The organism is Pseudomonas sp. BT-42-2 (assembly GCF_025847435.2).
GTDB lineage: Bacteria > Pseudomonadota > Gammaproteobacteria > Pseudomonadales > Pseudomonadaceae > Aquipseudomonas > Aquipseudomonas urmiensis.
Window position 1 is genome coordinate 1 of the sequence record NZ_JAOYTM010000007.1, and the last position, 53,157, is coordinate 53,157.

A 53,157-nucleotide genomic window follows, 5' to 3' on the forward strand; every position below is an offset into this window, starting at 1 on the left:
TTGCCCCGCGATAGCGTAGTTAGTGCTGACGCTATCGCGGGGCAAGCCCGCTCCCACGTTGATAGGCGTTGTTAAAGACTGAACCGCCCTACCATCCCGCGCAGTTGCTGCCCCAGCTGCTCCAGCTCGCCACTGGAAGCCGCCGTCTGCTCACTGGCAGCACTGGTCTGATCCGACACTTGCCGCACATTGATCACGCTGCGATTGATCTGCTCGGCCACCACACTTTGCTCCTCGCTGGCCGTGGCAATCTGCTGGTTCATGCCCTGGATGCTGGAAACTGTCTGGGTGATTTGCCCCAGCGCGTCACCGGCCCTGCGGCTTAGCTCCACACTTTGTTCGGTAAGTTGCTTGCTGCTGTCGAGCAGGCCAGTGACCTCGTCTGTGCCACTGTGCAAGCTGGCGATCAGTTGCTCGATCTCTTCGGTCGATTGCTGGGTGCGCTGGGCCAAACCTCGGACCTCATCAGCGACCACCGCGAAGCCGCGCCCCGCTTCACCCGCGCGTGCAGCCTCGATGGCGGCATTGAGCGCGAGCAGGTTGGTCTGCTCTGACACCGACTTGATCACATCGAGGATGCTGCCGATGCGCAGGCTTTCCTCCGCCAGGTGATGCATGGCCCGTAGGCAGTGATCCATCTGCCCGGCCAACTGCTCGATCTGCGCGACCGCCTGGGCCACCACTTCATCGCCCAGCTGCGCCTGATGATCGGCGGTGGTCGCGGCTTGCGAGGCCTGCTCGGCATTCTGTGCCACTTCTTGCACCGTGGCGCTCATCTGGTTCATCGCGGTGGCCACCTGGTCGGTCTCTTCGCGCTGTTGGTTGATCCGCTCTTTGGTGTCTTCGCTGGCATTTGCCAGTTGTGAGGCTGCACTGGATAACTGGCTGACACCTTGGTCGATGCCGCCGATCAGCTCACGCAAGCTCAGGGTCATGTCGCGCATGCTCGCCTGCAACTGGCCCATTTCATCGCGGCGTGTGACCGGCTCCAATTGGCTTAGGTCGCCGCGGGAGATGCGCGCAGCCTGGGCCAGGGTCTGGCGTAGCGGCTGGGTAATCTGCCGGGTGATCACCCAGCCGGCGGCGATACCCAGCAGCAAGGCCAGCAAAGCGACCGTGGTCAGCAGCGAGCGCGCCGCCAGCGCTTCATGGTCCCGCTGCTCGACCTTCTGTTCGCCCAGCGCGATGCTCGCTGCGCTGAGTTCGTCGCCGATCTTCTCCATGTTGTTCTGCAACTGTTCGACGTTGATTGCCGCGCGGCGATATTGCTCAAGGCTGCTGCGATACCTTGCTAGCTGCGCAGCAGGCTGCTCCATCAGGCTGCGCGGCAATTCGAGCCGGGCCAAGGCCCTTAGGAGCTGATCGAGCGCGACGTCGGCAGCATTCAGGGCCGTATCGCCAACCTTGGCGAAGTCTTCGATCGGGGAGAAGGTGTAGGCCGGCACCCGGCTTTGTTGAGCGGCATTGTCGATATGGCGCGACAGGCTGTCCATCAGCCCCAGTACACCTCCTTGCTGGTTGTCAGCGGGCATTCGCAGCAGGGCTTGGGTCTGTAACTCGTCGATCACCTCATCGAGCTTCTCGGCCTGCGCCTGCAAGGTGCTGCGAGTCTGGCTGCGCAGATCGACCGCACGTAGCAGGGCGGCGAAATCGTCGCGCAGCCGCTGCAGTTGTTGCAGTTTCTGCGTGAGCAGCTGCTGTGACGCTTCGACACTGCTGCGTTGTTGCAAGGTGCTGAGCATGTGCTGCAACTGTTCAAGGATGTGGGCAATGCGCGCCTTGCTGGTGTCATCGGCAAGGACGCGGAAGGTAATGCGCTCGGCGCGCAAGTCTTTGCTCAGCTCATTGATCCGAACGATCTCGCTCAACTGTTGCGAGCGGGTGATGGCCTCATCGAGGGCGCGCCAGCCACTGACCGTGGTGGCTAGGGTGAGCAGCAGTACGATCGCGAAGCCCAGGGCGAGCTTCAGTCCTACGCTCAGGTTGCCTAACCTGCGATTGAAGTTTGCGAACATGGTATGCCTCCGTCCAATAGAGTGATGGCCCCGTGATATGGCCATGCCTGCTCATCGGCAGAGGGGGTGTGGGACTGGACCTGTAAGTTGTGTAGGAAAAGTCGCTAAAGCGAGCGGGAATTAACTTGGGTGTTGTGCTGTGATCGAGGGCCTCTTCGCGGGCAAGCCCTGTAGGAGTGGGCTTGCCCGCGAGAGGCCCTCAACGACACCCATCAGAGCCGGAACTTACCCACCAGCCCCTGCAAGTGGGTACCCAGCCTGGCCAGCTCAACGCTGGAACTGGCGGTCTCCTCGCTAGCCGCTGAGGTCTGGTCAGAAATATCCCGCACGTTCATCACGCTGCGGTTGATTTCCTCGGCCACCGCGCTCTGCTGCTCAGCTGCCGTAGCAATCTGCTGGTTCATCGCCTGGATCGACGACACCGTGCGGGTAATGGTTTCAAGAGAACCACCGGCACGGCGGGTCAGTTCGACGCTGCTGTCGGTCAAGCCGCGGCTGGCGTCCATGACACTGGCCACGCGTTGCGTGCCGGTCTGCAGGCTGGCAATCAGCTCCTCGATCTCTTCGGTCGATTGTTGGGTGCGTTGGGCCAGGCTGCGCACTTCGTCGGCGACCACGGCAAAGCCGCGCCCGGCCTCGCCTGCGCGGGCAGCCTCGATGGCGGCGTTGAGCGCCAACAGGTTGGTCTGCTGGGCCACTGCCTTGATCACATCGAGCACGCTGCCGATCTTGTCGCTTTCGGCCTTGAGCTGGTTCATCGCCTCGCTGGAGTTGACCACCTCGCCGGCCAGGCGCTCGATCTGGGCGATGGCTTCGCCAACCACGCGGTCGCCTTCACGGGCCTGCTGGTCGGCTACCAGGGCTGCCTCCGAGGCCTGCTCGGCATTGCGCGCGACCTCATGCACGGTGGCGGCCATTTCGTTCATCGCAGTGGCGACCTGGTCAGTCTCGACCTTCTGGTTGTTGACCCCCGCGCTGGTCTGTTCGGTCACCGCCGAAAGCTCCTCGGCAGCACTGGCTATCTGGGTGACGCCGTCACCGATGCCGCCGATCAGCTCGCGCAGGCTCAGGGTCATGCGCTGCATGCTGGCTTGTAATTGGCCCAGCTCGTCGCGGCGGTCCACTTGCAGGTTCTGGGTCAGGTCGCCTGCCGCTACCCGCTCGGCGGCGGTCAGGGTCTGGCGCAGCGGTACGATGATCTGCCGGGTGATCGCCCAGGCCGCGATCAGCCCGAGCAACAGCGCCAGGGCTGTGGCGCCGGCAAGCAGGGTCTTGGCCTGTTGGGTGCCTTGGTCGCGAACCTGGGTTTGCGAGCGGGTCATCTGTTGCGCAGTGTCAAGCAGGATCGTGCCTTGCTCGGCCATGTGCTTGAGTGCCTGCTCGCTGGCATCCTGGGCATTGCCGACCTGTATCACGGCATCCCGATAGGCGGCCAGTGCGCTCGCTGCGTCGTCCAGGCTGGCGGCGTGCTCGGCGCCGACTTTGCCCGGCAGTGCCTTGAGAATGGCCACGGCCTGGTCAATGGCATCGAGCGCGGTGCGCTGGAACTCTGCTTTACCGCTGTAGGTGTAGCCGCGGACCTGGAAGCGCGCCTGTTGCAGTTGGGCGCTGACTTCGACGGCCTCCTGGTACTGGCCGATATCGCCGCCTTGCAGCAGGCGTTGCTGGACCTTGCTGATCAGCTCGGCGGCCTTGTCGGCGCTGTCGCCCAGCACTTGGCGGCCAGCAGTGCGCTGCTGATCTGCCTGCCTGAGCTGCTGGAATGCCTGCTGGTACTGCCGCACCGCTTCGCGCTGCTGTTCCAGGCGCTTGAGGTCGTCGGGCAGCTCGATCTGGCCGAGCATGAACTGCACCTGGTTCTGCAGGCTGCTCAGGGCTTTTTCCAGCTCGGCTACCGAGGCTTCATTGCGATCACGCGCGTAATGCTGACGGGCGATGCGCAACTCCTGGGTGCCTTGGTGAATCACCGAGATGTTGCCGAGCTTATCGCCGCGGCTGGTGACACTGTCCACACCGAACCATCCGGTCAGGGTGATGGCCAAGGTCAACAGCAAGACCAGGCCAAATCCAAAGCCCAGCTTGCGGCTGACACTCATATTTCCCAGAGACTGGGCAAACCACTGGTACATGTTCGACTCCCCGGCGTTTGGCAGCGCAGATTATTGTTGTGCTGCAAAGGCCATCGGCTTGCACCGGGGAAACTTGATGGGGGGAAAGGTCTGACTGATGCGTCAGAAAATTCGTGACAGCAACGCCGTGACGGCAGTCTCTACGCGCAGGATGCGTTCGCCCAGTTGCACCGGTGCCAGGCCAGCCTTGCCCAATAGCTCGACTTCGTAGGGGATCCAGCCGCCTTCGGGGCCAATCGCCAAGGTTACCGGCTCGTTCACGGCGCGGGGGCAGGCAGGGTAGGGGCCGGGATGACCGACCAAGCCGAGGGTACCTGCGGCGATGGCGGGCAGGCGGTCTTCGACGAACGGCTTGAAGCGTTTCTCGATGATCACTTGCGGCAGTACCGTATCGCGAGCCTGCTCAAGGCCGAGGATCAGGTTGTCACGGATCGTCTCGGGGTTGAGAAACGGTGTCTGCCAGAAGCTTTTCTCGACTTTGTAGCTGTTGACCAGGATCAACCGCGGCACGCCCAAGGTGGCGACCGTCTGGAACAGGCGCCGGAGCATCTTCGGGCGCGGGACCGCCAGCACCAGGGTCAGTGGCAGCTTGGCTGGGGGGGGCTGGTCGAAGGCGACCTGCAATTCGGCCTCGTGGCCCTCCAGGCGGACCACCGTGGCCTGGCCCATCAGCCCGTTGATACGCCCCACGCGCAGGCTGTCACCCACTGCAACGCGGTGGATTTCCTGCATGTGGGTGAAGCGACGATCAGCCAGCACGACGCGGTCGGCCGCGATGAAATCGGCCTCTTCGAGCAACAACAGGTTCATGGCTGGGTCGCTGGCGGCTGGTCGTTGTGGTCGTCTGCGCCAGCCTCGTCGACATGGCCGCGCTTGCGGATCAGGCCGCCGCACAGCACGCCGATCTCGAACAACAGCCACATCGGCACGGCGAGCAGGGTCTGCGAGAAGATGTCTGGCGGAGTCAGGACCATGCCAACCACGAAGCAGCCGATGATCACGTACGGGCGAATCTTCTTCAGGTACTTGACGTCGACTACGCCAATCCACACCAGCAGCACCACCGCCACCGGGATTTCGAAGGCCACGCCGAAGGCGAAGAACAAGGTCATGACGAAATCGAGGTAACTGGCGATGTCGGTCATCATCGACACCCCTTCCGGCGTGGCGCTGGCGAAGAAGCCGAAGATCAGCGGGAACACCAGGAAGTAGGCGAAGGCCATCCCGGCATAGAACAGCAGGATGCTGGAAATCAGCAGCGGAATAGCGATGCGCTTCTCGTGGCGATACAGGCCCGGCGCGATGAAGCCCCAGATCTGCTGGAGAATGAACGGAATCGCTAGGAACAGCGCGACGATCATGGTCAGCTTGAACGGCGTGAGGAACGGCGAGGCCACGTCGGTGGCGATCATCGTTGCATTGGCCGGCAAGTGATCGCGCAGCGGCGCCGAGACCAGGGTGTAGATCTGTTGGGCGAACGAGAACAGCCCGGCGAAGATCAGGAAGACAACGACAACGCAGCGCAGCAGGCGCGTACGCAATTCGGTCAGGTGCGAAACCAGCGGCATTGGCTGATCGTGTTCCGGTCTATCGCTCATTGGACTCGTGGCGTCTGGGGTGGCTCAGGGGGGGTAGCAGAGCTGGCGGGCGTGCTGGCATCGGCTGGAGTGGCCGCGTGGGCGCCGGCTGGCGCTGCGCCTTGCTCTGGCGCAGCGGCTGCAGGGGTGCTGGCGGCGGCCGGCGTTTCGGCTGGCTTGGCGGGTTCGGCCAGCGGATTGAGGATGCGCCGTGCCTCCTGTTCCATCGACAGGATGTGCTCGTTGTGCAGCTGGCGGCGGATGTCGTCGGCACCGATTTCGCGCTCGACCTCCATCTTGATGCTGTTGAAGCTGCGCTTGAGCCGCCCGATCCACAGCCCCGCAGTGCGCGCGGCGCCCGGCAGACGCTCGGGGCCGAGCACCACCAGGGCGACCAGGCCGACGAGCAGCAGCTCGCTGAAGCTGATGCCAAACATGGGTCAGTCTTTCCGCTGTGGCTCTTGGACCGGCTGGGCCTGGCCTTCGATGGTGGTGTGCGTCTGGTTCAGCGGCGCGGTGTTGTGCGGCTGCTGGGTGGGTGGCACGGGCTGCACCGGTGGTGGGGTCTGCTCGGTGGGCTTGTTCTCTTCGTCGCTCATGGCTTTGCGAAAGCCCTTGATCGACTCGCCCAGGTCACCGCCGAAGTTTTTCAGCTTCTTGGTGCCGAACACCAGGACCACGACGACCAGCAGGACGATCCAGTGTTTCCAGTCAAAAATACCCATGGTGTACTCCCTTGAATGATGTGTTGGCCGAGCCGACGCTGTCGCGGGGCGAGCCCGCTCCCACGGGTCAGCTTTGCCGGGCGGCTTTTTCGTCGTGGCCGGACAGGCCGAAGCGGCGGTCCAGTTCGTCCAGCACCGCTTGTGGGTGTTGGCCCAGCGCGCTGAGCATCACCAGGCTATGGAACCACAAGTCTGCGGTCTCGTAGATGACATCGCTGCAATCACCGCTGCGTTCGGCGTCTTTGGCCGCGATGATGGTTTCTACCGATTCTTCGCCGACTTTCTCAAGGATCTTGTTCAGGCCCTTGTGGTACAGGCTGGCCACATACGAGCTGTCCGGGGCCGCGCCTTTGCGGGCCTCCAGCACTTCGGCCAGACGAGTCAGGGTATCGCTCATGTCAGTGTCCTGCGCTGTAAATTGCATCGGGATCTTTCAGGACTGGGTCGACGGTGTTCCACTGGCCATTTTCATAGACCCGGTAGAAGCAGCTTTCGCGGCCGGTATGGCAGGCGATCTGGCCCAGTTGCTCGACCATCAGGATGATCACGTCGGCGTCGCAGTCCAGGCGCATTTCATGCAGTTTCTGCACGTGGCCAGACTCCTCACCTTTACGCCACAGCTTGCCACGCGAGCGCGACCAGTAGATGGCGCGCTGCTCGGCGGCGGTCAAGGCCAGCGATTCGCGGTTCATCCAGGCCATCATCAGCACGCGTCCGGTCTGGTGGTCCTGGGCGATCGCCGGTACCAGGCCATCGCTGTTCCACTTGATCTCGTCCAGCCAGTCTTTCATCGTCGACTCCAAAACCGGGCCCGCTCCTGTACCGGGCCTGTTGCGCTAGTGTGCCAGCCAGCGGCGCGGCTGGCTATCGGCGCACGATCAGGTAAAGGCCCGCCGCGAGCATCAGCCAGGCCGGCCAGGCAGCGGGGGCGCTGAGGCTGACCGCGCCGGCTGCCAGGGTCGCGCCGCCGCCGAGCAGGCCGGCGCCGAGCAGGCGCAGCGCCCAGTTGTCGGTTTGGCGACGGCGCTCGGGCAGTTGCGGGTTGTGCAGATGCGGCTGCGACAGGCGTTCGAGCAGGTCGCGGGTCATGTCGGCCAGGTGTGGCAGTTGCTCGGCCTGGCTGTACAGGTTGCCGAGCACGGCCTTGGGGCTCATGCGGTCACGCATCCAGCGCTCCAGATACGGCTTGGCCGTGCTCCACAGGTCCAGGTCGGGGTACAACTGGCGGCCCAGGCCTTCGATGTTGAGCAAGGTCTTTTGCAGCAGTACCAACTGCGGCTGGACTTCCATGTTGAAGCGCCGGGCGGTCTGGAACAGGCGCATCAGCACCTGGCCGAAGGAGATGTCCTTGAGCGGTTTTTCGAAGATCGGCTCGCACACGGTGCGAATCGCCGCTTCGAATTCGTTGACCTTGGTATGCGCTGGCACCCAGCCGGAGTCGATGTGCAGCTGCGCTACGCGGCGGTAATCGCGTTTGAAGAAGGCGATCAGGTTGCGCGCGAGGTAGTCCTGGTCTTCGGCGGTGAGGCTGCCGACGATGCCGCAGTCGATGGCGATGTACTGCGGGCTCCACGGCTTGACCGTGCTGACGAAGATGTTGCCTGGGTGCATGTCGGCATGGAAGAAGCTGTCGCGGAACACCTGGGTGAAGAACACCTCCACGCCACGCTCGGCCAGCAGTTTCATGTCGGTGCGCTGGTCGGCCAGGGTCACCATGTCGGTGACCGGCACCCCATAGATGCGTTCCATCACCAGCACTTTTGGCCGGCACAGGTCCCAATACACTTGCGGCACGTACATCAGCTCCGAGCCTTCGAAGTTGCGTCGCAGTTGGCTGGCGTTGGCCGCCTCACGCAGCAGGTCGAGCTCGTCGTAGATGGTTTTTTCGTAGTCGCCGACCACTTCCACCGGGTGCAGCAGGCGGGCATCGGCGGAGACCCGCTCGGCGCCCTTGGCGATCAGGAACAGCCAGGCGAGGTCTTGGGCGATCACCGGCTTCAAGCCTGGACGCACCACTTTGACCACCACCTCTTCACCGGTTTTCAGGCGCGCCGCATGTACCTGGGCCACGGATGCCGAAGCCAGCGGCTCGACGTCGAAGCGGCTGAACACTTCACCGACCTTGGCCCCGAGCTGCTCTTCGATCAGTGCTACGGCTTGCTTGGGGTCGAACGGCGGGACGCGGTCCTGCAGCAGCATCAACTCATCGGCGATGTCGATTGGCAGCAGGTCGCGGCGGGTCGACAGCAACTGGCCGAACTTGATGAAGATCGGCCCCAGATCCTGCAGGGCCAGGCGCAGGCGCGCGCCGCGGCTGAGCTCGGAGGCCTTGCGCGGCAGCCAGCGCCAAGGCATGAGCAGGCGCAGGCTGCGCAGCCACCAAGGCAGGGGCAGGTCGAACAGCAGGTCATCGAGGCGGTAGCGGATCACGACGCGCTGGATGCGCAACAGACGGCGGACGGCGAGCAGCTTCATGCGTTATCGCTGGTATCAAGGGATCGGGCAAGGCGGCGGATGCGCGCCTCGAGGCGTTCTATGTCGATTTTCACGGTATCGAGCTCGCTGAATGCAGCTTCGGCTTCGCGGCGGCCGACCAGGGTACGGGATTCTTCGGCGAGGTACTCGGACAGGTTCTGGCTGAACCGCGCAAGGCCCTGGCGGGTCCAGCGTGCGCGTAGGCGCAGGTGGCCGGCGAGCATGGCCGTGGGCACTGGGCCTAGCCAGCGCGACAGCTCGTACTCCCAGTCCAGCTCCAGGTCCTGCAGCACCGCAACCAGGTCGAGCAGTACGGCGCTGTCGCCATGGAGCTGGACTTGCGGGCTGTGCAGCACGGCGCTCTTGTCCTTGGCCAAGGCCAATTGCACCAGGCTGCCGGCAGGCGCGCGCAGGGTGCAGTCGGCTTCGCCTTCCCAGTGAGCGGCAAGCATCAGACCGTCTGCGTCGGGCAGGATGTACAGCTGCAAGGCCGGCTGCACGCAGTCGATGGCGATCACCTTGCCTTCCAGCGCAGCCAGGCGCGGCAGGGCCGTGCTGTCCATGCGCAGGATGCGGTTAAGGCCATGCTCGACGCTGGCAAGAAGGCCGGCCAACAGCATCAGGGTTTGATCCCCCGGTGTACGGCAACGATGCCGCTGGTCATGTTGTGGTAGGTGACGCGGTCGAAGCCGGCATCGACCATCATGGCCTTCAAGGTCTCTTGATCAGGGTGCATGCGGATCGACTCGGCCAGGTAGCGGTAGCTCTCCGAATCATTGGTGATCAGCTTGCCTGCCAGCGGCATGAAGGCGAACGAGTAGGCGTCGTAGGCCTTGGACATCAGCTTGTTGGTCGGCTTGGAGAATTCCAGCACCAGCAAGCGGCCACCTGGCTTGAGCACGCGCAGCATGGAGCGAATGGCTTCGTCCTTGTGGGTCACGTTGCGCAGGCCGAAGGCGATGGTCACGCAGTCGAAATGGTTGTCCGGGAATGGCAGCTTTTCTGCGTCGGCCTGGACGAACTCGATGTTGCCGGCAACGCCACGGTCGAGCAGGCGGTCACGGCCGACCTTGAGCATCGACTCGTTGATGTCGGCCAGCACCACTTGGCCGGTAGGGCCGACCAGGCGCGAGAACTTGGCTGCCAGGTCACCGGTGCCACCGGCGATGTCCAGCACCCGATTGCCACTGCGCACGCCGGAGAGCTCGATGGTGAAACGCTTCCACAGACGGTGCATGCCGCCGGAGAGAACGTCGTTCATCAGGTCGTATTTGGCGGCCACCGAGTGGAACACCTCGGCGACTTTCTTCGCCTTCTGGCTTTCTGGGACGTCCTTGAAGCCGAAATGAGTGGTGGGTTCGGCGTGTTCGCCTTTGCGCTGGTCGTTCATATCGCATCACCGGAAAAAATTACCGCCATTCTAGGGGCAACGGGCGGATTTGTCTTGGCGGGGTGTGCCGTGCGGCGGGGGCGGGCATAATGAGGGCATTGTCTTCATATTCAGGATTGCCCGCATGACCCAGATCAGCGTTGAACGCAAACACGCCCTCGGCCGCGATGCCGCCCGCGCCAAGGCCGAGGCGCTGGTGGACAAGCTGACCCGCGAATACGACCTCAAGGCCCAGTGGAATGGCGACCGGGTGGATGTGTCGCGCAGCGGCGCCAATGGCAGTGTGCACATTGGTGAGGACAGCATTCGCGTCGAGCTCAAACTGGGAATGATGCTGTCGATGATGAGCGGCACGATCAAGGGCGAGATCGAGCGGGCGCTGGATAAGGCGCTGGCCTGAGTCCGTGTATTGGGGCTGCCACGCAGCTCCAAATTCTGTCAGCCAACACCGCTTAGGGTGATGATTCTAATTTTTCTCCCTACCTTTGTGCTCAAGCCCTGAATCCATGGGCAGTTCCTCCATCCCCTATGAGCGTGAGGTGCAGAGCATGGCCAAAATCAATTTGAAGAAAAAAGACGACGCCCAGGGCACCCTGGGCGAGGTGCGTAGCTATGCGCGCCGAATCTGGCTGGCAGGCATTGGTGCGTACGCCCGTGTCGGACAGGAAGGCAGCGAGTACTTCAAAGAGCTGGTGAAGGCTGGCGAAAGCGTCGAGAAGCGTGGCAAGAAAACCCTCGACAAGAAGCTCGATGCCGCCAATCACCAGATCGACGAAGCCGGTGAAGAAGTCAGTCGCGTACGCGGCAAGGTCGAGGTTCAGCTCGACAAGATCGAAAAAGCTTTCGATGCACGTGTCGCTCGTGGCTTGAATCGCCTCGGCATTCCGTCTAAACATGACGTTGAGGCGTTGTCCATCAAGTTGGAACAACTGCACGAGTTGCTCGAGCGTGTCGCGCGCAAACCATAAGGAGAGCAGGATGGCTGGCAAGAAGAACACCGGAAAAGAAGGCAGCTCCTGGATCGGCGGAATCGAGAAGTACTCCCGCAAGATCTGGTTGGCTGGCCTGGGTATCTACTCCAAGGTCGATCAAGACGGCCCCAAGCTGTTCGATCAACTGGTCAAGGATGGCGAGAAAGCCGAGAAGCAGGCGAAGAAGACTGTCGACTCGGCCGCTGATGGCGCCAAGTCTGCCACCACTTCGCGGGTGTCGGATGTCAAAGAGCGTGCGCTGGGCAAGTGGAGCGAGCTTGAAGAGGCCTTCGACAAACGCCTGAACAGCGCCATCTCGCGCCTGGGTGTGCCGAGCCGCAACGAGATCAAGGCCCTGCATCAGCAGGTCGATACGCTGACCAAGCAGATCGAGAAGCTGACTGGCGCTTCGGTTACGCCGGTGTCCAAGACGGCGGCGAGCAAGACTGCCGCCAAGCCACTGGCCAAGGCTGCGGCGAAACCTGCTGCCAAGACCGCCGCGGCGAAACCTGTGGCCAAGCCTGCGGCGAAAACCGCGGCGGCCAAACCTGCTGTGGCGAAACCAGCAGCCAAGCCTGCTGCGGCGAAATCAGCAGCCAAGCCTGCTGCTGCCAAACCTGCTGCGGCGAAAAAGCCAGCAGCGAAGAAGGCAGCGCCTAAACCGGCAGCAGCCAAGCCAGCCGCTCCGGCAGCCAGCGCGGCACCCGCCGCCACTGCTGCACCCGCGCCAAGCGCAGCTACCGCTAGCAGCGCGCCGTCGGCACCGGTGAGCGCGGTCACTCAGGCCTGATACCGGGTCGTCCTTATCGCGGGGCAAGCCCGCTCCTACGTTAGTCCCAACTCATCCGGGGCTGCGTGGGAGCGGGCTTGCCCCGCGATGCTTTCAGGCGCTATGCCGCTGAGGCTCACCCCTCCAGATACTTCATCGCCAACTGCTCGGCGGCCTTGCGCGCCGGTGCCTGCAAGTGCGGCGCCACCAGCATCATCACCTGATACACCACTACCCCGACATCGCCCTCACGGCCCAGCACGCGCTGGTAATCCAGGGAGAACATCAAGGTCAAGGTGATCTGCTCCACCAGTTGCCCCAGCGCCTGGGTCTCGCTGGTTACCTGTCCTTGCGACTTGAGGCTGGCCAGCAGCGCCGCCAGCGTGCGCTTGATCGCATTGATCAGGCTGCGCATGCCGCGCGCCAGTTTGGGCAGGCGCCCGGTCAGGTTGGACAAGTCCTGAAACAGAAACCGGTACTGCGCCATGCGTTCGACGATCAGGTGCAGGAACAGCCAGTAGTCCTCGGCATCCAGGCGCACATCCAGCGGCGGGTCGAGCAGCGGCATCAATGCCTCTTCGAAGCGCTCGAACAGGCCATGGACCAACGGCTCCTTGCCGTGGAAGTGGTAGTACAGGTTGCCTGGGCTGATCCCCAGCTCGTTGGCAATTTCCAGGGTCGAGACATTCGGCTCGCCTTGCTGGTTGAACAACTGCAAGGCGCATTCAAGGATACGATCACGGGTCTTCATGCGTTCAGCGCGCCAATACGTAAGTGCCCGGTGCCGACTCCAGGGGTGGATAGGTGGTGTTGCCCAACTCGACGCGCGGCTCCTTGAGCGGCCCTGAACGCTGGCTGATCCATTCCAGCCACAGCGGCCACCAACTGCCTTCGCTGCGTGTGGCATCGTGGAACCAGGCCCGGGGATCGCTGGATAGCCTGGGGTTGTCCAGGTAGTAGGCCTTGGGGTTGCCAGGCGGATTGATAATGCTCTGGATGTGGCCGCTGTTGGCCAGTACGAAGCGCCGCTCGCCACCGAGTAGTTGCGCCGAGCGGTACACCGCATCCCACGGGGTGATGTGGTCGTTGCTGCCGGCGACGTGAAAGCTGTCCAGCCCGACCTGCTTGAGGTTGATCGGCGTGCCGCACACCTCCAGCCCGTCGGGGTGGGTCAACGGGTTGTGTTTGAAAAAATCCAGCAGGTCGCCATGCAGGGCGGCGGGCAGGCGGGTGTTGTCGGCGTTCCAGTAGAGGATGTCGAAAGCCGGTGGCGTCTTGCCGAGCAGGTAGTTGTTGACCCAATAGTTCCAGATCAGGTCGTTGGGCCGCATCCAGGCGAAAATTCGCGCCACCTCGCCGCCATCGAGCACGCCGCGTTGATAGGAGCGACGCTTGGCCGCCTCGACTGTCTGTTCATCGGCGAACAGGCTGGCGGGGCTGTCGAACTGGCTGTCGAGCAAGCTGACCAGGTAGGTGGCGCTGCGCACCTTGCGCAGCTGCTTCTTGGCCTGCAGGTGGCCTTGCAGCGCGGCCATGGTCAGGCCGCCGGCACAGGCGCCCATCAGGTTGGGATCGCGATTGCCGCTGATGCTGCGGCAGGCGTTGAGTGCTTCTTCCAGCGCCTGCACGTAGCTCGACAGGCCCCACTCGCGGTGGCGCGGGTCGGGGTTGCGCCAGCTGACCATGAACACCTGTAGGCCATTCTTGAGCATGTGCTGGACGAAGCTGTTGCTAGGGCTGAGGTCGAAGATGTAGTACTTATTTATTTGTGGTGGCACCACCAGCAGCGGCCGGGCGTACTGCTTTTCGCTCATCGGCTTGTACTGGATCAACTCCAGCAGGTCGTTGCGAAACACCACCGCACCTGGGGTGGTGGCGACATTGCCGCCGACCTCGAAGGCGCGTTCGTCGACTTGCCGCGGCAGGCCGTCGTTATGGCGCAGGTCATCGAGCAGATGGCTCAACCCGCGCACCAGGCTCTGCCCGCCAGTGTTGAGCAGCTCCTTGACCGCTAACGGATTGAGCAGCGAGTTACTCGGGGCCAGGGCATCGTTGATCAGGCTGAACAGAAAATGCGCGCGGGCGCGGTCGTCATCGGACAGCGAGCTTTCCTCGATCCACAACCGGGTTTGTTTCTGCCAGGCCAGATAGGCCTGCAGGCCGCGCCGGTAGAAGGGGTTCTGGCTCCAGGTGGGGTCCTTGAAGCGACTGTCGCGCGGGTGCGGCTGGTAAGGGGTATCACCCAGCATGACCCGGCCCAGTTGGCCGCCCAGGGCTAGCAAGTGGCGGGCGGTGTGCAAGGGGTTGGTCAAGCCGTGGCGGCCGACGTGGCGCAATGTGCTGATCAGATCGCGGCCGCGCAGGCCAGTGATGGCGTTCTGCACGTTCATGATCGTGGCGGGGACCTGTGCGGTCCCTTTGGCCGGCTTTTCCTTCATGACAACACTCCCTCGTCGTTACGGTGTCGGTCGTGCCGGCCTCATCGCGGGGCAAGCCCGCTCCCACGCAGTCCGCGATGAAGCAGGTTAGCGTGGGAGCGGGCTTGCCCCGCGATAAGGCCGGCACTGACACAACCAAGCCAGTTGGCGCCTCCAAGCACAGCGCCCCACTCAACCACCGGAGGCGGGACGGGGATGCATGACCGCACGCTGACGCTCTTGCTGGAGGAACTTCATGATGATCGGGGCCACGGCCTCGGCCCGGGTGATCAGAAACAAGTGGCCGTCGTCGATTATGTGTAGCTGGGCATTGGGAATTCGCCAGGCCAACAGGCGCATGTTGATCAACGGGATCAGCGGATCGTCGTCGCCGGCCAGCACCAGGGTCGGCTGGCTGATCTTGTGCAGCCAGTGAATGCTGGTCCAGCCGAGCCCGGCGAACAGCTGCCAGTAGTAGCCCAGCTTGCCGCCCGAGCGAACCTTGGCCGCGTGGTGCATGGCCAGGTCCGGGTCGCGGCGAAAACCACCGCCATAAATCATTGGCGCGATGCGGATCACATGGGACGGCTGCACGTAGCGCCGCGGGCTGGCCATCATCCACAGCACCTTGGGCTTGCCCGGCACCATCACCGCCCCGGCCGCGGTGGCAGCCAGCACCAGTTTCTTGCAGCGCTCGGGGTAATCGTAGGCAAACTGCTGGGCCAGCGCCCCGCCCCAGGACACGCCGATGACGTTGACCTGACCGTAGTCCAGGTAATCGAGCATCCGCGCGGTCAGCCTGGCCAACCCAGGAAAGCGATAGGGGTGGCGCGGGGTGGAGGAGCCGCCGACGCCGGGCACGTCGAAGGCAATGACTTCCAGGTCCGGATCAAGCGCCTCGATGAACGGGAACACCAGCTCCAGGTTGGCGCCGATGCCGTTGAAGATCAGCAGCGGCGTCAGGTGCGGTTTGCCTGGGCGGACCGCGGTGCGGATGGACTGGTTGTCCAGCTCGACGGTCCTGTAAACATAGGGTTGCGACATGCGCGACACTCGGTAAGGGGTCAATCGCCGTGGCGCCCAGCAGCGGCCACGGCGTCCTGCTCAACGCTCGTGAACGTAGGTGCCCGGCGCTGCTTCGCCAGCGGCGTAGGCGCGGTTGCCCAGGCGCGTCGGGGCCTTTTTCAATTCACCCGCGCGCTCGCCCAGCCAGCTCTGCCAGTGCAGCCACCAGGAGTCGGCGTGCTTGCTCGCGTTCTCTTGCCAGACCAGCGGCTCGTTGGACCGGTCTTCACCGGTCAGGAAGCGCGCCTTGGGGTTGCCTGGTGGGTTGAGAATGCTCTGGATGTGCCCGCTGTTGGACAGCACGAACTCGATCTTGCCGCCGAACAGGTGCGCCGAGCGGTAGCACGACTGCCAGGGCGTGATGTGGTCGGCGGTGCCGGCGACGCTGTAGATGTCGCACTTGACCTGTTTGAGGTCGATGGCCGTGCCGCACACCTCCAAGGCCTCGGAGCGGGTCAGCGGGTTGTTCTTGAACATCTCGATCAGGTCGCCATGGAAGGCGGCCGGCAAGCGCGTGGTGTCGTTGTTCCAGAACAGGATGTCGAATACCGGCGGCTCGTTGCCGAGCAGGTAATTGTTGACCCAGTAGTTCCAGATCAGGTCGTTGGGGCGCATCCAGGCGAACACCTTGGCCATGTCGCTGCCTTCGAGCACGCCGGCCTGATAGGAGTGGCGCTTGGCCGCTTCCAGGGTCTGCTCGTCGACGAACAGCGCGACCTGGGTGTCGACCGTGGTGTCGAGCACGCTGACCAGCAGGGTCAGGGCATTGACCTTGTTCTCGCCAAGGGCTGCGTAGTGGCCGACCAGCGCGGTGCAGGTGATGCCACCGGAGCAGGCGCCGAGCATGTTCAGGTCCTTGGCGCCGGTAATCGCCAGCACCGCGTCGACCGCTTCCTTGAGCGCATCGATGTAGGTCGACAGGCCCCACTCGCGCTGGGCCTTGGTCGGGTTGCGCCAGCTGATGATGAAGGTTTGCTGCTGCGAGCGCAGGCAGAAGCGCGCCAGGCTCTTCTCCGGGCTAAGGTCGAAGACGTAGAACTTGTTGATCTGCGGCGGCACCACCAAAAGCGGGCGGGCGTGCACCTGCTCGGTGATCGGGCGGTACTGGATCAGCTCCAGCACATCGTTGCGATAGACCACTGCACCTTCGCTGGTGCCGAGGTTCTTGCCGACCTCGAAGGCGTCCATGTTGACCTGGCTGGGCATGCCGCCGTTGTTGACCATGTCCTTGGCCAGGTTGGACAGGCCATCGAGCAGGCTCTTGCCGCCGGTCTCGAAGAAGCGCTTGACCGCTTGCGGGTTGGACAGGGTGTTGGTCGGTGCCATGGCCTCGGTGATCAGGTTGATGACGAACTGGCCGCGGCTGATGTCCTGGGGCGACAGATCGCTCTCGCTGATCCAGTCGTTGAGCTCCTTGCGCCAGGCCAGGTAGGTTTGCAGGTAGCGCCGATAGAGCGGGTTGTGGCTCCAGGCGGGGTCGTTGAAGCGACGGTCGTCGCCCTCGGGGTGCAGGCTGGATTTGCCCAGCAGCACGTTCTTCAGTTCCAGGCCGAAATGCGCAATATGTTTGGCACTGTGCAGCGGCTGGCGCACGGCCTGACGCAGAACGGTGCGGGCCGAACTCAGCAGATCCTTGCGGCGAATCCCGATCACCGGGTTCAGGCCTAGGGTGTTCTCCGAGGCTTGCCGCTGCAACTCATCGTTGTTCTTGTTACTCATCTACGACGCTCCGTTGTCCTGAGACGAGTACCGGTTGGCTGTGGCGGGTACACAGACGACTGCCCGGTACTGCTTGCTCGGGTGACCAGTGATAAGGAACAGCGGTGCTGCGACCGGATGCGTGTCGGTGATGAGCTGCGGGTTTTTCTGCGTGTGAAGACAGCCTGCTTTCGCTCGCGACCTCTACAACAACCGGCCCGGCCCTGCTTGCCCGAGAAGCAATGCAGGGAACTTGCCAGCTCCATTGGTTACCCGACTTTCATGTAATGCGCAAGACAGCCTTTGCTTGGCGCTCGTGCAGCCATTCAAGCAGACCAAATTAGAAAATGCGCTCTAATCCTTGAGAGCCCTGAGCTAGAGCATCAGTTTGACCACCGATTCGGACGGGTCGCGTGATTTTCCGGCCTTGCTCAGTTCATCGAGATACTCCGCCCACAGCTGCGCTTGGCGCAGGCACAGTTGCTCAAGGTACTCCCAGGTGAACAATCCGCTGTCATGGCCGTCGTCGAAGGTCAATTTCAGTGCATATTGACCGGCCGGTTCCAGGCCGGTGAGGCCGACGTTGATCTTGCCAAATTGCAGGATGGGATTGCCGTGGCCCTGGACCTCGGCGGAGGGCGAGTGCACGCGCAAGAACTCGGCGGGCAGGTGATAGACCTCATCTGGACCATAGGTCAGGCTCAGGGTTTTCGAGGCTTTGTGCAGGTTGATTGCGGTGGGCAGGCGGGCCATGGGCGGAATCTCTCGGGGCTGTATGCTGCAAGCTTCGGGCTTGGAGAGATTAGATTCAAGCGGGGCTGATTCGCTGGAGCGTTCAGAAGGCGTGGGAGCGGGCTTGCCCCGCGATAGCTGGCGTTGCTGCCGACACTATCGCGGGGCAAGCCCGCTCCCACGCTGCGCTACCCAGGCATGCGTGGGAGCGGGCTTGCCCCACGATGAGGCCGGCACTGACAACACACAATCTCAGCCCGAGCCCCTCGCACGCATTCTTGTGTAGCGCAACGTGGGAGCGGGCTTGCCCCGCGATGAGGCCGGCACCGACCCTATAAAATCTCAGCCCGGGCGCCCTTCGTGCTGCTTGCGATACGCCCCCGGCTGCACCCCCACCGCCTTGGCAAACGCTCGGGTAAATGCCGCCACCGACTGATACCCCACCTGCGCCCCGACCTGTTCCACGGTATTGCCCGCACGCAGCAACTGCCCGGCGTGGCGCATACGCAAAGCCAGCAAAACCTGCCCCGGCGACTGCCCAGCCAGCTCGTTGAAGCGCTTGAAAAACGCCGAGCGCGAAAGCCCGGTACAGGCTGCCATGCTTTCCAGCGTCCAGGCCTGCCCAGGTCGTTCGATCAACTGCTCCAGCAACGCTGCGAACGCCGGCTGGCGCGCCAGGGCGACCAGCCCGCCAAGCGAATCACCCGCCTGCACCTGCTGGCGCAGCACGTACAGAAACAGTAAGTGGGTCAAGCGCTCCAGCACCGTCTGTGAGGGCGCGGGCAGGCGCCGACATTCCTCCAGGATCAACTCGAACAGCGCCCGCGCGGCATGCCCGGCAGGCTCCTGCGCGCGGAGCAAGATCCACTGCGCCAAGCCCTCGACGATCAGTGACGACAAACCCGACTGGAAATGAAAGAAGCCACAGACCAGGCCGACGCCGTCGTCAGCCCCCTCGTCTAGCGGCTGCATCAGTTGGCGCGGCAGGGCACAGGCAGTGTCCGGGTCTTGATCGCTGGATAGTCGGTATCCCAGGTCGCGCAATAAAAACACCGCATCGCCGCTCTCCAGGCGCACGGCCTGGGGCTGGCCGTCGATGTGCAGCCAGCAATGGCCTTGCACCACCAGGTGGAAACTGGCGCGCCCCATGCCTTGGGTGCTGGCGTGCCAACCCCCGCAATAGCGGCCAATGTGAAACAGGCTGGCATCGAGCTCCAGGCCTTCTAATAACCAATCGATAAGGTGGCTGGACGAAATCATCTAATGCAAAGACTCAGGAGCAAGGAAAGGCGACTGATGAATATGGAGGCCAATTCTTATAACCAACAGACTGTAGCGACACCCACCCAAGGAGACTACTCCATGTCCTCGCGCATTACCCTACATACCCTGCAGAGCGCCCCGCCCGCGGCGCGTCCGTTCTTGGAAAATGCCCAGAAAAATTCCGGTTTCATTCCTAATCTGCTGGGCATTCTGGCCAATGCCCCGGCGGCGCTGGAAACCTATGTCACCGTTTCGGCGCTCAACGGCAAGGCTGAACTGTCATTGGCCGAACGCGAAGTGGTGCAATTGATCGCTGCGACCCAGCACGGCTGCGATTTCTGCGTAGCTGGGCACACGGCCGTTGCGCTGAACAAGGCCAAGCTGCCAGCGGCAGTAGTCGACGCGCTGCGTGCCCGTGGTGAGCTGCCCGATGCCAGCTACGAGACGCTGGCCGAATTCGCCCGCCAGGTCATTGCCACCCGCGGCAATGTCAGCGAAGCGAGCTATGGCGCCTTTCGTGAAGCCGGTTTTACCGAGGGCAACGCCTTGGAGGTGATTCTCGGCATCAGCCTGGCGACCCTGTGCAACTTTGCTAATGTGTTCGCCCAGACGCCGCTCAATGACGAGCTGAGCAAGTACCGCTGGCAGCCTGTGTGATCGTGCATGGGGTGCCGGCGCTGCCGGCTTTATCGAAGGAGAAGGGACATGCTTGATAGCGCATTTGCTCACTGGCTGGAGACCAATGCCGAGGGCATCGATCAGGGCCAGAGCGACCCGCAACAGGTGCTGGCGCAGATCGCCCAGGCGCAGGTGTTGCGAATTGGTGTCAGCCAGGCGGCCGGTGGCCTGGGCGGGCAGGTCAGTGATGCGGTCGAGGCCATTGCCGCGATCGCCAGCCATTCGCTGGCAGCAGCGTTCGTCTGCTGGGGGCAACGAGCATTCATTGAGTACTTGTTGCAAAGCCCTAACCAGGCATTGCGTGAGCGGCTGCTGGCGCAGTTGTTGAGTGGCGAGCTGGCCGGTGCCACAGGCCTTTCCAATGCCATGAAGTACCTGTCCGGTATTGAAGCGCTGCAAGTGCGGGCTCAGCCTGAAGGCGAGGGCTGGGCCTTGAATGGGCGCCTGCATTGGGTGACCAACTTGCGCAAGAGCGGTTTTGTGGTGGCTGCTGCAATCGAGGACGATGCCGGTGGTCCACCGTTGGTCCTAGCCATTCCCTCGAGCCAAGCCGGCCTTGAACGTTCCGATGACCTCCAGCTGATGGGTTTGCAGTCGAGCAACACTGCCGCGCTGACATTCCGGCAGGTCCAATTGAGTCGCGACTGGCTGCTGCACGACAACGCCTGCGAGTTTCTGCCCAAGGTGCGTCCGGCCTTTCTGGCTTTGCAGTGCGGTATGTCGATTGGCCTGGCGCGGCGTGCCCTGGATGAGGTCGCGACGCACCTGCAAGGGCGCGGCGCGTTCCTCGAAGAGGCACGCCTGGTGCTCAAGCAACGCCTGGAAAACACCGTCGGTCAATTGCAGCAAGGCCTGCTCGATGGGCGCTTTGTGAGCCAACCAGCGGCACTGTTCAAGTTGCGCATCATCCTTGCTGAAAGTGCTGCCGATGCGCTGCAATTGGAGCTGCAAGCCAGCGGTGGCAAGGCCTATCTGACCGCCTACGGGCAAGGCTTCGCCCGCCGCTGGCGTGAGTCGGCGTTCGTCCCGATCGTCACTCCAAGCCTGGTGCAGTTGCGCGCCGAACTTCAGCGCCAGGCGGCTGCGGCATGAGCCAGGCATTGCTCGAAGCACGCGACATCTGCCTGGGCTATCCGCGAGACGGCGGCTGGCAGGCAGTGCTGGAGCAGTTTGACCTGCAACTGGCAGCGGGCGAGGTGGTCAGCATTCTCGGCCCCAGCGGGGTTGGTAAGTCGAGCCTGTTGCGGGTATTGGCCGGGCTGCAGCAGGCCCAGGGCGGTAGCGTCAGCTTGCGTGGCGAACCCTTGCAAGGCCCGCATCCGCGCCTGGCGGTGGCCTTTCAAGACCCAAGCCTGTTGCCTTGGCTGAGCTTGGAAAGCAACGTTGCCTTCGGCCTGGACTTCGCTCGCCAGCCGAAACTCACCGCTGCCGAGCGCCGCTCACGCATCGAGCACGCCATCGCCGCAGTGGGCTTGAGCCATGCGCGCACCCAGCACCCGGCGCAGTTATCCGGCGGCATGGCCCAGCGCACTGCACTGGCCCGCTGCCTGGCCCGTCAGCCCGAAGTGCTGCTGCTGGACGAGCCGTTCGGCGCGTTGGATGAGGTAACCCGCGCCGACATGCGGCACCTGCTGCTGCAACTGATCGCCACCCACAACACGGCGGCCGTGCTGATCACCCATGACATCGACGAAGCGCTGCTGCTGTCCGACCGGGTCCTGCTACTGGGCAACCACCCAGCGCATATCCTCGGCCAGTGGCACATCGACCTGGCACAACCGCGCGGGCAGCGGGTCGAGGAGCTGGGCGCACTGCGTATCGAAATTCTGAAAACCCTACGGCGGGCAAGCCGCACAGTCGAACCCTCTTCTTCCCCCTTGCCCTCGGAGGCTGTCCATGTGCATGGATGACTGCTGTTCTGCCACTTCCCGTCGCGACTTCATCAAGCTCAGCGCCATGCTCAGCGCCGCTGGCGCGCTACCGCTGCTGGCCAGCTTGCAGGCGCGGGCGGCTGCTGAGCCAGACGCGCCGGTGCGTATTGGCTACTTGCCCATTACCGACGCCACGCCGCTGCTGGTGGCGCACAACAATGGCCTGTTCGAGGCCGAAGGTATCAAGGCTGAGCGACCGGTGTTGCTGCGCAGTTGGGCGCAGGTGATCGAGGCGTTCATTTCCGGCCAGGTCAACGTCATTCACCTGCTTTCGCCGATGACTGTGTGGGCACGCTACGCCAGCAAGGTGCCGGCCAAGGTGGTGGCCTGGAACCATGTCGGTGGTTCGGGCCTGACTGTGGCGCCGGAGATTACCCAGATCCAGCAACTGGCCGGCAAGACCGTGGCCATTCCGTTCTGGTATTCGATCCACAACGTAGTGGTGCAGCAGCTGTTGCGCAATAACGGCCTGAGCCCGGTTTCCAAACCTGCCAATGCCACGCTGGCGGCCAACGAAGTCAACCTGTTGGTGCTGCCACCCTCGGACATGCCGCCAGCGCTGGCCAGCAAGCGTATCGCCGGCTATATCGTGGCCGAGCCGTTCAACGCCCTGGCCGAAAACCTCAAGGTCGGCCGCGTGCAACGGTTTACTGGCGATATCTGGCGCAATCACGCCTGCTGCGTGGTGTTCATGCACGAGCACGACCTGAACAATCGCCCAGCATGGTCGCAGAAGGTGGTCAACGCCATCGTCAAGGCGCAGCTGTGGACCCGCGAACACCGCGCCGAAGCCGCCGCGCTGTTGTCCAAGGCGGGTCCGAACAAGTACACCCCGCATGAGCCGGCGGTGCTGAGCAAAGTCCTGGCGCCGTCTGCGGACGAACGTGCCGGCTACATCACCAGTGGCGCCATCCAGCACCAGCAGTGGGATGAGCGGCGGATCGACTTCCAGCCCTATCCGTTCCCTAGTTACACCGAGGAGCTGGTCAAGCGCCTGCAGAACACCTTGATCGAAGGCGACCACGCTTTCCTTGCAGGCTTGGACCCTGCGCACACCGCCCGCGACCTGGTCGATGATCGTTTCGTGCGCAACGCCATCGCTGCGGTGGGCGGCCCCTCGGTGTTCGGCATCGCCGACAGCTTCGAGCGTAGCGAGGAGTTCGTGGTCTGATGCGCAAACACGTCACACATGGCGCTTTGGGAATGGCTGGGTTACTGGGCTTGTTGCTGCTGTGGTGGGCGGGGGTGCGCCTGTTCGGCGCGGCCGATGGCCTGTCGGCACGCTTCTCGCCCGAGGCGACCTTGGCCAGCCTGGTGCAGCTACTGGGGCAGGGCGAGGTTTATGGGCATATCTGGGTCAGCCTCAAGCGCATAGTGATCGGCCTGCTGCTGGCGCTGTCGATCGGGGTGCCGCTGGGCTTGCTGGTGGGCAGTTACCGACAGCTGGAGGCGGCGACTACCCCGGCGTTTCAGTTCTTGCGGATGATCTCGCCGCTGTCGTGGATGCCGGTGGTGGTGATGCTGATGGGCGTGGGCGACCAGCCGATCTACTTCCTGCTGGCGTTTGCCGCGCTGTGGCCGATTCTGCTCAACACTGCCGCTGGGGTGCGCCAGCTGGATCCGCGCTGGTTGCAGTTGTCGCGCAGTTTGAGTGCCACCCGCTGGGAGACCTTGTGCAAGGTGATCCTGCCCGGGGTGATCGGCCATGTGCTGACCGGGGTGCGGTTGGCCATCGGCATCCTGTGGATCGTGCTGGTGCCGTGCGAAATGCTGGGAGTCAGTGCGGGGCTGGGCTATTTCATCCTCGATACCCGCGATCGGCTGGCCTATTCGGAGCTGATGGCCATGGTGCTGTTGATCGGGGTCTTGGGATTCTTGCTCGATGCCTTGGCGCGTGGCCTGCATCGGCGCTGGGTGCACGGTTGAGGGTTGATATCGTTTTCGCTGGTCTCTTCGCGGGCAAGCCCGCGAAGAGGGCACATCAATGCACGGTCTTGCGCTGCCTGACACACGCTTGCGCCTGCTCTGCCAACTGATCCAGCCGCTCATCGCGCGACTGCTCGGCCTCGATCATCGCGTCTTCGCCTTGCTGCTTGAGCAAGTACGCATGAATCTGGCGCACCTCCAGTGTCTGGTAGATCGGCGCAATATCCAGCCTGCCGACCAACGCCCCACTGGCCTGGCCAGTACTGCTCATCAATACCTGCGGTCCGCTGGCCGCCACTACCTGCATGCCCATCTGCTCGAACCACGGCACACAACCTGCGAACGCATTGAGCTCGACGCACGTGTAACGTGATTGCAGGTCAGCCAGCAAACCGCGGGCAATTCCCTGGCGGCGATGGCTGGGCAGTACCGCCAGAAACGCCAGCACGCAGGCTTGCGGGTTGTCCTGGGCGGGCAGGGCGAGGGCGAAGCCGAGCAGTTGGTCTGGCGCCTCGGCATCCAGGGCGAGCAGTAGCTGCACCGCCAGGCCGCGGGTGCCGTCCATCGCTTGCAGGTACTGGTGCACTTCCAGGCCGACGCCGTATTGATACAGCGGGTACAGCGGATTGTCCTTGCTGATGGCGACACTGCTCAGCTCACCGACGTGATCGATCACCAGTTGGCGGATCTGATTCTGGAAGGATTCGGGCGGCACGCTGTCGAGGCGGCGGAGGATGAACATCGCGGGTAAGGCTCCGGCTGGCAGAAACACCCCGTGCCAGGTGTGGCACGGGGTGAACATTCTACCCGGTTTTACCGAAACGGCCTCGTTCCTCGAGCGCGGCGAGCATCAGGTCAAGGTTCTGCACCGCAGCGCCCGAGGCGCCCTTGCCGAGGTTGTCGAACACCGCAGTGAGCACGACCTGACCGTGTTCAGGGTTGGCGAACAAGGCCAGGCGCAGATCGTTGGTATCGTTCAGCGCTTCGGGGTCGAGCGCAGCGGCAGGGCCGTGTTGGTGCAGGGGCATCACCTGCACGTGACGGGCGCCCTGGTAGTGCTGCTCCAGGCAGGCTTGCAGGTGCTCGGCGCTGACCTTGCCGGGAAGCAGGCGCAGCTGCACGGCAATGCTCAGCACGATGCCCTGGCGATAGTCGCCATAACCCGGCAGGAATACCGGGCGCGCGCTGAGCCCTGCGTGCTGCTCGATCTCCGGGACGTGCTTGTGGGCCAGCTCCAGGCCGTACAGTTGCAGGGTCGGCAGCTTGCCCTCGCGGTGCTGCTCGTGACGCTCTACTGCCGCGCGACCACCGCCTGAATAGCCTGAGATGGCCTGGACCGTGAACGGATAGTCGGCAGGCAGCAGCCCGGCCTGGATCAACGGCCGCAGCAGGGCGATCGCGCCGGTTGGGTAGCAACCGGGGTTGCTTACGCGCTTGGACTTGGCGATACGTTCAGGTTGTTGCGCATCCAGTTCGGGCAGGCCGTAGACCCAGCCTGGCGTGGTGCGGTGCGCGGAGCTTGCATCGATAACCCGCACCTGCGGATTTTCTATTGCGCCAACCGCTTCGATGGCGGCGGCGTCGGGCAGGCACAGCAGGGCAATGTCGGCGCTGTTGATCGCTTGGCTGCGCCGTTGCCGGTCTTTGCGCTCGGCCTCGGGCAAGGTCAGCAGGCGCAGGTCGTTGCGCCCTTGCAGGCGGGCATGGATTTGCAGGCCGGTGGTGCCTTGGTCACCGTCGATGAAAACCAGAGGTTGGGTCATGTTCAGAATCCGTGGGAAAGGGCGATGGGCGTATCCTCGCTTGTGGCTGGACGAAAGAAAATTTGAATATCATGATGCTGATATTCATTAATCCTGAACGACAACCATGCGTGAAATCAGCCTCGACCGTCTACGCACCCTGGTGGTAATTGCCGACCTCGGCTCATTTGCCGAAGCCGCCCGCCAGCTCAACCTGGCGCCGCCGACCATCAGCCTGCATGTCGCCGAACTGGAGACGCGCGTCGGTGCGCCGTTGCTCACGCGCACCCGTGGTCAGGTGCGGCCGACGGCAGTCGGTGAGACCTTGCTGGAGCGCGCCCGGCGCCTGCTGGCCGATGCCGACCTGGCGCTGGATGAGGTACGTCGACAGGTCGAGGGCCTGACCGGGCGGGTGCGCCTGGGCGCTTCGACCGGGGCCATTGCCCATTTGCTGCCGCAGGCACTGCAGGTGTTGCGGGTCGAGCATCCTGGAATCGATGTGCAGGTACAGGTGCTGACCTCTGGGGCGTCCTTGGCACGGTTGCGCGAGGGCAGCCTGGATATCGGTCTAGTGGCCTTGCCCCAGCTCGCCGGCCGTGGCGTGCGGATCACACCCTGGCGACGCGACCCGATCATGGCCTACGTACCCAGCGACTGGCACCCGCCTGCACGGGTTACACCGGCGTGGCTGGCGCAGCGGGCGTTGATTCTCAATGACAGCGGTACCCAGCTGTCGCGGGTTACCTCGGAGTGGTTTGCCGCGGCCGGCTTGTACCCAGAGGCGCGGATCGAGCTGAATTTCAACGATGCGATCAAGAGCCTGGTGGCGGCGGGGTATGGGGCGACCCTGTTGCCGCAGGAAGGGGAGGCCGCCGAGTTGGATCGGCGGGTAACGCGCAGGCCAGTGCGGCCGGGGTTGTGGCGCCAGCTTGGGATAGCCTGCCGCGAGGGTGAGGTGGAGCGCGCCACGGGGTATGTGTTGCAGGCTTTGCAGCGGCTGCGCCAGTAAGATTCTGGCCTGCTTGGGGGATTTTCTCGCCACCACCACCCTGGTGCGCCACGGTGCCGGGCTGATGCAGGCGTATCGCTTCACCGTGCAGGCGGCGCTCGACAGCGGCGAGTTGCAGGAGGTGCTAGCTGAGTTCGGCGGCACCTGGCGACCGTTCATGCTGATCTACCCGCATGCCCGCCATATGCCTTCGCGGCTGCGCGTGTTCATCGATTATCTGCTTGCCCAGGACCACGGCTAGTCTTTCTTGCACAGCTGATAGCCCAGGCCATGCACGGTATGCAACAGCGGGCTGTCGAAGCCCTTGTCGATCACCCCCCTGAGAATGTGGATATTGCTGCGCAGATTCTCACGCTGGGTAGCCTCGCGTCCCCAGATGCGTGCTTCCAGTTCGGTGCGTTTCACCACCCCCGGGCTTTTCTGCATCAGCAGTTCCAGCAGCTTGCGGCTGGTCGGCTTGAGCTTCAAGACGCTGTCGCCACGGGTCACTTCCAGGGTATCGAGGTCAAAGCGCAAATCGGCCACCACCAGCACGCGGCTGTTGCGGGTCTGGCGCCGGGCCACCACCGCTTGAATGCGCGCCAGCACCTCAGACATGGCGAAGGGCTTGACGATGTAATCGTCGGCGCCGACTTTGAAACCGGTGAGGCGGTCGTCCAATTCGTCGCGGGCACTGAGCATGACGATCGCCACGTCCGACCTTGAATGCTGGCGCAGGCTCTGGCAGATCTGGTTGCCGTCGATGCCAGGCAGCATGATGTCCAACAAGATGGCGTCATAGCGCCTGGAAGCGGCCAGGTGCAGCCCGGTCAGACCATCCAGTGCGCCCTCGACGCTGTGGCCCCTGAGTTGGAGAAACTCGACCAGGTTGTCATGAATGTCGCGGTGGTCCTCGATAACCAGAATTCTCATAGCGTTTTTTCTTCTTTTATCCGGGCACGCCGCTGATCGATGTACTGGGGCATCGGCTAGATATAGGCCTTGGCAAAACAATGGCGGCACTCTAGGCAGCGGCGTGTTGGAGGACGGTGAAGCAAATGTGAAAAAAGTGCTGGCAGCGGCACTGCCGTCTGGCCGAAGGCCATTGCTGGCAAGCGCTGCACGACTATGCTTTTCGCTGTGCCTGAGGGGCCGCAGCGCGCCCCAGGTCGTCAGCAGTACGCCAGTAGTCCCGGTTTTTCCCCAGGAGACCTCTCCATGAAATCCATGACACTGTTTGTGATTGCATCTGTTCTGAGTGTTGCCGCGGTTGCCCAGGATGGCCCAGCGGAGAACTGCGACGCCAAGATCAAGGACCTTGAATCCATCCACTCCGCCGACGGCGCGGCGCTGCATGGCGGCAAGGTCGATGAGTTTCGCGCCCTGCTCAAACAGGCCAAGGAAGCCCAGATGGCTGGCGACATGCAGAAGTGCCAGGCCTCGGCCGACCGCGCCAAGACCATCTACAACACCGCGCGCGGCAAGTAGCGCTAATGCCGCTGCAGCGTCGCTTGCATTTCGGCGGCGCTGCAGTCTCCTGTAAGCTGGCCGTTTGCCGACTCCCACGAGACTGCGCATGAACCTGGCCAAGCCCATCCTCGACAGCCTGCTCACCGGTGTTGCCGTGCCGTTTACCCGCCCCGGCTCACGCAGCGGTATCGACAAACAGCCTCGGCAGGGCCGGTTGAAAGTGACCTTGCTCGGTATCGAAGGCGATGAGCAAGGCGACTTACGGGTGCATGGCGGGGTCGAAAAAGCCATTCATCATTACCCCCGCGATCATTATCCAGACTGGCTGGCCGAACTGGGTGAGCATGCCTTGTTGAAGCAGCCGGGGGCGTTTGGCGAAAACTTCAGCAGCGTCGGTTGGCGCGAGGCGGATGTCTGTCTGGGTGATCGCATCCGCGTAGGCACGGCCTTGTTGGAAATCTCCCAGGGGCGCATGCCGTGCTGGAAACTCAATGATCGATTCGACGTCGCGCAGATGGCCTTGCGGGTGCAGCAGAGTGGGCGTACTGGCTGGTATTACCGGGTGTTGGAGGAGGGCGAGGTCGAGGCGGGCGATGAGCTGCACTTGGTCGAACGACCCTATGCCGACTGGTCGGTCGCGCGGCTATCGGCGGTGTTGTTCGACAAGCGCCTGGAGACCGAGCTGCTCAGCCAATGCCTGGCATTGCCGCTGGTGCCGTCCTGGCGCAAGACCTTGCAGCGGCGCCTGGAACAGCGACAGGTCGAAGACTGGGGCTCGCGCCTGGAGGGCCAGCCGCGTGACTGAACAGCTGTGCACGCTCATCGCAAAAGGAATGCCCCATGGCTTATGAAATTGACGACCGCCTGGTGATTGGCGTGGCCTCGAGCGCGGTTTTCGACCTCAGTGCCTGCGATGCGGTGTTTCGCCACGAAGGCGAGGCGCAGTATCGCCTGTACCAGCAGCAGAACATGCACGTGCCGCTGGCGCGCGGCATTGCCTATCCGTTCATCAAGCGCCTGTTGGCGCTCAATGACCTGTGCGCCGACCCGCAAGACCCGCTGGTAGAGGTGGTGCTTTTGTCGCAGAACGACCCCGACACCGGGCTGCGGGTCATGAAGACCATCGAGCATTACGGCTTGAACATGACCCGCGCCATCTTCATGCAGGGGCGTTCGCCTTACGAGTACATTCCGGCGTTGAACATTGCCTTGTTCCTGTCCGCCGACAAGCAGCATGTGGACGCCGCGATCCAGGCCGGCTATCCGGCCGGGCAGGTGCTCGATTCGCAGTTCGATGACGATGAAAGCGATGACGGCCTGCGCATCGCTTTCGACTTCGATGGCGTGCTGGCTGGCGATGAATCAGAAGCGGTGATGCAGCGCGATGGCCTGCTGGGCTTTCATGCCCATGAAGTGACCAACGTCACCCAGCCGCATAATCCAGGGCCGCTCAAGGAGTTTTTCGTGCGCATTGCGCGGATCCAGGCGGCCGAGGAGCAGTACAAGCTGGAGCACCCCGGTTACGCCAATCGTATGCGCGTGTCGATCGTCACCGCGCGCAACGCGCCGTCGCACGAGCGTGCGCTCAATACCCTCAAGAGCTGGGGCGTGATGGCCAACGATGCGTTCTTCCTCGGCGGCATCGAGAAGCGCCGGGTGTTGCAGGTGCTCAAGCCGCATATCTTTTTCGACGACCAGTCGGGTCATCTGAGCGGCACACGCACTGTAGTGCCTTCGGTCCATGTGCCGTTCGGGGTGACCAACCAGCCGCTCGCGGCCTCAGAACCAGCGGTCGTTGCGCTTGCGGCCGCGGGTCAGGGCCGGCAGGATCAGGCCCAGTAGCAGGCCGGCGCCGGCAATGCTGCCGCCGTAGACCATGTAGCGCATCATCACTTGCTTGTTCTCGTCACCCAGGCGCGCCTGGGTGTCGCGCAGGCTCGACTGGGCCTGGTCGAGCTGCTCGTTGAGGCCTTTGTTGCGCTTTTCCAGCTCATCGATCAGCGCCTTGCGCGAATCCAAGGTTTCTTGCATACCCTGCACGCGGGCTTTCCAGCTGTCATCGATGGTCTTGAGCTGTTCGGACAGCTGCGCCACTTCGCTATCGAGCTGTGGCAAGCGCTCGGCCTGGCCAGGAACGGCTTGCAGGTCGCTGTTGAGAATCCACACCAGATCGCCGCTCTGGCCGCGCACCTGGCTGTACTCGCCCTGGCTGCCGATCAAGGTGACCTTTTGCCCTGCCTTGAGGGTGCCGACGATGCGATGGCCGTTGGTCGGGCCACTGCGCACGTAGGTGCTCAGGCTGTCGCTGACCCAGCGCGCATCACTGCTCGGTTGTTCGGCATGCACAGGGGCGGCGAGGGCGATCAGGGCAGCGATCAGGCTGCCACGCAGGGCAGGGAGGGTTTGGCGGGAGTCAGGCATGTTGGTCTTCGCTGAAACTGGACAGAAGCAGGCCCGGTGAATGGACCCATGAACCGGTCGGTGAATTGACCGTCAGCGAAAGACCTTTTTTTTCAAGGCAGGTTCACTGCTCAGCGTAGGAAATGTCAGCAGAGTGTTGCGGAATCGTACAAACACGGCGGGCCAGCCTCATCGCGGGACAGGTCGCAGCGATGAGGCCAGTGGAGGGGCTAAAACGATCAGGTCACAACCTGATAGCACGGCACATAAGCCGCGCCACCCGGCAACTTCATCCGGTGCTGATCAACGAACGCCTGCAACAGCCGTCCGAGCGGATCGAGCACCGCACTGTCACCGCGAATCTGATAGGGCCCATGCTCCTCGATCAGGCGGATGCCGTTGTCCTTGACGTTACCGGCGACGATCCCGGAGAACGCCCGGCGCAAGTTGGCCGCCAGCTCATGCGCCGGTAGCTCACGGCGCAGGGCCAGGTTGGCCATGTTCTCGTGGGTAGGATCGAAGGGACGCTGGAAGCCTTCTTCGATCTTCAACAGCCAGTTGAAGTGGAATGCATCGTTACGCTCACGGCGGAACTGCTTGACCGCCTTGAGCCCCTCGACCATCTGCCGGGCGACTTCGGCCGGGTCATCGATGATGATCTGGTAGTGCTGCTGGGCCGCTTCGCCCAGGGTCGCGCCGACAAAGGCGTGCAACTGTTGCAGATAGGCCTCAGCACTGCGTGGGCCGGTCAGCACGACCGGGAATGGCAAGTCGTGGTTGTCCGGGTGCATGAGAATGCCCAGCAGGTAGAGGAACTCTTCTGCCGTACCGGCGCCGCCGGGGAAGATGATGATGCCGTGGCCAACCCGCACGAAGGCTTCCAGACGCTTCTCGATATCGGGCAGGATCACCAGCTCGTTGACGATCGGGTTGGGCGCTTCGGCGGCAATGATGCCCGGCTCGGTCAGGCCCAGGTAGCGGCTGCCATGCATGCGCTGCTTGGCGTGGGCAATGGTGGCGCCCTTCATCGGCCCCTTCATCACGCCCGGACCGCAGCCGGTGCAGACGTCCAGCTTGCGCAGGCCCAGCTCGTGGCCGACCTTCTTGGTGTACTGGTATTCCTCGGTGCTGATCGAGTGACCGCCCCAGCACACGACCATCTTCGGCTCCACGCCCGGGCGCAGGGTGCGGGCGTTGCGCAGCAGGTGGAAGACGTAGTCGGTGATGCCCTGGGAGCTCTCCAGGTCGATGCGCTGGCTGGCCAGCTCGCTTTCGGTGTAGACGATATCGCGCAGGGCGCTGAACAGCATTTCGCGGGTGCTGGCGATCATCTCGCCATCGACGAAGGCATCGGCTGGGGCGTTGAGCAGCTCCAGGCGTACTCCGCGATCTTGCTGATGGATACGGACTTCGAAGTCTTTGTAGGCTTCAAGGATGGTCTTGGCGTTGTCGACATGCGCGCCGGTGTTGAGGATTGCCAGGGCGCATTGACGGAACAGGGTGTAGAGACTGCCGGTACCGACTTCACTCAGTTGCTGGACTTCACGTTGCGACAGCGTTTCGAGGCTGCCTTTGGGGCTGACGGATGCATTGATTACATTGCGTTGGGGCATCTAAGTCTTTCCTGTGCATGTAAAACTCCTACTTAGCCAACACCATACCGACAATTTTGCGCCGCAACGAGAGGGGCAGGGAAAAACCTGCCCCCGTTGATCATCCCAACAGCCGTTGGACACCGAGGGTGATGGCCAGGCCACCGACCACCAGCCACAGGTTGAGGATCGCCCCAGTTGCCAGCGCGCGCGGGCCGGCCTGGCGGATCTGGCTGAGGCGGGTCTCCATTCCCAGGGCGGTCATGGCCATGGTCAGGGCGAAGGTGTCGAGCTGGTTGATCGCGCTGACCGCGCCGCTTGGCAGGATCTGCAGCGAATTGACCAGCACCAGGGCGAGGAAGCCAAAGGCAAACCATGGGACAGGGATCTTGCCATTGCCTTCGGCCTGGCCTGGGTGTTTCGCCCGGCTGATCCACACGCCCACCACCAGCAACACCGGTACCAGCAGCATTACCCGAGTCATCTTGACGATGGTCGCGACATGGGTCACTTCAGGGCTGACATTGCTGGCAGCGCCCACCACCTGTGCCACCTCATGCAGGGTGCCACCGAAAAACAGCCCCGCGCCGAGCGTATCGAGTTGCACCCAGCCGCTGTTGATCAGTAGCGGGTAAAGCAGCATCGACAGGGTGCCGAACAGCACCACGCTGCCGACCGCCATGGCGCTCTTGTGCGGCTTGGAACGCAGCGCCGATTCGAACGCGAGCACGGCCGCAGCGCCACAGATGGCACTGCCGGCGGCGGTGAGCAAGGCCGTATCGCGATCGAGCTTGAACAGCTTCATCCCCACCCCAAGGCCAATCAGCAGGGTGCTGGAGACGATCAGCAGCGACACCGTCAGCCCCGACCAACCGACCTGAACAATCTCCTGCAAACTCACGCGCAGGCCGAACCATGCCACGGCGATACGCAGCAGGCCGCGTGCGGAAAAATTGATGCCGGCCGCCCAACTGGGCGGCACTCCCTGGCGCAGTGCGTTGCCGTACAGGGCGCCAGCGATGATGCCGACGATCAGCGGGCTGATGCCCAGGTTGGCAAAAAAGGGCAGGGCGGCCAGTTGGGTAACTGCCAGAGCGAACAAGGCGACAAACAAAATGCCATTGAGCCGCCCGCGGGTATCGTGGGTAGGCGCAAGGCTGGGGGTGGCTGGGACCGTGGCCATGGTGTGTCCTCCGATCGAGGTATTGCTGAGATGGCCTTAGGTTAATTCGGTTATAAGCTTATAAAAAATCGTCATTGGGGATGGCAAGTATCCGCTAAGCTGATATTTTCAAAGGATGACCCCAGATCAGCTGATAACCTTCGCCACTGTTGCCGAGCATGGCAACATCAGTCATGCAGCACTCGCCCTGCATTTGTCGCAGCCTGCCGTATCCGGCCAGCTCAAGCTGTTGCAGGAGGAGTTTGGCGAGCCGCTGTACCAGCGTGCCGGACGCGGTGTACGCCTGACCGCAGCGGGCGAGCAACTGCTCGGCCATGCCCAACGGCTGCGCGAAACCTTCCACCAGGCCCAGGCGCTGCGAGATGCACTGCGCGGCCTGGAGCGCGGTACCCTGCGCATTGGCGCCAGCACCACCCCGGCCAGCTATCTGTTGCCTTATCTGATCGCCGATTTCCGCCAGCGCTATCCAGACGTCGTGGTCACCACGGAAAACGGCAACACCGCCGAGATCGTCGCAGCGCTGGGCTCACTGGACATCGCCTTGATCGAGGGACCACCGGGGCAGGAGCTGCCATTGGGCACGCGTGTCACTGCCTGGCGCGAGGACGAGATCGTCGCCATCGTGCCCAGTGATCATCCGCTGGCCGCAGCTGGCCAAGCGCAGACCTTGCAGGCGCTTGGTAACTACCCGCTGGTGCTGCGCGAAAGCGGCTCCGGCGTACGCCAACTGGTCGAGCGGGCTTTTGCCCGCTGCGGTGTGGCGATGCGCGTGGGGCTGGAGATTGCCGGGGTGGAAGGGGTCAAGGAGGCGGTGCGCGCGGGGATGGGGGTAGGCTTTGTCTCGGCGATGTCGATCCGCCATGAAGATGGTGCGCTGCGTCAGTTGCGCATTGCTCCTGAGCCCCTGACGCGACGGTTCTCGATACTGATGCCGCATGCCGCAACGCCGTCGCGGGTGGCAGCACGCTTCTTCCAATTGTGCGCTGAGCAGTGACTGGGCTAGCCTGCGCTGATAACTCGTGCAGGACGGCTATGCTTTTCCCATGACCAGCCCCTCCCTACGCCAACCCTGCCCGCCAGGCGCCTGCATCTGTGGTCGCGAACGCCTGGAGCAATGCCCTGCCAACGCGCAGCGTATTCTGCTGCTCACTCGCCAGGAAGAAAAACGCCTGCTCGAACGCTTGGAAAACCTCAAGGACCTGGACGACCTGCACCGCTTGCAACTGCGCATGTACGATCAGCTGGGCATTCGCCTGAGCATTGTCCCTGGTCACAACGAAGTGCGCACCATGCGCGGTATCGTCATCGAACTGGCCGAGCAACCCGGCCTGTGCCGCAAGACCCGCCAGGCCATCCCCGCAGCGATTCGGCGGGGGCTGGAGCGTAATCCTGAAGTCGCTTACCGGCTGCTCGACGTTCACGACCTGCTGCGTGATGCCTAGCGCATCGCCGCTAATTTGATGCCAAACCCGACCAGGCATGCCCCGGCCAACCGCTCGAGCAGGTTCGACACCTTGGGGCTGGCGCGCATGCGCTCGGCCAGGTGATGGGTCAACAGCACGGCGACCAGGCCATAGAGCAAGGTCAGCGCCGCTACCGTCACTGCCATGAAGGCGAAGGTCACGACGCCTTGGTGGCGCACCGGGTCGATGAACAGCGGGAAGAACGCCATGTAGAACATGATCGCCTTGGGATTGAGCAAGGTGATCAGCATGGTCTGGCGCAGGTAGCGACCGTTGTCCATGCGGCTTTCCCGTGGTGCACCGCCTGGTTTGCTGAAGACCATGCGCAAGCCCAGCCAGGCCAGGTAGGCGGCGCCTGCCCACTGCACCACGTGGAAGGCTGCAGGGTAGGTTGCCAGCAGGGTCGCGACGCCGGCCACCGCCAGCCACATCAACACCTGGTCACCGAGAATCACTCCGAAAGTCGCCGCCAGGCCACCCTTGATGCCGCCTTTGCCGGTGGCGGTGATCAAGGCGAAGTTACCCGGCCCAGGGATGGCCAGGAGGATGAGGAACGCGATCACGAATGCGCCGTAGTCGGTCACGCCAAGCATGCTGATGACTCCAGGGTGGGCTGGGTAAGGTAGGACAACGATATATGCCATCATCGACGGCGTTTGCAAAGGCACAGTGTAGGGCTGAGGTGACTAATTTTTCTGAAGCTTCCTACGTTTAGTGAAGAGCCGCCCTGCGCCGGGTGCGTAGCGGCCTTCATCATTCAAGGAGACAGGCAATGACTTCCGTATTCGACCGCGACGACATCGTGTTCCAGGTAGTGGTCAACCACGAAGAGCAGTATTCGATCTGGCCCGACTACAAGGCGATCCCCGCCGGCTGGCGCGCCGCTGGCAAGAGCGGACTGAAAAAGGACTGCCTGGCCTACATCGATGAAGTCTGGACTGACATGCGTCCGTTGAGCCTGCGCCAGAAGATGGCAGAAGCCGTGGCCCAGTGAGACGTTATCGGTGACTGCAGTGAATCTGTTGTGCCTGCCTTACTCCGGTGCCAGCGCCATGGTTTACAACCGCTGGCGGCGCAAGCTGCCGGCCTGGTTGCAGGTGCGTCCGGTTGAGCTGCCTGGGCGCGGTGCGCGCATGGGCGAAGCCTTGCACACCGACATGCAGGCCCTGGCCAGGCAGCTTGCCAGCGAGCAGCGCCTGGCCGCCAGCACGCCCTACGCGTTGCTTGGCCATAGCTTGGGCGCGCTGCTGGCCTTCGAGCTTGCCCATGAGTTGCAGGCACTGGGCTGTGCGCCGCCGCTGGCGTTGTTTGCCTGCGGCACTGCGGCGCCGACCCGGCGCGAGGACTACGACGGCAAGAACTGGCGTGTTGCGAAAAGCGACGACGAGTTGATCGCCGAGCTGCGCGAGCTGCAAGGAACCCCGGAAGAGGTCTTGGCCAATGCTGAACTGATGAGCCTGACCCTGCCCATTCTGCGCGCCGACTTCCTGCTGTGTGGTCACTATGCCTACCGTCAGCGGCCAGCGTTGCGCTGCCCGCTGCATGTTTTGGGCGGTGCAGATGACCGGGCCAGTGAAGAGCAACTGTTGGCCTGGGGCCAGGAAACGCTGGCTGAGTTTTCCTTGCAGACCTTCCCTGGCGGACACTTCTTCATTCATGAGCACGAGGATCGAGTCCTGGCCGTGTTGGCCCAAGCGCTCGAATCGCATCGCCTGAGCGCTTGATTGACGGCGTCTCTTGCATGGGCGAGGCTTGAGCTTTTCCCGGGCAAGAGGCTGACAATGCTGATCGATCCGCACAAGGCCACGCTGTTGGTGGTCGACATCCAGGAAAAGCTCATCGGCGCCATGAGCGATCCACAGGGCACGCGCGCCCGGGCACGCTGGCTGCTCGCGGCGAGCGCTGAGCTGGGGCTGCCGACAGTAATTTCCGAGCAGTACCCCAAAGGCCTCGGGCCGACCTTGGCTGAGCTCAAGGCTGCCTCGCCTGGCGCCCAGATCGTCGAGAAAAACCACTTCTCCTGTGTGGCCGCGCAATGCTTGCCGGCCAGTCTGCTTGAGCGTGAGCAGGTGATCGTCTGTGGAATGGAAACCCATGTCTGCGTGCTGCAGACCGTGCTGGGCCTACGTGCGCTGGGCAAGCAGGTATTCGTGGTCGAGGACGCCTGCGACAGCCGCACCCCGGCCAATAAAGCCGCAGGCCTTGCGCGCATGCGCGATGCTGGCGCCCAGCTGGTCACTGGCGAAATGGTGCTGTTCGAGCTGATGGGCAGTGCCAGCCATCCGCTGTTCCGCCACATCAGCAAGACCTACCTGGTCGGTGAGCAGCCCTGAACGCGCGTATTGCAATGGCAGGGCTGATGGTGCTGGCGCTGCTCCAGGGTTGTGCCGGGCGGCGCGAGGAACAACAGGCTGCTGACCCTGCCCAGGTACGTGCCCAGTTGATGCGCCTGCTGCCTGCCCAGGTCAAGGACCGCCAGGGCTGGGCGCAGGACATCCAAACCGCCTTTCAAGCCCAGCACATCAGCGCAAGCAAGAGCAATCTCTGCGCAGTCTTGGCGGTGACCGAGCAGGAGTCGACCTTCAGCGCTGACCCGCAAGTGCCCAATCTTGGCCGGATCGCACGCCAGGAGATCGATCGACGGGCAGCCCGCCTGCACATTCCCCGGCTGCTGGTCGATGGCGCGTTGAATACCCCCTCTGCCAACGGCAAGACCTACCAGCAACGCCTGCTCGCCGTGCGCAGTGAAAAGCAACTGAGTGCGCTGTTCGATGATTTCATCGCCGGACTGCCGCTTGGGCGCACCTTGCTCGATGGCCTCAACCCAGTGCACACCGGCGGGCCGATGCAGGTCAGCATCGCGTTTGCCGAACGCCATGCCAAGGACTACCCGTATAGCTATGCCGGGACGATTCGCCAGGAAGTGTTCAGTCGGCGCGGCGGCATGTATTTCGGCATCGCTCATCTGTTGGGCTATCCGGCCAACTACCAGCGCCAGCTGTATCGCTTCGCCGACTTCAATGCCGGTTGGTATGCCAGCCGCGACGCGGCGTTCCAGGCAGCCTTGAGCCAGGTGACGGGGATCACATTGGCGCTGGATGGCGACTTGATCGCCCCGGGGGCCATCATGCCCGGCAGCACCGAGCAGGCAGCGCGCAAACTGGGGCGCCAGCTTGGCCTGCGCAATACCCAGATTCGCAGCCAGTTGGAGGAGAGCGACAGCCTTGAATTTGAACAAACCGAGCTGTATCGCGGGGTGTTTGCCATGGCCGATGCCAAGGCGGGCAAGCAAGTGCCACGGGCGGTGTTGCCGGGGATCGAGCTCAAGAGCCCGAAGATAACCCGCAAGCTGACCACGGCGTGGTTTGCAGGGCGGGTGGATGAGCGCTATGAGCGCTGTATGAGGCGATAGCTCGGCGGCGCGCCATTGGCCTCTGGGCTTTTGCGGCGCCGCCGAAGAGGCTCTTGAGGGCCTCTGAACATCTATCAGCCTTGGCTCAATGCCCCGACCACCTGCTCGACACTGGCTTTGAGCCCGGCCAGGGTATCTTGCGCATCGCTATCGACCACCAGCAGCTTGGCACCAGCGGCTTTGATCACCTCGGCCACAGCCGGATCAGGTTGGCGGTGGTGCAGCACCAGCGCCACGTCCTGGCCCTTGAGGTTATCGGCCAAGGCCTTGAGCGCCGCCTCGTCCCACTTGTCCTCGGCCGGCAGCGGCTGATCGACCACATCCAGGTTCAGCCCGCTGGCCAGATAGCCCAGGCGTTCCGACAAACTGACCACGCTGAGATTGTCAGCTTCGGCCAAGCGGCTCTGGCTGCTTGAAATCAGTTCCAGCATCTGCCGCTTGAGGGTGGCGAGGTTGGCCTGGATCTTGTCCTTGTCCGCGGGCGACAGGCGCTCCAGGTCATTGGCCATGACATCGGCCATGCGCCCCAGGTTGGTCGGGTTGAGCCATGGATAACCGGCAAAGGCATCGTCACCCTGTACCGCGATGCCGGGTAGTGCACCATCGACCGGGCGTGCTGCATCGATCTCGACGATGCGGATGTTGCTGCGCCGGGCCATCGGATACAGCGGGTCATCGCGCCAGATCGAGCGCAGGCCAATCACCGCATCGGCCTGCTGCGCGGCTTTGTGCAGGCTTGCCCCGCCACGCCCGCTGAAGTACGAAGGCTGGCGGGTCGCCGGTAGGTTGGCCGGTGCGGCGCGCTTGAGCTGCACCGAGGTGCCGTCGAGCAGGCTGGCGGCCAGGCTGTGGGTCACCGGCAAGGTGGTCAGCACGCTGGTGGTGGCGCTGCTTGGCGCGCGCGCGGCAGGTTGCGCCGCCAGTGCCAGGCCAGGCAGGCCAGTTAGGGCGAGGGCCAGGGTCAGATGCTTGAGGTTCAGGGTCATGCCGGGTTTCCTTGCAGGCGGGGGACGAGTGCGCGGGCCAGCGCGGCGAGGGCGAAGCAGACACCGGCGACCAGGATGATCGCAGCGCCCGACGGCACCGGCAGGTCGAAGACGATCGGCAGCAGGATGCCGCACAAGGTGCTCAAGGTCGCGATCACTACCGAGATGAAGAAAAAGCCCTTGAGCGACTGGCTCACCAGGCGTGCGGCAGCGGCGGGGATCACCAGCAGCGCGCCGACCAGGATGGCGCCAATGACCTTCACCGAGGCCACGGTGACCAGGGTCACCAGTAACACGAACAGGTAGTCCAGGGTCTTTACCGCAACCCCACGCACCGCCGCCAGCTGCGGGTTGAAGCTGGCCAGCATGATCCGGTTGTACAGCGGCAGGGCCAAGGCCAGCACCAGGATCGCAACGATCCCCAGCACCACCAGGTCCTGGGCGCTGACCGTCAGCACCGAGCCGAACAGCACGTTTTCCAGAATGTGCACGTTGATTTTGCCCGCCAGCATCAACAGCAGGCTTGCACCAAGCGCCAGCGACACCGACAAGAACACCCCGATCAGGGTGTCCGGCGACAGCCCGGTGCGGTTACGCAGGAAGTTGAGCAGGATGCCGAACAACAGGCAGTAGCCGAACAGGCTGCCATAGGGGCCGGTGTAGGGCTCGCCGAGCAGGATGCCGATGGCCACCCCGGTCAAGGCGGCGTGGCCGACTGCTTCGGAGAAGAAGGCAAAACGCTTGACCACCACCAGGGTGCCCAGGCCGCCCAGCACCGGGCCGATCATCAGGCCGGCGATCAGGGCATTGATCACGAAACCGTAGGCCAGCGCCTCCGGTAAGTAGCCAGCGCTGGCCCATTCCTGGACCAGTTGGCGGAAGGCTTCAAAGCTCATCAGGCGAGGCTCTCGCTGCGGGGGTGAACGGAGAACAGCCCGAGCAGGCGTTCTGGGGTCAGGGCCTGTGCCGGCGGGGCGTCGAACAGCACCTTGCGGTTCAGTCCGGTGACCCGATCGGCCAGGCGCAGCACCGCTTCCAGGTCGTGCTCGATCCATAGCACGGTGGTGCCGGCCTGGCGCCAGCTGTGCAGCAGCTGCTCGAACACCTGGATGCCGGCCTCGTCCAAGGCCGACATCGGCTCGTCCAGCACCAGCAATTGCGGCTCAGGGATCAACCCTTGGGCCAGCAGCACGCGCTGGCGCTCGCCGCCAGAGAGCGCGCCCATGCGCCGTTTGCGCTTGTCGAGCATGCCGACCCGCGCCAGGGCTGCGTCGATGGCCGGTTGCACACGCCGCGACAAGCCGAGGAAGGCCGGGCGGCGCTGGCACATGGCGGCCATGAAGTCGTCCACGGTCATCGGCAGGCCCCGATCGAACTCCAATGCCTGGGGCACGTAGCCGATCACTTCTTGTTCGCTTGGCCAATGCAAGGTCAGCTGCCCTTGATGGGGCATTTGCCCGAGCAAGGTCTTGATCAACGAGCTTTTGCCGCCACCATTGGGCCCGACGATGGCGTGCACGCTGCCTGGTGCGACGTTGAACGCGACCTGCTCAAGAATGCGCGTGCGGCCCAGGGTCAGGTCGATGCCGGCAAACTCGATGCGCGGTCCGCTGGCGACGGTGAGGTTGGCCGCCGCCGTCATGCGCGGTTCTCCTGGATGGCCTTGACCACGGTATCGAGGTTGCGCTTCATCTCCACCTCGTATTTTTCCTTGGTGTATTCGCCGTAGGAAATGTGCGTCAGCGGGTACAGGTGCACGCCGGATTCACGCTGGATGGTTTCGACGTAGGCGGAGGGGAAGTCCATCTCCGAGAAGATCACCTTGACGTCCAGTGCCTTGAGCTGGTCGATGGTCTTCTTCAGCTGCGCAGGGCTGGGTTCGATACCATGGGCCGGCTCGACCACGGCAGTGACTTCCAGGCCAAAGTCGCGCACCAGGTAGTCATAGGCGGCGTGGATGGTGGCCACGCGAAACTCGGCATTGGGCGCCTCGGTCACCTTGGCCAGGGCGTCGGCGCGCAGCTTGCGCAGGCGCTTGGCATAGGCGCGGGCGTTCTGCGTGTAGAACTTGGCGTTGTCCGGGTCGATCTTACCCAGCTCGCGGGCGATGTTGTTGACCTGGGCGATGGTGGCGCTGATCGACAGGAAGGTGTGCGGATTGACCACCTTGCCGGCGCCGCGTGCAGCGATGCCGGTGGCGGCCAGCAACGGCACGTTGGCGTTCGATTCGATGGTCTTGATCTGCGGTTTTTCGCTGGCGGCGATCATCCGGTCGGCAAAGTCATCGTGGCCGACGCCATTGAGCACGATCACGTCCAGGGTGCCGATGCGCTTGATGTCCTCGGCGCGCGGCTCGTAGGCGTGTGGATTGAACCCGGCCGGAATCAGCGGCACCACCTCGGCCTTGTCGCCGACGATGTTGCTCACGTAGCTGTAGTAAGGGTGCAGGGTAATGCCGATTCGCAGGGGTTGGCCGTTCTCGGCCTGGGCCAGGGCCGGCAGGGCGCAGGCCAGGAGCAGGGCGAAGACGCGGCGAACGAAGACGGAGCGCAGCATGGGGGAGTCCTTGGATTCAGTGACGGTGTTGGCGGGTGACCCCGGCGTCGTAGTGGCTGACGATTTGCTGCCAGCCGGCGGCGATCAGTGCTTCATGGCCCAGATCGTCCGGTACCAGCGCTGCGCTGTCGCGGCGCAGCCAGACGTCGGCCTGGCCATCGGCGTTAGCCGGCAGAATCAGCAGGAAGCTGCCGGCCACCTGGGCGTCCTGGCTGCTTCCCAGGTAAGCGCCTGCGGCAAGCCACTGCCACTGATGACGGCCACGGCTGTCGCTGCTGGCATCGTTGACGAAGGGCGGCAGACCTTCTTCGGCGAGCGCGGCGACCGCTGGCGCTGCAGCGTTTTCTTCCCGCAGCATCTGAATCTCGTCAAACGCTACCCATAGGTCGGTGAATACACCTTGTTCGGCGGCATTCAGGTCGCGGCGGGCATCGATCTGGTGGCTGGCGATGCTGACCTCGTCCTCGCGTTCGCCGCGCAGCCCGACCACTGTGGCCGCCAGCAGCATGATCAACAGTGCGCTCAGCAGTACATACAGCGTTTCGTGCCCGGCACCGGCCGGGCGGATGACCTGGGCGCGGCTCATGGCTCGCCTATATCGGCATAGTCGACTTCAACCACATGGCCTGGGCCGGCATCGAACAGCACATAGAACTCGCCATCCGGGCGCTTGAAGGTCAGGGTCGAGTCATCGCCCAGTTTGCTGCCGACCAGCACCTGCTCGTCATAGCCGATGACATCCAGGGTCACACCCGGTGCGCCGCTACCATCGGAGAAACCGCCGGTGCATTTGATCTGGTCGCTGCCGACCGGCTCGCATTCGCACATAGGGTTGTGCGCCAGGGCAGGAGCGGCAGCGACGAGCAGCAGGGGCAGGGCCAGCCTGCGCATCAGGTGTTTCATTTCTTGCCTCCTTGTTTTTCGAGCCAGGCCACAGTGGCCGGCGATGCTTTGGCCAGCGCCACCGGCGCCTGGTGCATGCTGCCGTCCCAGCCTTCGATGGTGATCCAGATCTGCGCATCAGGTTTGGTGCGCGGGGGCACCGGCAGTGAGGTCGCCATGCGGTACGGAGCGCCAAAGAAGATGGTGCCCGCAGCGCGCAGGCTGCGCGGCTTGCCTATGCGCAGGTAAACCGCCTTGACGTCTTTGAGGCAGGCTTTGCACAGCGCTGCGTTGAACAGTTTGAAATAGCCTGCCGGACCGTCCGCCCTCGGCGCTTCATCGCGCATTTCGGCCAGATCCAGGGTGTACGGGCCGACCTGGATGGCGCTTTGCTGATTGGCCCCCAGGCCGCTGTCGCCCCGGAACATCGCGGCATCGGCAAAGTACTTGGGCATAAAGCCCAGCGGAATCAGGATCAGCAGGATGTTCAGGTGAAAGCGCCACTTCAGCCAGAATTGCTTCAACGGGCTTGCGGGCAGGGCTTGGGCCTTGCTCATGGCTGGACCTCCACAGGGGTTTCAACGCGTGCTTTGCGTGAGGCAGGTGCACGTTCGCTGCGCTTGAGGGCGGCGGCGGTCGCCTGGGCGGTGCGCTTGGTCCAGATCAGCAGGCCGCTGAGGACCATCAGGGTCAGGACCAGGCCAAAGAAGAACCAGACCAGCTTGATGGCCAGGCCGCCAAAGTCGCCGGTGTGCAGCGGGCGCATCGATTCGGTGACGAACTCCAGGGTCGAGCGGTCCTCTAGCAGGAACTTACTGTCGACGGTGCGCGTGTAGGGGTTGACTGCGGCGGTCTGGTACATCAGCGGATACCAGCCGCGTCCGCCCATGCTGACATGGCTATAGGACGTCGCGGGCATCATCACAAAGCTGATGTCCAGGCCTGGGATAGCGGTGGTTGCAATGCGCGCAGCCTCATCCAGGTCGATGCGTGGCGCCGGGCTGCCATCAGCGGTCTGCGGCACATCTTCGCGGGAAATCACTGGCACCACCGGCTCGGTGGAAATGGTGATGTGATTGTCAGACAGGATCGCCTGGATCAGGAACCAGATACCGGTAATAGAAATGACCGCAATGAACCAGATTGACCAGACCCCCGCCAGGCGGTGCACATCACCCCAAAAGATGCGCGAACCGTGGCCGGTGCGCAGCGGCTTGAAAAAGCCTTTCCAGAACTTCTTGTAGACCACCAAGCCCGTTACCAAGGATGCCAGCATCGGCAGCCCGAGCAGCGATACCAAGTACCAGCCCCAGCTAAAGCCGTTGGTGAAGGGCACCAGCCACCAGCCATGCAACGCGCGAGTGAACGCCTCGAAGTTGAAGTCGGGCACCTTGCCCTGGATAGCACCGGTATAAGGGTTCACATACAGCGTCGGTGTGGTGCCGTCAGGATTGGTGACGTTGGCGGTCAGGGCAAAGTGCGAGCCGTCAGGCTGCACCAGCCTGCGCACGGCCATCTCCGGCTCGGCCTTGTGCATGGCGTCGAGGATCTGCTGGAAGCTCAAGCGCTGGGCATCGTCGCTAGGCTTGCTGGCGCGCACGTCCGGGTTGGCCAGCCAGACGATCTCCTGGCTGACCACCGCGAGCATGCCGGTGAAGCAGACGATCAGGACAAAGAACCAGATCGGCAGGGCGAGCCAACTGTGCACCAGAAACCACAGCTTGGACTTGGACTTCTTAGTTTTGGTTGATTGGGCCATCGGTCATCTTCTGAAAATGAGGGTCGAGCGCATGCTCAACCTGTAAGGCTGCATTATTAAGGACGAATGAGAATCAAAATCCTGCCTTTTTAAATGCAAGCAAATGTTTCAGAAAGCGCAAGCCGGCATGCGCGTTGAGGCGACATGCCGGCTCGAGGCCCAGCGTCAGAGCGGTTCAGGCACCGGTCAGGGCGGCTAGCGGCTGGGCATTGCCGTGCCGGGCCAGATCCTTGTACAGCGCCTGGCCGATTTCTGCGGCCCGTGCCGGCAATACCGAGAGCAGGGTGTCGCTCAGGCCGTGGGTGGTCTCGCAGAAACCTTGCAGGTAGACCGACGCTTGCAGGTCTGGGCTTGCCAGCAGGCGGTAGTTGCGGTCGGCGCTGAAGTCATCCAGATAGCCTTCAAGCGGCGCCAGCAACTCGCGGTGCGAGCGACGCTCGTAGCCGGTGGCGAGGATGACTGCATCATAGCGGTGGGTCTGCTGATGGCCGGTAGCCAGGTCACGCAAGGTCAGCTCGATGCCATCGCGCGTCGCCACGACCGCTTCGACATTGCGTCGGCATAGCACGTTATGCCGGAACTGGTGGGAAACCTTCTGCCGATAGAGGATGCCGTAGATGCGATCGATCAGATCCAGGTCGACCACCGAGTAGTTGGTGTTGTGGTATTCGCCGATCAGTTTGCTGCGTTGCTCGGCCGGTTCGTTATAGACCAGGTCGGTGTAGTCGGGGGCGAAAATCTCGTTGACGAACGGGCTGTCATCGGCGGGCTTCAATGCGGTGGCGCGCAGGATCATGTCGACCTTGACCGAGGGGTAGCTGTCATTGAGGTCGATGAAGGCTTCGGCGGCGCTCTGCCCGGAGCCGATCACTGCAATGCGCATTGCCTTGCCCTCGGTGCAAGGCAGTTTGGCCAGGCTGCTGAGGTACTTGGAGTGGTGAAAGACCCGCGGGTCGTCCTTGAACGCGGTGAACTTGTCGGGGATCTTCGGCGTGCCGCCGCTGCCGATCACCACCGCGCGGGTGCGGCGGCTATGCTCGCGGCCATTGGCGTCACGCGACACCAGGCGCAGGTGTTCGACCCGCCCGCCGGTCACTTCAGGCTCGATACGCAACACCTGTTCGCCGTACACCGCTTGGGCCGCAAAGTGCTCGGCTGCCCAGCGCAGGTAGTCGTTGTACTCAAGGCGGCAGGGGTAGAAAGTGCCCAGATTGATGAAATCGGCCAGACGCTGCTTCTGGTGCAGGTAGTTGACGAAGCTGTAGGGGCTGGTGGGGTTGCGCAGCGAGACCAGGTCCTTGAGGAAGGAAATCTGCAGCTCGCTTTGGGTGGCAAGGGTGTCACCGTGCCAGCGGTAATCGTGTTGCTTGTCGATAAACAGCGCATCGAGCGCGTGGCCTTGGCTTTGGGCAAGCTCTTCCAGGGCGATGGCCAGCGCCAGGTTGGAAGGGCCGAAACCCACGCCGATCAGGTCTTTGATTGTTTCTGGGGTCTGGCTCATGGCTGCGATTCCCTAAAGTTCGAATGTGGACGCCTGCCGGGGTCCGGCTCCTGCGCCTGATACACAGTGGGAACGAGCCAGCTTTCAGGGAATTTACCGACCCCTGTTGCCTGGCTGGGCTTGCGCCCTCAAGAACTGCACCGCCCGGCCGATAAGTGAGTCAACGCAAGGACCACCTCAAGGCAGGTTAAGAACATGGTTGGAATTACTGCAGTTACCATCAACAGTAATGCTTCGCTTGAGGCCGCGGCGAAAACCGCTCAGCTGAGCGAGGCCGAGCAGGGTGAGAAAGCGGGCGCAACCGCCCAGGCAGACCTGGGCAAAGTCGCAGGGGGCGGCCAGGCGCCGGCAGCAGGCGCCAGTGAAGAGAGCAGTGAGCCTGCGCACATCAAGCAGTTGCGCGAAATGATCAAGCAGCTGCAAAAGCAGATGGCCGAGGAACAGAAGCAACTGGCTGATCTGATGGCGCAGAAGACGGACGACACCGTCAAGTTGGCGGCAGTGACCGCCAAGCAGGCCAGTATCGCCACGCTCAATGGCCAGATCATGGCCGCTACCGCGCAGTTGCTCGAAGCACTGAGCAAGACCGGCGGCAGCAGCGCGGGCGGTATGGTCAATACTCAGGCGTGACAGCCGATTCGGGCCGCCGGGCGGCCCGTGTGCACCTGTTGCGCGACAGGCTCAGTCCGCCGCCACGCGGTTGCGCCGCTCAGCCTTGTACTGCATGGCCACCGCAGGTGCCGGTTTGGCGGCGCCGGTCTCCAGCCACTGACGCATGCGGCTGGCATCGGCAAAGTGGGTGTACTTGCCGAATGCATCGAGAATCACCATCGCGACCGGCCGGTTGTCCATCTTGGTCAGCAGCACCAGGCAATGCCCGGCTTCATTGGTAAAGCCGGTCTTGGTCAGCTTGATATCCCAATTGCTCTTGTTGACCAGGTGGTCGGTGTTACGAAAGCCCAGGGTGTAGTTGGGCTTGCGGAACGCCACGGTTTTTTCGCGGGTGGTCGACAGCTCGCTCAACTGTGGGTACTTGCGCGAAGCCATCAGCAACTTGGCCAGATCCCGTGCAGTGGAGACGTTCAAGGTCGACAGGCCGGTGGGCTCGACATACCGGGTGTGGCTCATGCCCAAGCTGCGGGCCTTGGCGTTCATGGCCTTGATGAACGCGTTGTAGCCGCCTGGGTAATGGTTGGCCAGGCTGTTGGCGGCGCGATTTTCCGACGACATCAAGGTGATCAGCAAGGTCTCGCGGCGATCGAGCTGGCTGCCCAAGCGAACGCGGGAATAGACGCCCTTCATCTCCGGGTTGTTGGCGATGGTCATGCTGAGCATTTCGTCCATGGGCTGCTTGGCATCGAGCACCACCATCGCGGTCATCAGCTTGGTGACCGAAGCGATGGGGACCACGCGATCAGCGTGGCTCGAGTACAACTCCTTATTGGTGTTCAGGTCGATCAGCAGGGCGCTGCCAGAGGCCAGGTGCAGTTTCGAAGGGTCGCGTTGAACCTGGGCCGGGGGTTGTGCAGCAGCGGTCGACGGAAGGGTCGCAGTTCCTGTGAGCAACAGCAGCAGGCTGAGGATGGACAGGGAAGTTTTCACGTTGAGGCTCACTAAAAGTTGGTATGTCGTTGGCTGTGCAAGGGTTTCCCCCAAAAAACCGTTGCATTGTGGAGTATGGTCGAAGTGCTGTCGATTGCTCGCTCAGGGCCGGCGATGAAATGAAAAAAGCTTCATGCTGGATCGGTTCTTCAGATGCCGTTCGTCGTCTGAGCTTGTGCTCGGAGGGTGTTGGTATTGGCCTCATCGCGGGGCAAGCCCGCTCCTGCAAGCGTGCGCTGAACCTATGCCTGGCTCCGCGATCAACTGAGGCGCGCCGGTGGCGCTGTCTGCTAGGCTGCGTAATCGATTCAGTGACGGTCAAGGAGTAACCCTGGCGATGACCCCTAGCAAAGACACCGTGCTGTGCATTTCCCTAGCCGGTCGCCCCGGCACCTTTGGCGTGCGCTTTCACAATCACCTCTACCAGCAGTTGGGGCTGGATTACTACTACAAGGCCATGACCACCCAAGATCTGCCTGCTGCGGTGGCGGGGATCCGCGCCCTGGGGATCCGCGGCTGTGGGGTGTCGATGCCGTACAAGGAAGCGTGCATGGCCTTGGTCGACGAGATCGATCCATCGGCGCAGGCCATCGAATCGGTCAACACCCTGGTCAACAGCAACGGCCATTTGAAGGCCTACAACACCGACTATCTGGCGGTGCGCCAGTTGCTTGAGCAGCATCAAGTGGACCCGGCGACAGCATTTGCCTTGCGTGGCAGTGGTGGAATGGCCAAGGCCGTGGCCAGCGCCTTGCGCGATGCCGGTTTTCGCGAAGGGATCATCGTCGCCCGCAATGAGCAAGCTGGGCGGCAGTTGGCGGATGTCTGCGGTTATCGCTGGCAGGCCGAGCTGGGTGACCTGGCGCCGCCCATGTTGGTCAACGTGACGCCAATCGGCATGGCGGGTGGGGCTGAGGCCGAGCAATTGGCGTTTGCTGAAACGGCCATTGCCGCAGCCGAGCGGGTATTCGATGTGGTCGCGATGCCTGCGCTCACGCCACTGGTTCGCAAGGCGCAAGCGCTAGGTAAGCCGGTGATTACCGGGCTTGAGGTGATCGCTTTGCAGGCGCTGGAGCAGTTCGTGCTGTACACCGGTGTCAGGCCGACAGCTGAGCAGGTCGAATCTGCCATCGCATACGCGCGCGCTACCTGAATACTCGAACTGCCCGGTATGGGGCCGCTTCGCGGCCCTTCGCGGGCAAGCCCGCTCCCACAGGTACAGCGCCGTTCTCTAGATTGGCGCTGTACCTGTCAGAGCGGGCTTGTCGGGACGCCGAACCGCCGCGAAGCGGCCCCAACACTATTAGTGGATTAGTGGGCGATATCAGAGCGTGCGTCTATCACCATCAAGCTTCTGATCCACCAGCCACTTGCCATGGGCCAGAGACGCATGCTGGGCGTTGTTCAGATCAGACAGCAAGGCCATTTTCAGCGGAAGCGCCAAGCGCCTGCTGGTGTGACCCTCAGGGTCGGTGATCAGGCATCCAGCGGCATAGGGCAGGGGTGACCCAGGGTGGGCCATGACGCTGGCAGTGATGGTGTGGTCGCGGTATTCACAGTGAAGGGTTTGCATCGTCCTTACCTCGCTGTGGTGTGGAAGCGGTTACTTCCATATACCACAGCAAGGGGCCGGTAGTTCCCGGCCCGACGAGCGCGCCCAGGCGGGCGGCTTGCTTACAGCTCGGTTGGCTGGATCACTTCGACCCAGTAGCCATCCGGGTCCTTGATGAACGCCAGGTGGTTCATGCGGCCATCGGCCAGGCGTTTCTGGAACGGCACGTCGAGTGCTTCGAAGCGCGCGCAGGCGGCTACGACGTCTGGCACCGAGATGCAGATATGGCCGAAACCACGTGGATCGCTGTTGCCGTTGTGGTACGCGAACTCAGGATCGTTTTCGGTGCCGTGGTTGTGGGTCAACTCCAGTACGCCTGGGATCGACTTCATCCACTGGTGGCGGGCCGCGTCATCGGCAGGGATCTGCGCCGGGTCGACCAGGGCCAGGAAGTACAGGCTGAACTGCGCTTCGGGGAAGTCGCGCTTGTCTACCAAGCGAAAACCCAGCACGCGGGTGTAGAAGTCCAGCGACTTCTCGATGTCCTTGACCCGCAGCATGGTGTGGTTGAAGACGAATTGAGCGGTGGCGGTGTCCGGCTGAGCGGTAACGCCAGGCAGGGTGTTCAGATCGTTCAGGCTCATGGGGGCTCCAGAGACGGGGCCGGGCCCTAGGCTTTGTATCCTGGGACGCCAGCGGTAAAGACAGGCCGGTCATGATACGGGACTGAAGCGATTGCGCAAAATGAAAGCGCCCTGCATGAGGGCAGGGCGCTTGAATTAGAGGCCCGCGTGTGCGGGCGCAGATGGGGTCGCTAATCCTTTAGCTGGTTCGATGGTGCGGCAGGCGCTGTGAAAAAAGTGTGAAGTGTATGTGCACGTTTCATGGGCGCAGCCAACTTTCTACCGTGTTCGCGCCATATTCCTCTTTCCAGGCTTTAAGGCCCCGGTGATTGCCACCTTTGGTCTCGATCAATTCTCCGGTGTGCGGGTTCTCGTAGACTTTCACTACCCGGGGTCGACGCTGCTGTTTGGGCGCCGCACCCGGGGCCTTGGAAGCCACCTTGCTGGCGGCTTTAGGGTCGAGGATGGCAACGATATCGCGCAGGCCCTTGTCATAGCTTTTCATCAGCCCGAGTAGTTTCTGCTCGAATTCGATTTCGCGTTTGAGGCCGGCATCCTTTTTCAGCGCTTCCAGTTGGGCAATCTGTTCCTGGAGGGCTTTTTCGGCAGCACGAAACTCTGCAAGTCTGGACACTGTCATCACTCCTGTAATTCAACTGTGGCAAGGGCGTGACGAACATTGAAGACGCGTTAAACGCCGGCCACGTGGGTGGGTACAGCTGTTCGCTGTGGTCGAGTGTAGTAGTCGCTGGCTAGTGGGTAAACCGTAAACTTTCAATCCATTGATCTGGAACTAATTTAGTTTTTCGAACGGCAATTTACAAAGTCCACGGGTGCCATCCGCCAGTTGTTTAGACCATGGTCCAATTACCCGCGCCAGAGGCTTTGGGTGAACATTCAAGATGCTGGTCGATATGTCTTCGGCTGTGCTGCAGTACCGCGGCCATTGACGGCGGCGGATTGTTTTCGCCTTTCTTTCTGGATGTTCCCTCGCATGTTTGCCCCCCTCCCACTCGCCCCCGGGCGTCGTGTTGCCGGCCTGTTCTTGCTGTGTGCCGGTGTCAATGCCCAGGCCGCCGGTTTTGTTGAAGACGCCACGGCCAAGCTTGAAGCACGCAATGTCTATTTCAACCGGGATTTTCGTGACGGCCACAGCAGTTCCAGCCAAGGCGCGTCCAAGCGCGAAGAGTGGGCCCAAGGCTTTATTCTCAATGTGCAGTCTGGGTATACCCAAGGGCCGATCGGTTTTGGTGTAGATGCGCTGGGCATGCTTGGCTTCAAGCTCGATTCAAGCCCGGCCGACAGTAACAGTGGTTTGCTGCCTTCCAGCGGGCATGATCCACGCCGCTCTGCCGACCAATACGCAAAGCTCGGTGTGGCCGGCAAGGTGAAAGTTTCCAACACTGTACTCAAGTACGGTTCGATGATGCCGGACTTGCCGCTGCTCAAGTACAACGACGGCCGTTTGCTGCCGACCCTGTTCCATGGTGCGATGCTTACCTCCGAAGAAGTGCATGACCTCAAGTTCACCCTGGCGCGCTTGAACCAGTACACCGCGCGTGACTCCACCGATCGCCAGGACATTCGCGTTCATTGCAAGAACAAGCGCTATGCCTGCGATATCGAAGCCGATCACTTTGACCTGGCGGGCCTGGACTATCGCTTCAACGACCGCCTGAGCGCGCAATACCAGGTGGCCAAGCTTGAAAACATCTACCGCCAGCACTTCCTCGGGGTGGTTGCCAGCCAGCCGCTGGCGATGGGTAGCCTGTCGGCCGACTTGCGCCTGATCAAGAGTGACGACATTGGGAACGCTCGCGCCGGCGAGATCGATCATCGTGCCTTCAGCGGCATGCTCGGCTACAGCCTGGGTGGCCACAAAGTCAGTGTAGGCTGGCAGCGCATGTTTGGCGAAAGCGCCATGCCTTACCTCGATGGCAGTAACCCGTACCTGGTCAACTACGCCCAGGTCAACGACTTCGCTGCCGCTCAGGAGCGCTCCTGGCAGCTGCGCTATGACTACGACTTCAAGGCAATGGGCGTGCCGGGCCTGACCTTCTTCACCCGCTACATCAACGGCGACCATATCAAGGTCCCGGGCAGTCGCGACGAGGGCAAGGAATGGGAGCGCGACACCGAGCTCAAGTACCAAGTACAGAGCGGGACTTTCAAGGACGTCAGCGTGCGCCTGCGTAATTCCACCTACCGTAGCAACTACGAGAAGTGGGCACGCGACATGGACGAGACCCGGGTCATCGTCAGCTACAACTTCTCGATCCTGTAAGTCGCTTTGCCAAAGCCCTGTGGCCAGCGCGACAATGGCCGCAGGTTCCCAGACGGGCAGAGCGATGAAGCAGCTGTTACTGATCGGCATCGGGCCTGGCGATCCACGCCAGATCACCTACGAGGCCGTGGATGCACTCAAGCGTGCCACGGTGTTCTTCGTGCTCGACAAGGGCACCGACAAAGACGACTTGCTGCACCTGCGCAAGGCCATCCTTGAGCGTTACCGGCCGCAGGGCGGCTACCGCCTGGTGCAGGTCGAAGACCCGCTGCGCGATGGCCAGGCGGCCGATTACGTCGGCGCCGTGCGCGACTGGCACCAGCAGCGCGCGGCACTGTATGCGCGTTTGCTCGACGAGCAGTTGCAGCCCGGTGATGTCGGCGCCTTCCTGCTTTGGGGGGAGCCTGGCTTGTATGACAGCACCCTGCGCATCCTTGACCTGGTGCGTGAGCAGGGTGTGCTGCTCGAGCTGCAGGTGATCCCAGGCATCAGCAGTGTCCAGGCTCTTGCCGCGCGCCACCAGATCCCCCTCAATCGCATTGGCGAGCCACTGACGGTGTTGCCTGGTCGGCGCCTGGTCGAACAGGGGCGAATCGACAATGTGGTGGTGATGCTCGATGGCCAGTGCGCGTTCGCCGGATTGGACGATCCACAGCTGCACATTTACTGGGGCGCGTATTTAGGGACGGCGGACGAGATGCTGATCGCCGGGCCGCTGCAGGAGGTCAAGGCGAGGATCGTGCAGGTGCGAGCGCAGGCTCGCCGGCGCAAGGGGTGGATCATGGATACCTACTTGTTGCGTCGGATAATCTAGAGGGATTTTGCCTGTTGCGGCCTGATCGCGAGTAACTGCGCGGCTACACAGTCATCACCCAGATCGCACGCTTAGGGTGCGCCGAGAATCCCTACCACCTTGTCGCGTAGCTGATCGATGCTAAAAGGCTTACCGATCATGTGCATGCCCTCAGGCACGTTGAAGCTGTCGGCATAGCCGCTGGCAAACAACACCGGCAGCAACGGGCGGATTTCCCGCGCTTTGCCCGCCAGCTCTTCGCCGCGCATGTCCGGCAAGCCAACGTCGGTCATCAGCAGGTCCAGGGGCTGGTCGGGGTTCTCGAGAATCCGCAGGGCAGCGGTGGCGGTATCCGCTTCGATGGCCGTATAGCCCAGCTCGTCGAGCACTTCGACCATCAGCATGCGAACGATGTCGTCGTCTTCGACTACCAGAAGGTGCATTGATCGGGATCCTGTACAAAAGAAGTGTCTCTACTCTGTGCCCAGAGCAGTGGCAGAAGTTCCCCAGCATAACGTTGCTGGTAATTCGATGGAACGATTGACGCACGCTGTTCTCAAATACTGGCTAAATGCCCCTGCCAGATGCGGCAAAGCTGGTTAGACTTT

60 protein-coding genes and 3 pseudogenes are annotated in these 53,157 nt (G+C 62.8%); 23 read left to right on the top strand and 40 right to left on the bottom strand.

Going from position 1 to position 53,157, the window contains the following annotated elements; genetic code table 11:
• Window positions 1-71: 71 nt before the first annotated feature.
• The 13 genes and pseudogenes from OIU19_RS06625 to ubiE all read right to left on the bottom strand — a co-directional run bounded on the left by OIU19_RS06625 (window position 72) and on the right by ubiE (window position 10,311).
• Window positions 72-944 carry a methyl-accepting chemotaxis protein gene (locus tag OIU19_RS06625; RefSeq protein WP_372353298.1) on the bottom strand — a complete coding sequence of 291 codons (873 nt, stop codon included), beginning with the start codon at window positions 942-944 and terminating at the stop codon, window positions 72-74.
• A pseudogene (locus OIU19_RS06630) lies at window positions 927-2,060 on the bottom strand (methyl-accepting chemotaxis protein); the annotation flags it as partial. The gene OIU19_RS06625 and the pseudogene OIU19_RS06630, both read right to left, overlap by 18 nt.
• Window positions 2,061-2,227: 167 nt before the next feature.
• Window positions 2,228-3,100 (bottom strand): methyl-accepting chemotaxis protein, encoded by an 873-nt coding sequence (locus tag OIU19_RS06635; protein ID WP_372353299.1) that lies wholly within the window; start codon window positions 3,098-3,100, stop codon window positions 2,228-2,230.
• A pseudogene (locus OIU19_RS06640) lies at window positions 3,083-4,144 on the bottom strand (methyl-accepting chemotaxis protein); the annotation flags it as partial. The gene OIU19_RS06635 and the pseudogene OIU19_RS06640, both read right to left, overlap by 18 nt.
• A gap of 102 nt (window positions 4,145-4,246) precedes the next feature.
• A complete protein-coding gene (locus tag OIU19_RS06645) occupies window positions 4,247-4,954 on the bottom strand; it encodes a 16S rRNA (uracil(1498)-N(3))-methyltransferase (protein WP_264234349.1) in 708 nt (235 codons plus the stop codon).
• Window positions 4,951-5,742, bottom strand: coding sequence for a twin-arginine translocase subunit TatC (gene tatC / locus OIU19_RS06650; protein WP_264234350.1), 792 nt, complete (start codon window positions 5,740-5,742; stop codon window positions 4,951-4,953). Before tatC ends, OIU19_RS06645 begins: the two co-directional genes overlap by 4 nt.
• Window positions 5,739-6,158, bottom strand: coding sequence for a Sec-independent protein translocase protein TatB (tatB, locus tag OIU19_RS06655; RefSeq protein ID WP_264234351.1), 420 nt, complete (start codon window positions 6,156-6,158; stop codon window positions 5,739-5,741). Before tatB ends, tatC begins: the two co-directional genes overlap by 4 nt.
• Window positions 6,159-6,161: 3 nt before the next feature.
• On the bottom strand, window positions 6,162-6,446 hold the full coding sequence (locus OIU19_RS06660) for a twin-arginine translocase TatA/TatE family subunit (protein ID WP_264234352.1): 285 nt from the start codon (window positions 6,444-6,446) through the stop codon (window positions 6,162-6,164).
• Window positions 6,447-6,513: 67 nt separating this feature from the next.
• Entirely contained in the window at window positions 6,514-6,843 is a 330-nt protein-coding gene (locus tag OIU19_RS06665) for a phosphoribosyl-ATP diphosphatase (protein WP_264234353.1), read from the bottom strand.
• 1 nt (window position 6,844) lies between these two features.
• Window positions 6,845-7,237: a phosphoribosyl-AMP cyclohydrolase gene (gene hisI, locus OIU19_RS06670; RefSeq protein ID WP_186557351.1), complete on the bottom strand. Its 393-nt coding sequence runs from the start codon at window positions 7,235-7,237 to the stop codon at window positions 6,845-6,847.
• A 73-nt stretch (window positions 7,238-7,310) separates the two neighbouring features.
• On the bottom strand, window positions 7,311-8,921 hold the full coding sequence (gene ubiB, locus OIU19_RS06675; protein WP_264234354.1) for a ubiquinone biosynthesis regulatory protein kinase UbiB: 1,611 nt from the start codon (window positions 8,919-8,921) through the stop codon (window positions 7,311-7,313).
• The gene (locus OIU19_RS06680) at window positions 8,918-9,541 is read right to left on the bottom strand and encodes an SCP2 domain-containing protein (protein WP_264234355.1); all 624 of its coding nucleotides are present in this window, start codon (window positions 9,539-9,541) and stop codon (window positions 8,918-8,920) included. Before OIU19_RS06680 ends, ubiB begins: the two co-directional genes overlap by 4 nt.
• Window positions 9,541-10,311, bottom strand: a complete 771-nt coding sequence (gene ubiE, locus OIU19_RS06685; RefSeq protein ID WP_186557354.1) for a bifunctional demethylmenaquinone methyltransferase/2-methoxy-6-polyprenyl-1,4-benzoquinol methylase UbiE — start codon at window positions 10,309-10,311, stop codon at window positions 9,541-9,543. Before ubiE ends, OIU19_RS06680 begins: the two co-directional genes overlap by 1 nt.
• A 124-nt stretch (window positions 10,312-10,435) precedes the next feature.
• On the opposite strand from ubiE, the gene OIU19_RS06690 reads away from it, so the two are divergent.
• The 3 genes from OIU19_RS06690 (at window position 10,436) to OIU19_RS06700 (ending at window position 12,072) form a co-directional block, all read left to right on the top strand.
• Window positions 10,436-10,711, top strand: coding sequence for a polyhydroxyalkanoic acid system family protein (locus OIU19_RS06690; protein WP_186557355.1), 276 nt, complete (start codon window positions 10,436-10,438; stop codon window positions 10,709-10,711).
• Between the two features lie 148 nt (window positions 10,712-10,859).
• Entirely contained in the window at window positions 10,860-11,279 is a 420-nt protein-coding gene (locus OIU19_RS06695; RefSeq protein WP_264234356.1) for a phasin family protein, read from the top strand.
• Window positions 11,280-11,289: 10 nt separating this feature from the next.
• A complete protein-coding gene (locus OIU19_RS06700) occupies window positions 11,290-12,072 on the top strand; it encodes a phasin family protein (protein ID WP_264234357.1) in 783 nt (260 codons plus the stop codon).
• A 115-nt stretch (window positions 12,073-12,187) separates the two neighbouring features.
• Here the strand turns inward: OIU19_RS06700 and OIU19_RS06705 are convergent, their stop codons facing one another.
• The 6 genes from OIU19_RS06705 to OIU19_RS06730 all read right to left on the bottom strand — a co-directional run bounded on the left by OIU19_RS06705 (window position 12,188) and on the right by OIU19_RS06730 (window position 19,223).
• A complete protein-coding gene (locus tag OIU19_RS06705) occupies window positions 12,188-12,802 on the bottom strand; it encodes a TetR/AcrR family transcriptional regulator (protein WP_186557358.1) in 615 nt (204 codons plus the stop codon).
• A 4-nt stretch (window positions 12,803-12,806) separates the two neighbouring features.
• On the bottom strand, window positions 12,807-14,489 hold the full coding sequence (gene phaC, locus OIU19_RS06710; protein ID WP_264234358.1) for a class II poly(R)-hydroxyalkanoic acid synthase: 1,683 nt from the start codon (window positions 14,487-14,489) through the stop codon (window positions 12,807-12,809).
• 171 nt (window positions 14,490-14,660) lie between these two features.
• Complete coding sequence (gene phaZ, locus OIU19_RS06715; RefSeq protein WP_264234359.1) at window positions 14,661-15,512, bottom strand: poly(3-hydroxyalkanoate) depolymerase; 852 nt, start codon at window positions 15,510-15,512, stop codon at window positions 14,661-14,663.
• Window positions 15,513-15,572: 60 nt separating this feature from the next.
• Window positions 15,573-17,252 carry a class II poly(R)-hydroxyalkanoic acid synthase gene (phaC, locus tag OIU19_RS06720; RefSeq protein ID WP_264234360.1) on the bottom strand — a complete coding sequence of 560 codons (1,680 nt, stop codon included), beginning with the start codon at window positions 17,250-17,252 and terminating at the stop codon, window positions 15,573-15,575.
• Between the two features lie 354 nt (window positions 17,253-17,606).
• A complete protein-coding gene (locus tag OIU19_RS06725; protein WP_186557362.1) occupies window positions 17,607-17,984 on the bottom strand; it encodes a gamma-butyrobetaine hydroxylase-like domain-containing protein in 378 nt (125 codons plus the stop codon).
• Window positions 17,985-18,305: 321 nt separating this feature from the next.
• Complete coding sequence (locus tag OIU19_RS06730) at window positions 18,306-19,223, bottom strand: AraC family transcriptional regulator (protein ID WP_264234361.1); 918 nt, start codon at window positions 19,221-19,223, stop codon at window positions 18,306-18,308.
• A 102-nt stretch (window positions 19,224-19,325) separates the two neighbouring features.
• On the opposite strand from OIU19_RS06730, the gene OIU19_RS06735 reads away from it, so the two are divergent.
• The 5 genes from OIU19_RS06735 to OIU19_RS06755 are packed head-to-tail and all read left to right on the top strand — an operon-like array spanning window position 19,326 to window position 23,761.
• Window positions 19,326-19,883, top strand: coding sequence for a carboxymuconolactone decarboxylase family protein (locus tag OIU19_RS06735; protein WP_264234362.1), 558 nt, complete (start codon window positions 19,326-19,328; stop codon window positions 19,881-19,883).
• 48 nt (window positions 19,884-19,931) lie between these two features.
• Complete coding sequence (locus tag OIU19_RS06740) at window positions 19,932-20,996, top strand: acyl-CoA dehydrogenase family protein (RefSeq protein WP_264234363.1); 1,065 nt, start codon at window positions 19,932-19,934, stop codon at window positions 20,994-20,996.
• Window positions 20,993-21,814 carry an ABC transporter ATP-binding protein gene (locus OIU19_RS06745; RefSeq protein WP_264234364.1) on the top strand — a complete coding sequence of 274 codons (822 nt, stop codon included), beginning with the start codon at window positions 20,993-20,995 and terminating at the stop codon, window positions 21,812-21,814. Before OIU19_RS06740 ends, OIU19_RS06745 begins: the two co-directional genes overlap by 4 nt.
• Window positions 21,801-23,006, top strand: a complete 1,206-nt coding sequence (locus OIU19_RS06750; RefSeq protein ID WP_264234365.1) for an ABC transporter substrate-binding protein — start codon at window positions 21,801-21,803, stop codon at window positions 23,004-23,006. Before OIU19_RS06745 ends, OIU19_RS06750 begins: the two co-directional genes overlap by 14 nt.
• The gene (locus OIU19_RS06755) at window positions 23,006-23,761 is read left to right on the top strand and encodes an ABC transporter permease (RefSeq protein WP_264234366.1); all 756 of its coding nucleotides are present in this window, start codon (window positions 23,006-23,008) and stop codon (window positions 23,759-23,761) included. Before OIU19_RS06750 ends, OIU19_RS06755 begins: the two co-directional genes overlap by 1 nt.
• Before the next feature lie 55 nt (window positions 23,762-23,816).
• Here the strand turns inward: OIU19_RS06755 and OIU19_RS06760 are convergent, their stop codons facing one another.
• The gene (locus OIU19_RS06760; protein WP_264234367.1) at window positions 23,817-24,503 is read right to left on the bottom strand and encodes a GNAT family N-acetyltransferase; all 687 of its coding nucleotides are present in this window, start codon (window positions 24,501-24,503) and stop codon (window positions 23,817-23,819) included.
• Between the two features lie 61 nt (window positions 24,504-24,564).
• Window positions 24,565-25,524 carry an N-acetyl-gamma-glutamyl-phosphate reductase gene (gene argC / locus OIU19_RS06765; RefSeq protein WP_264234368.1) on the bottom strand — a complete coding sequence of 320 codons (960 nt, stop codon included), beginning with the start codon at window positions 25,522-25,524 and terminating at the stop codon, window positions 24,565-24,567.
• Between the two features lie 106 nt (window positions 25,525-25,630).
• On the opposite strand from argC, the gene OIU19_RS06770 reads away from it, so the two are divergent.
• Both OIU19_RS06770 and OIU19_RS06775 read left to right on the top strand, forming a co-directional pair.
• A complete protein-coding gene (locus OIU19_RS06770) occupies window positions 25,631-26,512 on the top strand; it encodes a LysR family transcriptional regulator (RefSeq protein ID WP_264234369.1) in 882 nt (293 codons plus the stop codon).
• 10 nt (window positions 26,513-26,522) lie between these two features.
• A pseudogene (locus OIU19_RS06775) lies at window positions 26,523-26,753 on the top strand (LysR substrate-binding domain-containing protein); the annotation flags it as partial.
• On the opposite strand, the gene OIU19_RS06780 reads toward OIU19_RS06775, so the two are convergent.
• Complete coding sequence (locus OIU19_RS06780) at window positions 26,750-27,424, bottom strand: response regulator transcription factor (RefSeq protein WP_264234370.1); 675 nt, start codon at window positions 27,422-27,424, stop codon at window positions 26,750-26,752. The pseudogene OIU19_RS06775 and the gene OIU19_RS06780 overlap by 4 nt on opposite strands.
• A 285-nt stretch (window positions 27,425-27,709) precedes the next feature.
• Here OIU19_RS06780 and OIU19_RS06785 point away from each other — a divergent pair, with 285 nt between their 5' ends.
• From OIU19_RS06785 to OIU19_RS06795, 3 genes are all read left to right on the top strand, one after another.
• Window positions 27,710-27,979 (top strand): hypothetical protein, encoded by a 270-nt coding sequence (locus OIU19_RS06785; protein WP_264234371.1) that lies wholly within the window; start codon window positions 27,710-27,712, stop codon window positions 27,977-27,979.
• 88 nt (window positions 27,980-28,067) lie between these two features.
• Window positions 28,068-28,766 (top strand): MOSC domain-containing protein, encoded by a 699-nt coding sequence (locus OIU19_RS06790; RefSeq protein WP_264234372.1) that lies wholly within the window; start codon window positions 28,068-28,070, stop codon window positions 28,764-28,766.
• Between the two features lie 35 nt (window positions 28,767-28,801).
• Entirely contained in the window at window positions 28,802-29,803 is a 1,002-nt protein-coding gene (locus OIU19_RS06795; protein WP_264234373.1) for a 5'-nucleotidase, read from the top strand.
• Here the strand turns inward: OIU19_RS06795 and OIU19_RS06800 are convergent.
• The 3 genes from OIU19_RS06800 to OIU19_RS06810 all read right to left on the bottom strand — a co-directional run bounded on the left by OIU19_RS06800 (window position 29,741) and on the right by OIU19_RS06810 (window position 33,136).
• Window positions 29,741-30,382: a TIGR04211 family SH3 domain-containing protein gene (locus tag OIU19_RS06800; protein ID WP_264234374.1), complete on the bottom strand. Its 642-nt coding sequence runs from the start codon at window positions 30,380-30,382 to the stop codon at window positions 29,741-29,743. The two genes, OIU19_RS06795 and OIU19_RS06800, sit on opposite strands and share 63 nt — an antisense overlap.
• A 218-nt stretch (window positions 30,383-30,600) precedes the next feature.
• Window positions 30,601-31,974: a nucleotide 5'-monophosphate nucleosidase PpnN gene (ppnN, locus tag OIU19_RS06805; protein ID WP_186553532.1), complete on the bottom strand. Its 1,374-nt coding sequence runs from the start codon at window positions 31,972-31,974 to the stop codon at window positions 30,601-30,603.
• Window positions 31,975-32,074: 100 nt separating this feature from the next.
• Entirely contained in the window at window positions 32,075-33,136 is a 1,062-nt protein-coding gene (locus OIU19_RS06810) for a YeiH family protein (protein ID WP_264234375.1), read from the bottom strand.
• A 115-nt stretch (window positions 33,137-33,251) separates the two neighbouring features.
• Between OIU19_RS06810 and OIU19_RS06815 the strand changes: the two genes are divergently transcribed.
• Complete coding sequence (locus OIU19_RS06815; protein WP_264234376.1) at window positions 33,252-34,130, top strand: LysR family transcriptional regulator; 879 nt, start codon at window positions 33,252-33,254, stop codon at window positions 34,128-34,130.
• 49 nt (window positions 34,131-34,179) lie between these two features.
• A complete protein-coding gene (locus tag OIU19_RS06820) occupies window positions 34,180-34,578 on the top strand; it encodes a hypothetical protein (RefSeq protein ID WP_264234377.1) in 399 nt (132 codons plus the stop codon).
• Here the strand turns inward: OIU19_RS06820 and OIU19_RS06825 are convergent.
• Window positions 34,575-35,192: a LysE family transporter gene (locus OIU19_RS06825; RefSeq protein ID WP_264234378.1), complete on the bottom strand. Its 618-nt coding sequence runs from the start codon at window positions 35,190-35,192 to the stop codon at window positions 34,575-34,577. The genes OIU19_RS06820 and OIU19_RS06825 overlap by 4 nt on opposite strands.
• Window positions 35,193-35,371: 179 nt before the next feature.
• On the opposite strand from OIU19_RS06825, the gene OIU19_RS06830 reads away from it, so the two are divergent.
• The 4 genes from OIU19_RS06830 to OIU19_RS06845 are packed head-to-tail and all read left to right on the top strand — an operon-like array spanning window position 35,372 to window position 38,011.
• A complete protein-coding gene (locus OIU19_RS06830; RefSeq protein ID WP_186553527.1) occupies window positions 35,372-35,593 on the top strand; it encodes an MbtH family protein in 222 nt (73 codons plus the stop codon).
• A 10-nt stretch (window positions 35,594-35,603) separates the two neighbouring features.
• Window positions 35,604-36,323, top strand: a complete 720-nt coding sequence (locus OIU19_RS06835) for a thioesterase II family protein (protein ID WP_264234379.1) — start codon at window positions 35,604-35,606, stop codon at window positions 36,321-36,323.
• A 57-nt stretch (window positions 36,324-36,380) separates the two neighbouring features.
• On the top strand, window positions 36,381-36,932 hold the full coding sequence (locus OIU19_RS06840) for a hydrolase (RefSeq protein WP_264234380.1): 552 nt from the start codon (window positions 36,381-36,383) through the stop codon (window positions 36,930-36,932).
• Window positions 36,933-36,946: 14 nt separating this feature from the next.
• Complete coding sequence (locus OIU19_RS06845; RefSeq protein ID WP_319004498.1) at window positions 36,947-38,011, top strand: DUF1615 domain-containing protein; 1,065 nt, start codon at window positions 36,947-36,949, stop codon at window positions 38,009-38,011.
• Window positions 38,012-38,085: 74 nt separating this feature from the next.
• On the opposite strand, the gene OIU19_RS06850 is transcribed toward OIU19_RS06845, so the two are convergent.
• From OIU19_RS06850 to OIU19_RS06890, 9 genes are all read right to left on the bottom strand, one after another.
• Window positions 38,086-38,991, bottom strand: coding sequence for a metal ABC transporter substrate-binding protein (locus OIU19_RS06850; RefSeq protein ID WP_264234644.1), 906 nt, complete (start codon window positions 38,989-38,991; stop codon window positions 38,086-38,088).
• A gap of 2 nt (window positions 38,992-38,993) precedes the next feature.
• Window positions 38,994-39,893, bottom strand: a complete 900-nt coding sequence (locus OIU19_RS06855; protein ID WP_264234381.1) for a metal ABC transporter permease — start codon at window positions 39,891-39,893, stop codon at window positions 38,994-38,996.
• Complete coding sequence (locus OIU19_RS06860; RefSeq protein ID WP_264234382.1) at window positions 39,893-40,639, bottom strand: metal ABC transporter ATP-binding protein; 747 nt, start codon at window positions 40,637-40,639, stop codon at window positions 39,893-39,895. The genes OIU19_RS06855 and OIU19_RS06860 overlap by 1 nt, the downstream gene beginning before the upstream one ends.
• A complete protein-coding gene (locus OIU19_RS06865; RefSeq protein ID WP_264234383.1) occupies window positions 40,636-41,553 on the bottom strand; it encodes a metal ABC transporter substrate-binding protein in 918 nt (305 codons plus the stop codon). The genes OIU19_RS06860 and OIU19_RS06865 overlap by 4 nt, the downstream gene beginning before the upstream one ends.
• Before the next feature lie 16 nt (window positions 41,554-41,569).
• Complete coding sequence (locus tag OIU19_RS06870; RefSeq protein ID WP_264234384.1) at window positions 41,570-42,139, bottom strand: DUF6162 family protein; 570 nt, start codon at window positions 42,137-42,139, stop codon at window positions 41,570-41,572.
• Window positions 42,136-42,456: a hypothetical protein gene (locus tag OIU19_RS06875; protein ID WP_186553519.1), complete on the bottom strand. Its 321-nt coding sequence runs from the start codon at window positions 42,454-42,456 to the stop codon at window positions 42,136-42,138. The genes OIU19_RS06870 and OIU19_RS06875 overlap by 4 nt, the downstream gene beginning before the upstream one ends.
• Complete coding sequence (locus OIU19_RS06880) at window positions 42,453-42,992, bottom strand: thiamine pyrophosphate-binding protein (protein ID WP_186553518.1); 540 nt, start codon at window positions 42,990-42,992, stop codon at window positions 42,453-42,455. Before OIU19_RS06880 ends, OIU19_RS06875 begins: the two co-directional genes overlap by 4 nt.
• Complete coding sequence (locus OIU19_RS06885; RefSeq protein WP_264234385.1) at window positions 42,989-44,194, bottom strand: PepSY domain-containing protein; 1,206 nt, start codon at window positions 44,192-44,194, stop codon at window positions 42,989-42,991. Before OIU19_RS06885 ends, OIU19_RS06880 begins: the two co-directional genes overlap by 4 nt.
• 175 nt (window positions 44,195-44,369) lie before the next feature.
• Entirely contained in the window at window positions 44,370-45,695 is a 1,326-nt protein-coding gene (locus OIU19_RS06890) for a lysine N(6)-hydroxylase/L-ornithine N(5)-oxygenase family protein (protein WP_264234386.1), read from the bottom strand.
• A 195-nt stretch (window positions 45,696-45,890) separates the two neighbouring features.
• On the opposite strand from OIU19_RS06890, the gene OIU19_RS06895 reads away from it, so the two are divergent.
• Complete coding sequence (locus OIU19_RS06895) at window positions 45,891-46,325, top strand: hypothetical protein (protein ID WP_264234387.1); 435 nt, start codon at window positions 45,891-45,893, stop codon at window positions 46,323-46,325.
• A 51-nt stretch (window positions 46,326-46,376) separates the two neighbouring features.
• Here OIU19_RS06895 and pbpG read toward each other — a convergent pair whose 3' ends face one another.
• Window positions 46,377-47,297 (bottom strand): D-alanyl-D-alanine endopeptidase, encoded by a 921-nt coding sequence (pbpG, locus tag OIU19_RS06900; protein ID WP_186553514.1) that lies wholly within the window; start codon window positions 47,295-47,297, stop codon window positions 46,377-46,379.
• A gap of 331 nt (window positions 47,298-47,628) precedes the next feature.
• Between pbpG and OIU19_RS06905 the strand changes: the two genes are divergently transcribed.
• On the top strand, window positions 47,629-48,450 hold the full coding sequence (locus OIU19_RS06905; protein WP_264234645.1) for a shikimate 5-dehydrogenase: 822 nt from the start codon (window positions 47,629-47,631) through the stop codon (window positions 48,448-48,450).
• 171 nt (window positions 48,451-48,621) lie between these two features.
• On the opposite strand, the gene OIU19_RS06910 is transcribed toward OIU19_RS06905, so the two are convergent.
• From OIU19_RS06910 to OIU19_RS06920, 3 genes are all read right to left on the bottom strand, one after another.
• Window positions 48,622-48,870 carry a hypothetical protein gene (locus tag OIU19_RS06910; RefSeq protein ID WP_264234388.1) on the bottom strand — a complete coding sequence of 83 codons (249 nt, stop codon included), beginning with the start codon at window positions 48,868-48,870 and terminating at the stop codon, window positions 48,622-48,624.
• Between the two features lie 101 nt (window positions 48,871-48,971).
• Window positions 48,972-49,493 (bottom strand): lactoylglutathione lyase, encoded by a 522-nt coding sequence (gloA, locus tag OIU19_RS06915; RefSeq protein ID WP_186553512.1) that lies wholly within the window; start codon window positions 49,491-49,493, stop codon window positions 48,972-48,974.
• Between the two features lie 238 nt (window positions 49,494-49,731).
• Entirely contained in the window at window positions 49,732-50,106 is a 375-nt protein-coding gene (locus OIU19_RS06920) for a histone-like nucleoid-structuring protein, MvaT/MvaU family (RefSeq protein WP_264234389.1), read from the bottom strand.
• A gap of 360 nt (window positions 50,107-50,466) precedes the next feature.
• Here OIU19_RS06920 and OIU19_RS06925 point away from each other — a divergent pair, with 360 nt between their 5' ends.
• Both OIU19_RS06925 and cobF read left to right on the top strand, forming a co-directional pair.
• Window positions 50,467-51,756, top strand: a complete 1,290-nt coding sequence (locus OIU19_RS06925) for an OprD family porin (protein ID WP_264234390.1) — start codon at window positions 50,467-50,469, stop codon at window positions 51,754-51,756.
• A gap of 64 nt (window positions 51,757-51,820) precedes the next feature.
• The gene (gene cobF, locus OIU19_RS06930; protein WP_264234391.1) at window positions 51,821-52,570 is read left to right on the top strand and encodes a precorrin-6A synthase (deacetylating); all 750 of its coding nucleotides are present in this window, start codon (window positions 51,821-51,823) and stop codon (window positions 52,568-52,570) included.
• A gap of 71 nt (window positions 52,571-52,641) precedes the next feature.
• On the opposite strand, the gene OIU19_RS06935 is transcribed toward cobF, so the two are convergent.
• Window positions 52,642-52,992: a response regulator gene (locus OIU19_RS06935; RefSeq protein WP_186553508.1), complete on the bottom strand. Its 351-nt coding sequence runs from the start codon at window positions 52,990-52,992 to the stop codon at window positions 52,642-52,644.
• Between the last annotated feature and the right edge of the window lie 165 nt (window positions 52,993-53,157).

What these genes read in the sequence shown, in the direction of transcription:
- cobF (WP_264234391.1), top strand. Translation starts at nt 51,821, where the DNA reads ATGAAGCAGCTGTTACTGATCGGCATCGGGCCTGGCGATCCACGCCAG.
- OIU19_RS06845 (WP_319004498.1), top strand. Translation starts at nt 36,947, where the DNA reads ATGGCAGGGCTGATGGTGCTGGCGCTGCTCCAGGGTTGTGCCGGGCGG.
- OIU19_RS06790 (WP_264234372.1), top strand. Translation starts at nt 28,068, where the DNA reads ATGAACCTGGCCAAGCCCATCCTCGACAGCCTGCTCACCGGTGTTGCC.
- OIU19_RS06625 (WP_372353298.1), bottom strand. Translation starts at nt 944, where the DNA reads ATGCGCGACATGACCCTGAGCTTGCGTGAGCTGATCGGCGGCATCGAC.
- OIU19_RS06700 (WP_264234357.1), top strand. Translation starts at nt 11,290, where the DNA reads ATGGCTGGCAAGAAGAACACCGGAAAAGAAGGCAGCTCCTGGATCGGC.
- OIU19_RS06785 (WP_264234371.1), top strand. Translation starts at nt 27,710, where the DNA reads ATGAAATCCATGACACTGTTTGTGATTGCATCTGTTCTGAGTGTTGCC.
- OIU19_RS06745 (WP_264234364.1), top strand. Translation starts at nt 20,993, where the DNA reads ATGAGCCAGGCATTGCTCGAAGCACGCGACATCTGCCTGGGCTATCCG.
- OIU19_RS06840 (WP_264234380.1), top strand. Translation starts at nt 36,381, where the DNA reads ATGCTGATCGATCCGCACAAGGCCACGCTGTTGGTGGTCGACATCCAG.
- OIU19_RS06695 (WP_264234356.1), top strand. Translation starts at nt 10,860, where the DNA reads ATGGCCAAAATCAATTTGAAGAAAAAAGACGACGCCCAGGGCACCCTG.
- OIU19_RS06750 (WP_264234365.1), top strand. Translation starts at nt 21,801, where the DNA reads ATGTGCATGGATGACTGCTGTTCTGCCACTTCCCGTCGCGACTTCATC.
- ubiE (WP_186557354.1), bottom strand. Translation starts at nt 10,311, where the DNA reads ATGAACGACCAGCGCAAAGGCGAACACGCCGAACCCACCACTCATTTC.
- OIU19_RS06825 (WP_264234378.1), bottom strand. Translation starts at nt 35,192, where the DNA reads ATGCTTGGCGTGACCGACTACGGCGCATTCGTGATCGCGTTCCTCATC.
- OIU19_RS06665 (WP_264234353.1), bottom strand. Translation starts at nt 6,843, where the DNA reads ATGAGCGATACCCTGACTCGTCTGGCCGAAGTGCTGGAGGCCCGCAAA.
- gloA (WP_186553512.1), bottom strand. Translation starts at nt 49,493, where the DNA reads ATGAGCCTGAACGATCTGAACACCCTGCCTGGCGTTACCGCTCAGCCG.
- OIU19_RS06810 (WP_264234375.1), bottom strand. Translation starts at nt 33,136, where the DNA reads ATGGCCACGGTCCCAGCCACCCCCAGCCTTGCGCCTACCCACGATACC.
- ubiB (WP_264234354.1), bottom strand. Translation starts at nt 8,921, where the DNA reads ATGAAGCTGCTCGCCGTCCGCCGTCTGTTGCGCATCCAGCGCGTCGTG.
- OIU19_RS06890 (WP_264234386.1), bottom strand. Translation starts at nt 45,695, where the DNA reads ATGAGCCAGACCCCAGAAACAATCAAAGACCTGATCGGCGTGGGTTTC.
- phaC (WP_264234360.1), bottom strand. Translation starts at nt 17,252, where the DNA reads ATGAGTAACAAGAACAACGATGAGTTGCAGCGGCAAGCCTCGGAGAAC.
- OIU19_RS06770 (WP_264234369.1), top strand. Translation starts at nt 25,631, where the DNA reads ATGCGTGAAATCAGCCTCGACCGTCTACGCACCCTGGTGGTAATTGCC.
- OIU19_RS06885 (WP_264234385.1), bottom strand. Translation starts at nt 44,194, where the DNA reads ATGGCCCAATCAACCAAAACTAAGAAGTCCAAGTCCAAGCTGTGGTTT.
- tatB (WP_264234351.1), bottom strand. Translation starts at nt 6,158, where the DNA reads ATGTTTGGCATCAGCTTCAGCGAGCTGCTGCTCGTCGGCCTGGTCGCC.
- OIU19_RS06660 (WP_264234352.1), bottom strand. Translation starts at nt 6,446, where the DNA reads ATGGGTATTTTTGACTGGAAACACTGGATCGTCCTGCTGGTCGTCGTG.
- OIU19_RS06820 (WP_264234377.1), top strand. Translation starts at nt 34,180, where the DNA reads ATGACCAGCCCCTCCCTACGCCAACCCTGCCCGCCAGGCGCCTGCATC.
- OIU19_RS06860 (WP_264234382.1), bottom strand. Translation starts at nt 40,639, where the DNA reads ATGACGGCGGCGGCCAACCTCACCGTCGCCAGCGGACCGCGCATCGAG.
- OIU19_RS06925 (WP_264234390.1), top strand. Translation starts at nt 50,467, where the DNA reads ATGTTTGCCCCCCTCCCACTCGCCCCCGGGCGTCGTGTTGCCGGCCTG.
- phaC (WP_264234358.1), bottom strand. Translation starts at nt 14,489, where the DNA reads ATGAAGGAAAAGCCGGCCAAAGGGACCGCACAGGTCCCCGCCACGATC.
- OIU19_RS06645 (WP_264234349.1), bottom strand. Translation starts at nt 4,954, where the DNA reads ATGAACCTGTTGTTGCTCGAAGAGGCCGATTTCATCGCGGCCGACCGC.
- OIU19_RS06735 (WP_264234362.1), top strand. Translation starts at nt 19,326, where the DNA reads ATGTCCTCGCGCATTACCCTACATACCCTGCAGAGCGCCCCGCCCGCG.
- phaZ (WP_264234359.1), bottom strand. Translation starts at nt 15,512, where the DNA reads ATGTCGCAACCCTATGTTTACAGGACCGTCGAGCTGGACAACCAGTCC.
- OIU19_RS06760 (WP_264234367.1), bottom strand. Translation starts at nt 24,503, where the DNA reads ATGTTCATCCTCCGCCGCCTCGACAGCGTGCCGCCCGAATCCTTCCAG.
- OIU19_RS06935 (WP_186553508.1), bottom strand. Translation starts at nt 52,992, where the DNA reads ATGCACCTTCTGGTAGTCGAAGACGACGACATCGTTCGCATGCTGATG.
- OIU19_RS06815 (WP_264234376.1), top strand. Translation starts at nt 33,252, where the DNA reads ATGACCCCAGATCAGCTGATAACCTTCGCCACTGTTGCCGAGCATGGC.
- OIU19_RS06800 (WP_264234374.1), bottom strand. Translation starts at nt 30,382, where the DNA reads ATGCCTGACTCCCGCCAAACCCTCCCTGCCCTGCGTGGCAGCCTGATC.
- OIU19_RS06690 (WP_186557355.1), top strand. Translation starts at nt 10,436, where the DNA reads ATGACCCAGATCAGCGTTGAACGCAAACACGCCCTCGGCCGCGATGCC.
- OIU19_RS06730 (WP_264234361.1), bottom strand. Translation starts at nt 19,223, where the DNA reads ATGATTTCGTCCAGCCACCTTATCGATTGGTTATTAGAAGGCCTGGAG.
- OIU19_RS06680 (WP_264234355.1), bottom strand. Translation starts at nt 9,541, where the DNA reads ATGCTGTTGGCCGGCCTTCTTGCCAGCGTCGAGCATGGCCTTAACCGC.
- OIU19_RS06865 (WP_264234383.1), bottom strand. Translation starts at nt 41,553, where the DNA reads ATGCTGCGCTCCGTCTTCGTTCGCCGCGTCTTCGCCCTGCTCCTGGCC.
- argC (WP_264234368.1), bottom strand. Translation starts at nt 25,524, where the DNA reads ATGACCCAACCTCTGGTTTTCATCGACGGTGACCAAGGCACCACCGGC.
- OIU19_RS06880 (WP_186553518.1), bottom strand. Translation starts at nt 42,992, where the DNA reads ATGAGCAAGGCCCAAGCCCTGCCCGCAAGCCCGTTGAAGCAATTCTGG.
- OIU19_RS06875 (WP_186553519.1), bottom strand. Translation starts at nt 42,456, where the DNA reads ATGAAACACCTGATGCGCAGGCTGGCCCTGCCCCTGCTGCTCGTCGCT.
- ppnN (WP_186553532.1), bottom strand. Translation starts at nt 31,974, where the DNA reads ATGCCCCAACGCAATGTAATCAATGCATCCGTCAGCCCCAAAGGCAGC.
- hisI (WP_186557351.1), bottom strand. Translation starts at nt 7,237, where the DNA reads ATGAAAGACTGGCTGGACGAGATCAAGTGGAACAGCGATGGCCTGGTA.
- OIU19_RS06740 (WP_264234363.1), top strand. Translation starts at nt 19,932, where the DNA reads ATGCTTGATAGCGCATTTGCTCACTGGCTGGAGACCAATGCCGAGGGC.
- tatC (WP_264234350.1), bottom strand. Translation starts at nt 5,742, where the DNA reads ATGAGCGATAGACCGGAACACGATCAGCCAATGCCGCTGGTTTCGCAC.
- OIU19_RS06870 (WP_264234384.1), bottom strand. Translation starts at nt 42,139, where the DNA reads ATGAGCCGCGCCCAGGTCATCCGCCCGGCCGGTGCCGGGCACGAAACG.
- OIU19_RS06780 (WP_264234370.1), bottom strand. Translation starts at nt 27,424, where the DNA reads ATGAGAATTCTGGTTATCGAGGACCACCGCGACATTCATGACAACCTG.
- OIU19_RS06910 (WP_264234388.1), bottom strand. Translation starts at nt 48,870, where the DNA reads ATGCAAACCCTTCACTGTGAATACCGCGACCACACCATCACTGCCAGC.
- OIU19_RS06795 (WP_264234373.1), top strand. Translation starts at nt 28,802, where the DNA reads ATGGCTTATGAAATTGACGACCGCCTGGTGATTGGCGTGGCCTCGAGC.
- OIU19_RS06830 (WP_186553527.1), top strand. Translation starts at nt 35,372, where the DNA reads ATGACTTCCGTATTCGACCGCGACGACATCGTGTTCCAGGTAGTGGTC.
- OIU19_RS06635 (WP_372353299.1), bottom strand. Translation starts at nt 3,100, where the DNA reads ATGCAGCGCATGACCCTGAGCCTGCGCGAGCTGATCGGCGGCATCGGT.
- OIU19_RS06705 (WP_186557358.1), bottom strand. Translation starts at nt 12,802, where the DNA reads ATGAAGACCCGTGATCGTATCCTTGAATGCGCCTTGCAGTTGTTCAAC.
- OIU19_RS06725 (WP_186557362.1), bottom strand. Translation starts at nt 17,984, where the DNA reads ATGGCCCGCCTGCCCACCGCAATCAACCTGCACAAAGCCTCGAAAACC.
- OIU19_RS06895 (WP_264234387.1), top strand. Translation starts at nt 45,891, where the DNA reads ATGGTTGGAATTACTGCAGTTACCATCAACAGTAATGCTTCGCTTGAG.
- OIU19_RS06755 (WP_264234366.1), top strand. Translation starts at nt 23,006, where the DNA reads ATGCGCAAACACGTCACACATGGCGCTTTGGGAATGGCTGGGTTACTG.
- OIU19_RS06855 (WP_264234381.1), bottom strand. Translation starts at nt 39,893, where the DNA reads ATGAGCTTTGAAGCCTTCCGCCAACTGGTCCAGGAATGGGCCAGCGCT.